Source organism: Nocardia sp. NBC_01388, from assembly GCF_045040085.1.
In the GTDB taxonomy this organism is placed as follows: Bacteria; Actinomycetota; Actinomycetes; order Mycobacteriales; family Mycobacteriaceae; genus Nocardia.
In genome coordinates this window covers 8,466,368-8,524,038 of sequence record NZ_CP109553.1, presented here as the reverse complement: position 1 = coordinate 8,524,038, position 57,671 = coordinate 8,466,368, and the positions used below count along the sequence as shown (strand labels likewise).

At 66.5% G+C, this 57,671-nt stretch carries 40 protein-coding genes, 1 tRNA gene and 3 pseudogenes (2 of these 44 running past the window's edge); 20 read left to right on the top strand and 24 right to left on the bottom strand.

The features are described from left to right. The 4 genes from OG716_RS40225 to OG716_RS40210 all read left to right on the top strand — a co-directional run. On the top strand, nt 1-333 hold the final stretch of the coding sequence (locus OG716_RS40225; protein WP_405135403.1) for a cytochrome P450. Its footprint begins 921 nt before the window's first position; the window shows 333 of its 1,254 coding nt (coding positions 922-1,254); the start codon falls outside the window, past its left edge; the stop codon is at nt 331-333. After that, a complete protein-coding gene (locus OG716_RS40220) occupies nt 330-1,553 on the top strand; it encodes a cytochrome P450 (RefSeq protein ID WP_405135402.1) in 1,224 nt (407 codons plus the stop codon). The genes OG716_RS40225 and OG716_RS40220 overlap by 4 nt, the downstream gene beginning before the upstream one ends. 96 nt (nt 1,554-1,649) lie before the next feature. Beyond that, complete coding sequence (locus tag OG716_RS40215) at nt 1,650-2,360, top strand: hypothetical protein (RefSeq protein WP_355127125.1); 711 nt, start codon at nt 1,650-1,652, stop codon at nt 2,358-2,360. Nucleotides 2,361-2,477: 117 nt separating this feature from the next. After that, entirely contained in the window at nt 2,478-2,741 is a 264-nt protein-coding gene (locus tag OG716_RS40210) for a GlsB/YeaQ/YmgE family stress response membrane protein (protein WP_297620495.1), read from the top strand. A 52-nt stretch (nt 2,742-2,793) separates the two neighbouring features. Here the strand turns inward: OG716_RS40210 and OG716_RS40205 are convergent, their stop codons facing one another. The 4 genes from OG716_RS40205 to OG716_RS40190 form a co-directional block, all read right to left on the bottom strand. Then, entirely contained in the window at nt 2,794-3,639 is an 846-nt protein-coding gene (locus OG716_RS40205; protein WP_405135401.1) for a class I SAM-dependent methyltransferase, read from the bottom strand. A 70-nt stretch (nt 3,640-3,709) separates the two neighbouring features. Next, nucleotides 3,710-7,219 carry a carboxylic acid reductase gene (car, locus tag OG716_RS40200; RefSeq protein WP_405135400.1) on the bottom strand — a complete coding sequence of 1,170 codons (3,510 nt, stop codon included), beginning with the start codon at nt 7,217-7,219 and terminating at the stop codon, nt 3,710-3,712. A gap of 219 nt (nt 7,220-7,438) precedes the next feature. Beyond that, entirely contained in the window at nt 7,439-8,002 is a 564-nt protein-coding gene (locus tag OG716_RS40195; protein ID WP_355127297.1) for a TerD family protein, read from the bottom strand. Between the two features lie 423 nt (nt 8,003-8,425). After that, nucleotides 8,426-9,295, bottom strand: coding sequence for a hypothetical protein (locus OG716_RS40190; RefSeq protein WP_405135399.1), 870 nt, complete (start codon nt 9,293-9,295; stop codon nt 8,426-8,428). Between the two features lie 254 nt (nt 9,296-9,549). On the opposite strand from OG716_RS40190, the gene OG716_RS40185 reads away from it, so the two are divergent. From OG716_RS40185 to OG716_RS40170, 4 genes are all read left to right on the top strand, one after another. Beyond that, entirely contained in the window at nt 9,550-10,044 is a 495-nt protein-coding gene (locus OG716_RS40185; RefSeq protein WP_405135398.1) for a DoxX family protein, read from the top strand. Nucleotides 10,045-10,172: 128 nt separating this feature from the next. Continuing rightward, complete coding sequence (locus tag OG716_RS40180; protein WP_405135397.1) at nt 10,173-11,090, top strand: PIG-L family deacetylase; 918 nt, start codon at nt 10,173-10,175, stop codon at nt 11,088-11,090. Then, nucleotides 11,087-12,049 carry an alpha/beta hydrolase gene (locus OG716_RS40175; RefSeq protein WP_405135396.1) on the top strand — a complete coding sequence of 321 codons (963 nt, stop codon included), beginning with the start codon at nt 11,087-11,089 and terminating at the stop codon, nt 12,047-12,049. The genes OG716_RS40180 and OG716_RS40175 overlap by 4 nt, the downstream gene beginning before the upstream one ends. A gap of 30 nt (nt 12,050-12,079) precedes the next feature. Continuing rightward, on the top strand, nt 12,080-13,168 hold the full coding sequence (locus tag OG716_RS40170; protein WP_405135395.1) for a glycosyltransferase: 1,089 nt from the start codon (nt 12,080-12,082) through the stop codon (nt 13,166-13,168). A 16-nt stretch (nt 13,169-13,184) separates the two neighbouring features. Here OG716_RS40170 and OG716_RS40165 read toward each other — a convergent pair whose 3' ends face one another. After that, nucleotides 13,185-13,976: a thioesterase family protein gene (locus OG716_RS40165; RefSeq protein WP_405135394.1), complete on the bottom strand. Its 792-nt coding sequence runs from the start codon at nt 13,974-13,976 to the stop codon at nt 13,185-13,187. Nucleotides 13,977-14,453: 477 nt separating this feature from the next. On the opposite strand from OG716_RS40165, the gene OG716_RS40160 reads away from it, so the two are divergent. Continuing rightward, on the top strand, nt 14,454-15,569 hold the full coding sequence (locus tag OG716_RS40160; RefSeq protein WP_405140259.1) for a ferredoxin reductase: 1,116 nt from the start codon (nt 14,454-14,456) through the stop codon (nt 15,567-15,569). Nucleotides 15,570-15,576: 7 nt separating this feature from the next. Continuing rightward, entirely contained in the window at nt 15,577-16,815 is a 1,239-nt protein-coding gene (locus OG716_RS40155) for a fatty acid desaturase family protein (protein WP_405135393.1), read from the top strand. A 53-nt stretch (nt 16,816-16,868) separates the two neighbouring features. Here the strand turns inward: OG716_RS40155 and OG716_RS40150 are convergent, their stop codons facing one another. Beyond that, entirely contained in the window at nt 16,869-17,144 is a 276-nt protein-coding gene (locus tag OG716_RS40150) for a hypothetical protein (RefSeq protein ID WP_405135392.1), read from the bottom strand. A gap of 213 nt (nt 17,145-17,357) precedes the next feature. On the opposite strand from OG716_RS40150, the gene OG716_RS40145 reads away from it, so the two are divergent. Together OG716_RS40145 and OG716_RS40140 are read left to right on the top strand one after the other, a co-directional pair. Then, nucleotides 17,358-18,734 carry a YncE family protein gene (locus OG716_RS40145; RefSeq protein ID WP_405135391.1) on the top strand — a complete coding sequence of 459 codons (1,377 nt, stop codon included), beginning with the start codon at nt 17,358-17,360 and terminating at the stop codon, nt 18,732-18,734. A gap of 181 nt (nt 18,735-18,915) precedes the next feature. Next, nucleotides 18,916-19,953, top strand: a complete 1,038-nt coding sequence (locus OG716_RS40140; protein WP_405135390.1) for an NAD-dependent epimerase/dehydratase family protein — start codon at nt 18,916-18,918, stop codon at nt 19,951-19,953. A gap of 680 nt (nt 19,954-20,633) precedes the next feature. Here OG716_RS40140 and OG716_RS40135 read toward each other — a convergent pair. Next, nucleotides 20,634-21,809 carry a hypothetical protein gene (locus OG716_RS40135; protein WP_405135389.1) on the bottom strand — a complete coding sequence of 392 codons (1,176 nt, stop codon included), beginning with the start codon at nt 21,807-21,809 and terminating at the stop codon, nt 20,634-20,636. Continuing rightward, the gene (locus OG716_RS40130; RefSeq protein WP_405135388.1) at nt 21,806-22,186 is read right to left on the bottom strand and encodes a hypothetical protein; all 381 of its coding nucleotides are present in this window, start codon (nt 22,184-22,186) and stop codon (nt 21,806-21,808) included. The genes OG716_RS40135 and OG716_RS40130 overlap by 4 nt, the downstream gene beginning before the upstream one ends. A 143-nt stretch (nt 22,187-22,329) precedes the next feature. Between OG716_RS40130 and OG716_RS40125 the strand changes: the two are divergent. Beyond that, nucleotides 22,330-22,668: pseudogene (locus OG716_RS40125) on the top strand (hypothetical protein); the annotation flags it as partial. A 95-nt stretch (nt 22,669-22,763) separates the two neighbouring features. Further along, on the top strand, nt 22,764-23,225 hold the full coding sequence (locus OG716_RS40120) for a DEAD/DEAH box helicase (protein ID WP_405135387.1): 462 nt from the start codon (nt 22,764-22,766) through the stop codon (nt 23,223-23,225). A 116-nt stretch (nt 23,226-23,341) separates the two neighbouring features. Here OG716_RS40120 and OG716_RS40115 read toward each other — a convergent pair whose 3' ends face one another. From OG716_RS40115 to OG716_RS40100, 4 genes and pseudogenes are all read right to left on the bottom strand, one after another. Then, on the bottom strand, nt 23,342-24,829 hold the full coding sequence (locus OG716_RS40115; RefSeq protein ID WP_405135386.1) for an ATP-binding protein: 1,488 nt from the start codon (nt 24,827-24,829) through the stop codon (nt 23,342-23,344). Between the two features lie 471 nt (nt 24,830-25,300). After that, nucleotides 25,301-25,879: pseudogene (locus OG716_RS40110) on the bottom strand (DDE-type integrase/transposase/recombinase); the annotation flags it as partial. Between the two features lie 859 nt (nt 25,880-26,738). Continuing rightward, nucleotides 26,739-27,326: a hypothetical protein gene (locus tag OG716_RS40105; protein WP_405135385.1), complete on the bottom strand. Its 588-nt coding sequence runs from the start codon at nt 27,324-27,326 to the stop codon at nt 26,739-26,741. Nucleotides 27,327-27,456: 130 nt separating this feature from the next. Next, on the bottom strand, nt 27,457-29,352 hold the full coding sequence (locus OG716_RS40100) for a hypothetical protein (RefSeq protein ID WP_405135384.1): 1,896 nt from the start codon (nt 29,350-29,352) through the stop codon (nt 27,457-27,459). A 593-nt stretch (nt 29,353-29,945) separates the two neighbouring features. On the opposite strand from OG716_RS40100, the gene OG716_RS40095 reads away from it, so the two are divergent. Beyond that, a complete protein-coding gene (locus OG716_RS40095) occupies nt 29,946-30,953 on the top strand; it encodes a tyrosine-type recombinase/integrase (RefSeq protein ID WP_405135383.1) in 1,008 nt (335 codons plus the stop codon). Nucleotides 30,954-31,032: 79 nt separating this feature from the next. On the opposite strand, the gene OG716_RS40090 is transcribed toward OG716_RS40095, so the two are convergent. Next, nucleotides 31,033-31,105, bottom strand: a tRNA-Asn gene (locus tag OG716_RS40090). A 182-nt stretch (nt 31,106-31,287) separates the two neighbouring features. Here OG716_RS40090 and OG716_RS40085 point away from each other — a divergent pair. Continuing rightward, nucleotides 31,288-31,533, top strand: a complete 246-nt coding sequence (locus tag OG716_RS40085) for a hypothetical protein (protein ID WP_297627006.1) — start codon at nt 31,288-31,290, stop codon at nt 31,531-31,533. 14 nt (nt 31,534-31,547) lie between these two features. On the opposite strand, the gene dnaG is transcribed toward OG716_RS40085, so the two are convergent. Continuing rightward, complete coding sequence (gene dnaG, locus OG716_RS40080; protein WP_405135382.1) at nt 31,548-33,479, bottom strand: DNA primase; 1,932 nt, start codon at nt 33,477-33,479, stop codon at nt 31,548-31,550. A 104-nt stretch (nt 33,480-33,583) separates the two neighbouring features. On the opposite strand from dnaG, the gene OG716_RS40075 reads away from it, so the two are divergent. The 3 genes from OG716_RS40075 to OG716_RS40065 all read left to right on the top strand — a co-directional run bounded on the left by OG716_RS40075 (nt 33,584) and on the right by OG716_RS40065 (nt 35,652). Further along, the gene (locus OG716_RS40075; protein WP_405140257.1) at nt 33,584-34,273 is read left to right on the top strand and encodes an energy-coupling factor transporter transmembrane component T family protein; all 690 of its coding nucleotides are present in this window, start codon (nt 33,584-33,586) and stop codon (nt 34,271-34,273) included. Nucleotides 34,274-34,429: 156 nt separating this feature from the next. Beyond that, a complete protein-coding gene (locus tag OG716_RS40070) occupies nt 34,430-34,978 on the top strand; it encodes a biotin transporter BioY (protein WP_405135381.1) in 549 nt (182 codons plus the stop codon). Further along, entirely contained in the window at nt 34,975-35,652 is a 678-nt protein-coding gene (locus OG716_RS40065; RefSeq protein ID WP_405135380.1) for an energy-coupling factor ABC transporter ATP-binding protein, read from the top strand. Before OG716_RS40070 ends, OG716_RS40065 begins: the two co-directional genes overlap by 4 nt. Before the next feature lie 19 nt (nt 35,653-35,671). Here the strand turns inward: OG716_RS40065 and OG716_RS40060 are convergent, their stop codons facing one another. The 4 genes from OG716_RS40060 to OG716_RS40045 form a co-directional block, all read right to left on the bottom strand. Next, nucleotides 35,672-36,436, bottom strand: a complete 765-nt coding sequence (locus tag OG716_RS40060) for a DUF4190 domain-containing protein (RefSeq protein WP_405135379.1) — start codon at nt 36,434-36,436, stop codon at nt 35,672-35,674. A gap of 242 nt (nt 36,437-36,678) precedes the next feature. After that, nucleotides 36,679-37,947 (bottom strand): deoxyguanosinetriphosphate triphosphohydrolase, encoded by a 1,269-nt coding sequence (locus OG716_RS40055; protein WP_405135378.1) that lies wholly within the window; start codon nt 37,945-37,947, stop codon nt 36,679-36,681. Between the two features lies 1 nt (nt 37,948). After that, complete coding sequence (locus OG716_RS40050) at nt 37,949-38,527, bottom strand: YdcF family protein (RefSeq protein ID WP_355127300.1); 579 nt, start codon at nt 38,525-38,527, stop codon at nt 37,949-37,951. Nucleotides 38,528-38,646: 119 nt separating this feature from the next. After that, on the bottom strand, nt 38,647-39,342 hold the full coding sequence (locus tag OG716_RS40045) for an MBL fold metallo-hydrolase (protein ID WP_405135377.1): 696 nt from the start codon (nt 39,340-39,342) through the stop codon (nt 38,647-38,649). A 62-nt stretch (nt 39,343-39,404) separates the two neighbouring features. On the opposite strand from OG716_RS40045, the gene OG716_RS40040 reads away from it, so the two are divergent. Continuing rightward, the gene (locus OG716_RS40040; protein ID WP_405135376.1) at nt 39,405-41,423 is read left to right on the top strand and encodes a TPM domain-containing protein; all 2,019 of its coding nucleotides are present in this window, start codon (nt 39,405-39,407) and stop codon (nt 41,421-41,423) included. Nucleotides 41,424-41,633: 210 nt separating this feature from the next. Here OG716_RS40040 and OG716_RS40035 read toward each other — a convergent pair whose 3' ends face one another. The 6 genes and pseudogenes from OG716_RS40035 to OG716_RS40010 form a co-directional block, all read right to left on the bottom strand. Then, nucleotides 41,634-42,239: a response regulator transcription factor gene (locus tag OG716_RS40035; RefSeq protein ID WP_355127144.1), complete on the bottom strand. Its 606-nt coding sequence runs from the start codon at nt 42,237-42,239 to the stop codon at nt 41,634-41,636. Further along, a complete protein-coding gene (locus OG716_RS40030; RefSeq protein ID WP_405135375.1) occupies nt 42,236-43,477 on the bottom strand; it encodes a sensor histidine kinase in 1,242 nt (413 codons plus the stop codon). Before OG716_RS40030 ends, OG716_RS40035 begins: the two co-directional genes overlap by 4 nt. 4 nt (nt 43,478-43,481) lie before the next feature. Then, complete coding sequence (locus OG716_RS40025; protein ID WP_405135374.1) at nt 43,482-43,778, bottom strand: hypothetical protein; 297 nt, start codon at nt 43,776-43,778, stop codon at nt 43,482-43,484. A 1-nt stretch (nt 43,779) separates the two neighbouring features. Further along, nucleotides 43,780-44,343, bottom strand: a pseudogene (locus OG716_RS40020) (ATP-binding cassette domain-containing protein); the annotation flags it as partial. After that, nucleotides 44,336-45,241 carry a molybdopterin-dependent oxidoreductase gene (locus OG716_RS40015; protein ID WP_405140255.1) on the bottom strand — a complete coding sequence of 302 codons (906 nt, stop codon included), beginning with the start codon at nt 45,239-45,241 and terminating at the stop codon, nt 44,336-44,338. The gene OG716_RS40015 and the pseudogene OG716_RS40020, both read right to left, overlap by 8 nt. Nucleotides 45,242-45,857: 616 nt before the next feature. After that, nucleotides 45,858-57,671: the 3' portion of an amino acid adenylation domain-containing protein gene (locus OG716_RS40010; protein ID WP_405135373.1), read on the bottom strand. It continues 2,805 nt past the right edge of the window; only the last 11,814 of its 14,619 coding nucleotides appear in the window; its start codon lies beyond the right edge, outside the window; its stop codon occupies nt 45,858-45,860.

The following is a 57,671-nucleotide window of genomic DNA, read 5'->3' as shown; positions in this document are numbered from 1 at the left end:
AAGGTGATTCGCGCCGGGGACCTGCTACTACTGGGCCTGGCGGCCGCCAATACCGATCCGCATGTGCGCCAGCACGTCTCGGATGCGGTGCATACCGGCAACAATGCGCACTTCGCCTTCAGCCACGGGGAATACCGCTGCCCGTTCCCGGCGCAGCATATTGCCGAGATCATCGCCCGGACCGGTATCGAGGTGCTGCTGGACCGGCTGCCCGATCTGGATCTCGCGGTGCCCGCGCAGCAGCTGACGCGCCGTCCTTCGCCGTTCATGCATGGAATGTCCGCTCTTCCAGTTGTTTTCACACCAGTTCGCGCAGTCGGAGGTTTCCAGTGAGTTCAGCATGTCCCCACGCCATGGCGATCGATCCCATGGTCGGTGATCTGGCCGGCGAGACCGCCACCCTGCGCGCCGCCGGGCCGCTCACCCGTATCGAACTGCTCGGCGCCCCCGCGTGGACCGTCACCGACCATTCGCTGGCCCGCCAGCTGCTCACCGATACCCGGCTCGTCAAGGACATCAATGCCTGGGGGCTGTGGACCTCCGGCGTGGTGACCCGGCAGTGGCCGCTGATCGGCATGATCGATGCCGGGCGCTCCATGTTCACCGTGGACGGGTCCGAGCACCGCCGCCTGCGCATCAAGACCACGCAGGCGCTGACCGCGCGCCGGCTGGAGGCGTTGCGGCCCTTCATCGAAGCGCTCACCGCCGAACTGCTCGACGATCTGGAGGCTGCGGCGCAGGAGGGCGCAGTCGTCGATCTCAAGCAGGTTTTCGCCTACCCGCTGCCCATGCGCGTGATCAGTGAGCTCATGGGGGTGCCGCCGGCCGATCAGGCCAAGCTGCTGGACTGGTACAAGAAGTTCTTCTCGATGATGACGCCGCAGGACGAGCGACTGCGCGTGATCGATGAGCTGGACGTCTATTTCACCGAGATGGTGCGCCGCAAGACCGCGGCGCCGGGCGACGATCTCACCAGTGCGCTCATCCTGGCCGACGAGGGCGGCGATCCGCTCACCGAGGAGGAGGTGGTCGGCAACCTCAAGGCGCTGGTCGCCGCCGGGCACGAGACCACCGTGAGCCTCATTGTGAATGCGGTGCGCGCCTTGCTCTCTCGCCCCGAGCAGCTGGAGACGGTGCGCAGCGGCGATGCGGAGTGGAAGCAGGCCATCGAGGAGACCCTGCGCTACGACGGTCCGGTCACCCATCTGCTCATGCGCTTCGCCACCGAGGACATCACCGTGGGCGACACCGTGATCGAGCGGGGTGAGGGTGTGGTCATGTCCTACCGTGCGATCGGCCGCGACACCGCCATTCACGGTGAGGATGCCGACGAATTCGACGTCACCCGCCCGACCGCCGGCCGCAATATCTCCTTCGGCTACGGCCCGCACATCTGCCCGGGCGCGGCGCTGGCCCGGCTGGAGGCCTCGATCGGCCTGCCCGCCCTGTTCGACCGCTTCCCCGGTCTGAAACTCGCTGTGCCGGAGCAGGAAATCGGCAATCTGCCGGTGCTCACCCAGAACGATGTGGCCGCGCTGCCCGTCCACATCTGATGCCGAGCGCCGTGGTGGCTCGAATTCTCGAGCCACCACGGCGACAGGGCCCGCATCTCCCCGAGATGACAGCGACTTGCTGGCATGCTGTGCCGCGTGATGAACAAAGGAGCATGGATCTCGACCGCCGTGTGCGCGGTACTGCTGAGCGCCGGATGCGGTGGGAGCACCAGCGATACGAAAGCTACCGCCGCCGGCCCGGCGCCGAGCACACCGCGCGATCAACTGGTGCTGGGCGCCGCGGAATTCCCCGCCGACACCACCCCGCTGACCCTGCCGCCGGACAAGCTGCGCTCCAGCGTCTCCGATCTCGGTGACGCCATGGCGAATTCGACGGTCACCCCCGCGGACTGCAAACAGCCGCAGGTGGATCTGGCCGCACTCAGCAATGATCTGATCGGCAATTCGGCCGTGGCCGCGGCCACCACCGAGGATATGACCGTCTACGTGGAATTCGTCGCGAACAAGCTGGCCGACACCGGAACCATGGCCGCCACCAATGAGAAATGCGCCGCCCTCACCTCCGCCAGCACGGTGAACGGCCAGCACATCGACACCGTCGTCAAAATGGAGCGCCTCCCCTCCCCCGACGCCCTCTCCGGCGTCCAGACCCTCGCCTACCGCGCCACCAGCACCAGCACGGTTTCGGACACCAAACCCCAAACCCGCACCTCCTACCAGGCGTGGGCCACCCTGCGCGGCATGACCGTCGGCGTCCGCGCCGCCGCCCTGGCCGGTACCCCCGACCAAGCCGCCTTCGAAAAGCTCTTCACCGACGCCGTGCAAAAGGTCCGCACCGCCCAGTAGTGAAGGGCAGGCCGGATGTTCGTCTCCCGGGCACGCTGATGTAATGCGACACGCACTGATGTCCGTCTTGTCCTGCTACCGTCGAATAAGCGACATCAGCTAGGCAAGGAGCACGACATGGGCATTATCGTCATGATCGTTATCGGTCTCATCGCCGGTGCCATCGCCCGCCTCCTCGTCCCGGGTAAGGAAAATTTCGGGTGGATCGGGACCATCCTGCTGGGCATCGTCGGTGGCTATGTGGGCGGGACCCTGGGGAGTCTGGTCTTCGCGCCGCACAAGTTCAGCGTTCACGCACCGGTGCAGCACACGTTCCTGGGTGCGATCGTCGGCGCGGTCGTTCTGCTGGTCATCTACAAGTTCGTGCGCGCCCGCGTCTGATACGCGACCTCGCAATCGCCATGCGGCAGTGGGACTGCCGCATGGCGGCGCGTTAGTTCGTCGCGCGCAGAATTCGGGGCGTGTTGCCCGCGCTCGGCTGCGGTGACGTCCCGGTATATCCGGCGATCACCTCGGTCGCGGTCCGATCTTCGACCTCGGTGAATCCGGCGTCGGCCAGTGCCGCCGCCATATCGTCCGCGGTGAAGTAGCTCAGGAACGGTTCGCCGACCGCGCCCACTCGATCGGCGCGGGCCTCGAGGTCGGCCGCTTCCTCGGAAGTTGTTGCGGGAACCAGGTAGTCGAGCACCACCTGGGTCGGCAGCGCCTGCTGCGAGATGTACTTCAGCGTGCCCGAAATGGCGTCCCGGGTCAGGTACATGACCACGCCGAGCCAGACGAAGACGGCAGGCTCGTCACGCGGGAATCCGGCCTCGGCCAAACCTTCTGCCAGCGTGCGCGTTTCGAAGTCGATGGGGACGAAGGCGAGGGAATCGGGCACATCGATACCCGATTCCGCCAGCCGATGACGCTTCCACTCCTGGGTATCGGGATGATCCACCTCGTACACCCGCAGCTCGGGGAACGGATCGCGGTAGGCGAAAGTGTCCAGGCCCGCGCCGAGGATCACAACCTGCCGCGTACCGGCCGCGGCGGCGGCGCGCACCGTGTCCTCGGCGAAGCGCGCCCGGCCCGCCAGGAACATCCGCCGCCGGCGCGGCCACCTGGGGTCACCGGATTCGAGTGTCGCGGTATTCCGCTCGATCAGCTCGGCCTCGTCCACGCCGAGAATGCGCATGGCCAGCGGATCGGTGAATATCCGTGGCTCATCGGCGATCTGATGGTAGGCACGCTGGTATGCCGTTGCCAGTGCGGTGCGGCTAGGTTGACCCAGTTCCATATACCGTTCCTCTGCCATTCCTGATTCGGTTCAGCGACTGCGTATCTCGACTCGCACCTACGTTCGCCGTCTACAGCAGCCCGCGCAATCGGAGATCCGTCACGTACTTGCGAATCAGTTCCGGTCCCAGGTGCGGGATATCGTGGTCGGCGCCGATCTCGGCCTCCTGCACGGCGGCCTGGAATCGCTTGGCGGGCAATACCGATCCCGGAATCGGAACGCCCGGATACCGGTACGCGTGCAGCAGTGGCAGCACCGAATTCTGCCGCTGCTGCTCGGGCAGCGCCCGCAGTGCCGTCTCGAAGCGCGCGAACCAGGCGTCGTAATCGTCGAACCGTTCGATGGGATGACCGTCCTCGATCAGCCAGTCCACGAATTCGTCGAGCGAAATCCCGTCATCGTGCGGATTGAAGACATCGAAGGTGCGGAACCCCTCGGTGGCCCGGGCCCCGAGCGTGGTGATCGCCTCGGCGGTGAAATCGGCGGGCAGGCCGTCGTAGTGGGCACGCCGCCGATTTCCGGCACTGTCGGTGCGATAGAACGACTTCGGGGCAATACCGGTGGCGAGCAGGCTCAGCAGCAGGCGGCTGAACATATCGGTCAGATTGAACTGGCCCGCGAAGGTGCTGTGCGCCAGGATCATATCCGAACGGAATACCGCGACCGGCAGTCCGCACAGATCGTTGGCCTCGCGCAGTAGGACCTCGCCCGCCCACTTGCTATTGCCGTAACCATTCGCGTACCCGTCGCCGACAATACGTTCCGCGCTGACCTCGCGAATATCGCCGTCCTCGTCGAAGAACTCCGGATCGACCTGATCGGCCACCCCGACGGTGGACAGGTAGGTGACCGGCTTCAGTCGAGTGGTGATCGCCAGCCGGATGACCTCGGCGGTGCCGACCACATTGGGGCCGAACAATTGGTCGTAGGGCAGCACGTGATTGACCAGCGCGGCCGGATGCACGATCAGGTCGGCCGTTTCGGCGAGATGCCGCCAATCCGCCTCGCTCAGGCCGAGATTCGCATCACCGATATCACCCGCGAGCACCTGTAGTCGCCGGTCGGCCAGGTCCCGATAGGTGCGCAGCAGTTCCGGGTCACCCGTGTCGAAGGCCGCATCCAGCCGCGCCCGCGCCGCCGCGGCGGTGCTCCCGCGGACGACGCAGATGAGGGTGCCGTCCACCTCGTCCATGCGCCGCAGCCATTCCAGGCACAGGAAGCGGCCGAGGTAACCATTGGCTCCGGTCAGCAGCACCGTGCGGGGTTGCTCGACAACACCCGGAATCTCCGTGGCAGCGGCGAGTGTCGCGGCAGCGATGAACTTGTCCAGGGTCAGATCGGCAGCCCGGATCTGCGGACCCGCACCGTGCACCGAGGCGGGCGTGGGTCGGCGGACCACCGAATTCCGCTCCTGCTCGATATATTTCGCCAATCCCGCGAGATCGTTGGCCGGGCTGACGATGACGCCCACCGGCACCTCGACCCCGAAGATCTCCCGCAGCAGCGTCGAGAACGACAGCGCCGACAGCGAATCTCCGCCCAGATCGGCGAAGTGCGCATCGGGCCGCAGATCGGTTTCGGCACAGCTGAGCAGCGCCCGTGCGGCGCGGCCGACACTCTCGAGCACCGGGCGCTGCGCGGCCTCGGACCGCAGTGCCGCCAGTTCATCGGCCTGCTGGGTGGCCAGATCGGTGTACAACTGCTCGAGTCGCTCCCCGTAGCGCTCTTTGAGCTTGGGCCGCAGGGCTTTTCCGATCCCGGACAGCATGCCGTTCTCCATGGTGAACGGCTCGGGCTCGACGAGGAAGTTACGCGGAACCTCATAGGATTCGAGTTCGGCATCCTTCGCCAGCCGCTGCAGCGATTCACTCAGCGCCGTGTGCAGCGAGTCGCCGGCCGCACCGCGCAGCGCCTCCGCGGTGGGCACGATCACCGCGAGCAAATACGCGCGTTCACTGCTGCCGTAGACGTAGATCTGCTTGATCAGCGGGCTGGTCGAGTACACCGCCTCCAGCTTGGCGACGGTCACGAACTCACCCTGTGACAGCTTCAGAACGTTATTGCGGCGGTCGACGTAGACCAGCTCGTCCGGCCCGAGTTCGGCGACGATATCGCCGGTCCGATAGAAGCCGTCCTCATCGAATATCTCGGCGGTGACCTCCGGCCGGCGGTAGTACCCGGGAATCATGACCGTGGACTTGAGCAGCAGCTCACCGCGCGGGTACGGCTTATCGGTGCGGAAGTACCCGAGGTCGGGCACATCGACCAGCTTGTAATCGATGACCGGCGGACGATTGATCCGATTGTCCATGAGAATGCCGCCACCGGCCTCGGTCGAGCCGTAACCGTCGTGCAGTTCGAACCCGAGCACGGACTCCATGAAGGTCTTCATCTCGGCGGAGATCGGCGCACTGCCGACGATCGCGCCGAACAACCGGCCGCCCAGCATCTGATCGCGCAGTTCGGATTTCACCTGCCGGACAGTCGTTTCCGGGTCCGCACCGGTGGCGAGCCGGCGGGCGACCTCACCCTGGTAGCGCTGGAAGATCATGTCGCAGACGCGGGGGACGAAGAAGAACTCCGTCGGCCGCACCAGCGCGATATCTTCGAACAGCGTCGACAGATCGCTGGCGGCCGCGAAGTGGGCGGTGCCGCCGCGGGCGATCGCCCCGATCAGCGCCATGCGACCGGCCACATGGCTCATCGGCATGTAGTTGAAATTGATTGCGGGCCAGGGCGATCGCGCCGGTCCGCCGATCCACATGGACGCCACCAGGCGCTGCGGGTACATCGCACCCTTCGGCGCACCGGTGCTACCGGAGGTGTAGATGAGCAGCGCGAGCGGATCCTCGTCCGGGCCAGGAACAAAAGGCTGTGCGGGCGGCAATGCGCGCCCGCGCTCGAGCAACTCCTCCAAGGTCTCGACAGTTACCGCACTGCCGGCCTCCGCAAGCCGTGTACGTGCGGATTCCAGTGCCGCACAGTGATAGTCGTCATCGCTGTGATGGTCGAAGACCAGCAGCTGCAGCGGCGCGGGCGCGGCCAGCGCCGCGTCGACCGCGCCCTCGAGCAGCTCCGAACTGGTGGCGAGCAGTCGCGGCCCGGTCTCGGCGATAATCGAATTCCACTGCGCCACCGAACTACTCGACTGCAGGGGCACACAGACCAGACCCGAGATCTGGCAGGCCAGATCCAGCGCGATGTAGTCGGCGCTGGTGAAGCCGAGAATGCAGACGAAATCGCCGGTGCGCAGGGGATTTCGCGAATCGTGCTGCCAGGCGGCGGCAACGGCGCCGATACGCGCCGACAGCTCCCGGTAGGTGGTCGTCGTGAATCCCGGTAGCAATTTCCGGGTCCGCCGACCCGTGTCATCGGTGACGAGTTCAAAGGCCCGCTGCCCGAGCGCGGGGCGATCGGCGTATCCGTCCAGAGCCGTCGTGATGATCTCCGCCAGGCTCTGTCCGGGCTGCTGCATGGCCGCGCTCACCTCGGGGCGCTGCACAGCGGCACTGATCTGTTGATCGGCGAGCAATTCGGCGATGCGCTGCGAGCGCACGGCCTCCGGCGTGTCATTACCCACGTTGACCCTCCTGCGTATCCCCGACCGTGATCACACCCCTGGGCGTACGGTGTCGCCCAGTACCCGAGCGCAATCCGACACATTTAGCCAAGCTAATCAATTCACGGTGCGCTCGCGCCGCCGGAATGTCAAGCACCGGCCGTCGGGTGTGATGACGATGGCGGGCAGCAGGGTGCCGTCCGCCACCACAATCATGACTCAGGAGGGATAAATCACCACTCAGACGTCGATGCCGTAGTCGCGGGCGATTCCCGCCAGTCCGGAGGCGTAGCCGCGGCCGATCGCGCGGAACTTCCATTCCGGGCCTTGACGATAGAGCTCGCCGCACACCACGGCCGTCTCCTCGGCGGCGTCCTCGGTGAGGTCGTAGCGGGCCAGTTCGGTCCGGGTGGCGCGGTCGACCACCCGGATATAGGCATTGCGGACCTGGCCGAAGGTCTGGCCGCGGACCTCGGCATCGTGAATCGATACGGAGAAAACGACATTGGTGACGGTGGGCGGCAGGTCGACCAGGTCGACGGTGATCACCTCGTCGTCACCGGCACCGGAACCGGTCAGGTGATCACCGGTGTGTTCTATGGCGCCGTCCGGTGAGCGCAGATTGTTGTAGAAGACGAAATGCCGGTCGGTCGGTACTCGTTGATCCCCGCCCACCGCCAGCGCGCTGGCGTCCAGATCGAAATCGTCACCGACAGTGGCGCGTACATCCCAGCCCAGTCCGACCGCCACCGCTGTGAGATTCGGCGCGCGGTGCGAGAGCGAGACATTGCCGCCGCGGAGCAGGCGTACGCCGGTCGCCTGCGCGGCATCCCAGGGGAAGGCGGTCCACGGCCAGTCACCGGCAGCTTCGGTTTCCGGAGCGCCGCTCTCCTCGACCCCGGCGGAGCCGTCGTCGAGCTGGTCGGCAATCCGAATGATCCGGCGCTGCAACTCGATCAGCTCGACCAGATCCCGATTCACCGCCAGCCCGGACCCCTGCGCCGCGGTCATCGCCCGCACCGCATCCTCGTGCGCCGCGGATACCGCACCCCGCAGCCGGGCCGCCACCCCCGCTCTGCGCGTGGATGCCGACCGAACCCGAGGTCCCCCCTCATCGGTAGTCACCCTCCCACCGTACCGCGCCGCCACCGCGCCGAAACGCGATGGCAAACCCGCACTGCCCGTGTTGCTTTGGCCGCACCAGCAGCAAGATCGTTCGCGCGGCGGCTACCGGGCCTGCGGCGGCAGCGTGTCGCGCAGCACCTGGACGCCGGCGGTGAGGGCGGAGCCGGCGGTCTGCAGGCTCATGGTGGGCTGTGAACTCAGGACGACCACGGCGTAGCGCAGGTCAGAACCAACCAGTCCGGTTGTGTTGAGAATCAGTGAGGAGGACATCCACATCCAGCCCTGCTTGACCGCCCACGGGGAATCGGACAGTGCGTTGGGAATGCCGAAGTACTGATCGACACCGTCAGCCGCGGTCCGGGAGGCTTGGCCCAGCGCGTCCAGCACCACATCGCGCACCGGAGCCGGGGCGCCCGAGGTGAGGTAGCGGTAAGCGGACACCACATCCCTTGCGGTGGTGAGTGTTTCGCCCCACTGACCGGAATCGGACGGGGGCGTGGTGCCGGACAGGCCGATGCGGTCGGCCATGCGCGTCACGATCGCCGCACCGCCGTGCGACTCCCACAGCTGGTCGGCGATACCGTCGTCACTGGCCGACAGCATGCGCCGCACGGCATCGGTGGTGGACGAATCCGACTGTGCCGCAGGATCATCGAGCACATCCAGGGCGATGAGCAACTTCACCACCGAGGCGGTGTAGAACTGCTGATCCTGATTGGTGGCGGCGAGCATCATCCCGTTCTGGGTGTCCATGACCTCGATACCGGCCTCGGCGCCCGGCGATACCTCCTGGATCGCGGCCAGCATGCGCTCGGCCAGCGCGACCGACGATACGGTCGCCGTGGCAGCGGGTTTCGCATGCGACGGCGGTAGTGGCACCGGAGCCGGATGCGCGAACGACACCGGCACAGCGAACAGAGTCGAAATTCCCATCGTGGCTACCGCGGCAGCGACCCGTACAACGAAAGCCATGACTCTCCCTCACAACGAACCGGCTGAGCGAGACAGAGCCCGGCAGCCCGTTGTCTCGCCGCCGCAGCGAACCATTCGGATAGTACTAATTCCGAATTAATTCGCAAATCCGTTGGGTGGAGTATTTGTTACGTTCAGAAGAAGCGACTATTTCCGTAAAATTTCGGGAGCGAACGATTTACCGCGCTACCTCGTAGTAAGAGGACGGGTGAGGCTTCCGCTCACCCGAGATCCGCAGAACTCGGAGATGTGCCATGCGCCTTCTGACCACCGAAACAAAGGCCGGACCGGCACCATCCACGCTCGGCGCCGTCGTGCTCGGCCTGTTCCGCATCCTGATCGGCGCCTCGTTCGCCCTGCACGGCTACTCCGAACTCTTCGGAAAACCCGTACACCCCTACGGTGCCCAACTCCCCGCCTTCGGCAGCTGGCCGCACTGGTGGGCAGGCATCATCGAACTGGTAGCCGGTACCGCCGTGGCCCTGGGCCTCGGCACCCGAATCGCCGCCCTGCTCTGCTCCGGCTCGATGGCCTACGCCTTCCTCACCGTCCACCTCAAACACGGCATCCTCCCCGTAGTCAACGGCGGCGAACCCGCGGCCATGTTCTGCTGGTCCTTCTTCCTGATCGCTGCGCTAGGGGCGGGCGCCTTCTCCGCCGACGCCCTGATCACACACTTCACCCGCACCCGCCGACGGCCCACCGCCGTACCGCCCCTGGGCGTCAGCCCGGAGCACCGGGTGAGCTGATCCGCTCACCTACCTTCCAACTCCTATGGCGTACCGGCATTTTCGGATGATTACGCGGTACGGTGGAACCGCTCACCGTGCGGAGGGCCGCGGATACGGCGCCTCTCCCAGCGAGAGGAGTAGTGCAGATGACAGGTACCGCAGCCGATGCTCTCGCGGTGACACGGGTACTCGATGCCGCCGATCGGATTGTGGTCGTCTCACCGCATTTCGATGATGCGGTGCTGTCAGCCGGGGGGCTGATCGCCGCACGGGTCGAAGCGCGGCAGCCGGTCGAGGTCCTGACAGTCTTCTCGAGCGCGCGCGCCATCGCGACGCGGGGCGGCCGGCATCAGGCATTCACGGACTACGCGCTGCGTGTGGCCGAGGACGATCGGGCCCTGGCCGCGCTCGGTGCGCGGGCACGACGACTCGGCCTGTACGAGCGACTGTTCCGAGATCCGCCGCCGCGTGGTCCGTTCGGACTGTTTCGCACCTCACTCGAGATCGCGCGGAGCGCCGAAACCAGTGCGGTCCAGCGGGCAATCGCCGAAGCACTGAACAATGGCAACGCAATCATATTGGCCCCGTTGGGAATCGGGAATCACGTCGATCACGTGATCGTGACCGTCGGCGCATTGCGCGCGATCCGCGATCGGGATGCGCAGGCGCGAGTACTGTTCTTCGAGGACTTCAATGCGATGTCGGAGCGAAACCGCCGGCTACATCCGGTTTCCCGGTTGCGCCCCTTCCCTTTTCGGGACGCTCCCGGATGGGCGAGCCCGCGCACGGCGGTCGAGATGACCGCGATCTCGCTGCTCACCCGAGGCCCGGACCCGACGGCACTGTGCGATCTACCGGTCCGGGCCGAAGAGTGGAGCATGTCGGCGCTGCCGCTCACCACCAGGCACGAAACCGCGAAGTTCGAGGCGCTCGCCGAATATCGCACTCAGACTTCAGCTTTGGGAGGCGAGCCGCAACTGCGAGCGCTCCTGGAACGCGCCCACGCCAGGCGCGGCGGCGAGCTCCTCTGGCGATTCCGAGCCTCCGGAGCGAGTAGCTCATGAGATGGCTCGCTCTGCTGGCACTGCTGATTTCGGGGACCGTATTCGCTCCGCACGTGGCCGCGCAGCCCACGGAGACGGCGACCATCGACCACGTCGTTGCGGTCACGAGCCGCTGGCTGCAGGTCTATGTCCGCTCGCCTGCCATGGCCGGGATCGTTCACATCGATCTGCTCCTGCCGGCCGACACCACTTCCCCGCATCCTACCGTCTATCTGCTCGAAGGCATCGATTCCGCACGCCCGGACCAGAACGACTGGACAGCGCAGGGCGGCGCGGTCGACTTCTTCGCGGACAAGGACGTCAATGTGGTGCTGCCGGTCGGCGGAGCGGGCAGCTTCTACACCGACTGGCAGCGCCCGGATCCGCTGCGCGGGCGCCAGCAGTGGGAGACCCTGCTGACCAGGGAGCTGCCGCCTCTGCTGGATACCCGTTTCCACGGCAATGGCGTCGATGCGATCGTCGGCATCTCCATGGGCGCACAGGCGGCCATGATGCTCGCCGAACGCTCCGGCGACCTCTACCGGGCCGTATCGGCACTGAGCGGATGCTTCGATTCCGGTGATACGCTCGGAAAGGCAGAACTGCGCTACATCATCGCGACAGACGGCTCCGACCCGGACAATATGTGGGGGCCGGCCACCGATCCCGACTGGCTCGCACACGATGTGCTCGCACACGCCTCACAATTGACCGGCAAATCGCTGTACATCTATGCCGCTACGGGTTTCCCGGGCGTTCACGAGAATTCCGCGACCCCGAATCTGCCGGACGCCGTCCTCGAGGGCGGCGCAATCGAATTCGGCGCTCGGCTCTGCACCGAGGCGCTACAGCGCCGGCTGGGAGAACTCGGCATCCCGGCGACCTACGACCTCGCTCCGGCGGGAACGCACAGCTGGCCGTACTGGCGGGATCAATTGAGCGCCGAGTGGCCGGTCCTGGCAGCGGCGCTGGGCCGGTGAATCGATAATGGAGAGAAGGGGATTACAGCGGTGCGAGTGCTATTCGTCGGCGGCCCGCTGATCGGCCACACCTTCCCGATGCTGCCCCTGGCACTGCATCTGCACCAGGCCGGCCACGAGGTGCTGCTCGGCTCGGGCGACGAGGTGGTGACGGCACTGCGCGACCTGCTGCCGGTGGTCACCGTGGCCGACCCCATGAGTGTGCGAGTTCCCATCCAGGCCTTGGCCTTACATCCCGTCGCCGCCAGGAACGCCCTACGCGGCTCGGCTGATCCGGAGGTGGCGGCGCGGGTATTCATCTCGGTGAACGAGCGCATGGCGGCGCAGGTCGTGACGGCGGCGCAGCGATTCGCGCCGGAGCTGATCGTGCACGAACCCTTCGCAGCGGCCGCCGCGATTGCCGCCGACCGGTTGAATGTGCCTGCGGTGCTGCACAATATCGGGCTCGACTACGGGCACGAGGTGAACGCCCGCCTACTCGGGAGACTCGGCATGCCGCATATCTCCGATACCGCCGATCTGAGCGTCGCACCGCCCAGCATCGTGCGGGTTCCCGGCTGGCCGATGCGTTATATGCCGTTCTCCACACCCGGTCCGCCGCTGCCCGAATGGCTGGCGGAACCGCCGTCCCGCCCCCGCATTCTCGTCACCCGCAGCACCATGCTCGGCGACGGCCGGCCCACCTTCCTGAAGTCGGTGCTGCGCGCCGCCCCGGATGTCGATGCCGAATTCGTCATTGTCCGCCCCGACAGCGATACCGGCCGACGCCGTGACCTGCCCGCCAATATTCGCACCGTCGGCTGGACGGATCTGAGCGATGCGCTGCGCACCTGCACCGCCATGATCAATCACGGTGGCGCGGGCTCGGTCTACGCCGCGCTGCACGCCGGCCTGCCCCAGATCCTCACCCCCGATACCGGCGACCGCGGCTGGAACGCCGCCCTCATCGACCGCCGCGGCGCGGGGATCTCGGTCCCGCCGCGCCGCATCGACGCGGACCACATCACACGCCTGATCACCGATCCCCGGTTGGCCACTGCGGCGCGGGAGGTGGCCGCCGAGATGGCCACGATGCCGAGTTTCGAAGCGATCACCGCGCGCCTGCTCACGCTGTTGTGACCAGAAGCTGGTCCCCTCAGCGGGTGCTGAGGAACAGGGTCTGGGTGCTGCGGCCGATCGGGCCCTTTTCGTCGAAGAGGCGGGATTCGGCCAGGCCTACGCCGGTGCGTTCCGGGTAGGTGGCGGCGTCGAGGCAGACCCATTCACCGACGGGCTCGCGGTGCAGGGTCACGGTGAGGTCGGTGTTGATGAAAACGTAGCGGTCCCAGTCCAGTACGGCGCTGACGCCATTGCCGGAGTCGGCGGCGGCGAGGGTGCGTTCCAGGGGGCTGGGGGTGGTGCCGGCAACGATGGGGTGGCGCAGGCGAATCCAGCAGACGGCGGGGCCGGGATCGGTGAAACTGCCTGTGATGAAACGGTATTCGATGGCGGTGTGGAAGCCGACCGGCTGGGCCGACGGGAAGCGCGCGCTGCCCGAGGCGGTGTCCGGGCCGGGGCGGGTGCCGGTGGGAAGGACTTCGGCGGGAAGGTCCAGCTCCGGATCGGCGCTGCGCAATCGCCAGGCATTGGCCTTCATGACCGGGCCCTGATCGGAGCTCAGCGTGGCCTCGATCAATTCGACACTGCGACCGGGCCGGGCCACCCGCGCCCGGGCCGTGAGCGGGGCGATCGGAATCGGACCGAGGATTTCCACGGCGACGCGGCCGATGCGGAACCCGTCCCGCGGCTCACAGCGCTCGATAACGTGTCCGAGCAGCGCCGACGGCGGTCCGGCGTGCTGTGCGTCCGGCGACCAGGGACCGCGGGTGAGGTCGGTGGAGTGGAACCGATCGGGGCTCTCGGGATCCGGTAGGTAGAAGGCATCCATAGTGGTCCCGAGCCTACGTCGGGCCTGCCGCGGCCTGCTCAGGGCAGCTGGTGGTGAGGGGCGCGCGCCGGAGCGCGGCGTCGATCAGTTCCTGCAGTGCGCCGTCGATGGGCTCTTCGCCGTGGGAGACCGTACGGCCCGGGCAGAACGACTGGATGCTGGCATTGGTCGCACCGGGCAGCGAATTCTTCTCCGCCCCCCATGAACGCCTACGACGATGGCGACACCATCGTGCTCGACGTGGTCCGATACCCGAAGATGTTCGACACCAACCGATTCGGCCCCGACGACGGCGCACCCTCCCTCGACCGCTGGGAGGCCGACCTGCTCGCGGGCAAGGTCGGCCAGGCTTCCACGGCAACTGGGTCCCGGCAACCCGACCTGACCTCCGGCGGCAATGTCTGCCGCTGGTCTTGTTCCGGTCGGGCCGGTACGGTTTCAGTGTACAGTTGTACACAGAAACCGATGGAGCTGCTTGTGGGCCTTCTGAATTGGAGTACTCGTCCGACCGCGGGCGTTGGTGCAAAGAAACCTCAGGTCAACATCCTGCGCGGTCTATTGGCCAGAGCCACGACACCGCTGCTTCCCGATGACTACCTACATCTGCTCAACCCGCTGTGGACGGCCCGTGAACACCGCGGGAGGGTTGTCGGGGTCGTCAAGGAGACCGAAGACACCGCGACGGTGACGATCCGCACCGGTTGGGGGTTCCCGGCAGCGTACAAACCCGGCCAGTATGTCGGCATCGGGGTGCAGTTGGATGGCCGCTGGCGGTGGCGCTCCTATTCGCTCACCTCGATCGTCGGGTCGGCCGCGGAGAAGACCATTGCGATCACCGTCAAGGCCAACCCCGACGGCTTCCTGTCGAGCCATCTGGTCGATGGTGTCGCGCCCTCCACGATCATCCGGCTGGCCGCGCCGCGCGGGGATTTCCAACTGCCGGAGCCTGTTCCGGGCAAGATCCTGTTCGTCACCGCGGGCAGTGGCATCACCCCGGTGATCGCCATGCTGCGGTCGCTCGAATCGCACGGGCAGCGGCCCGATATCCGCCACATCCATTCCGCGCCGACCCGCGACGAAGTCATCTTCCTCGACGAGATGGAAGCCCGCGCCGAGAAGACTCCCGGCTACGATCTGCAACTCCAGCTCACCCGGAAAATGGGCAAGTTCACCGCGTCCCGGCTCGATGAGTGGGTACCCGACTGGCGTGAGCGCGAGTGCTGGGCGTGCGGACCTCCGGCCCTGCTGGACGCGATGGAGTCGCACTACGACGGTGGTGGCCTGCGGGATCGTCTGCACGTCGAGCGGTTCGCGATCGCTCGTACCGATCACGGTGGCGAGGGCGGTACGGTGCGGTTCGCCGTCTCGGGCAGGGAAGCCGAGATCGACGGCGCGACAACACTTCTCGAAGCGGGCGAGAAGTTGGGCATCAATATGCCGTTCGGTTGCAGGATGGGCATCTGCAAAACCTGCGTCCTGCCACTGGCGGGCGGATACGTCCGCGACCTGCGCACCGGTGAGGAGCGTCGCGAAGGAGAACGAATCCAAACGTGCATCAGCAGTGTCTCTGGTGAATGCACTCTCGATATTTAGGAGCCCGATGGCCATCACAGACATCGACACCTACGCACATCTGACCGCCGACGATATCGACGCTCTCGGCGCCGAACTCGATGCCATCCGCCGCGATATAGAGGAGTCACGTGGCGACGATGACGCTCGCTACATCCGGCGTGCCATCACGCTGCACCGCGCCCTGGCGGCCGGTGGCCGCGTCGCCCTGATGTTCAGCAACCGCAAGCCCGCATGGCTCGCGGGCACGGTGATGCTCTCGCTGGCCAAGATCATCGAGAACATGGAACTCGGCCACAATGTGATGCACGGGCAATGGGACTGGATGAACGATCCGGAGATCCACTCGTCCTCATGGGAGTGGGACACCACCTGCCCCAGCGTGCAGTGGAAGCATTCGCACAACTTCGTCCATCACAAGTACACCAATATCGTCGGAATGGACGACGATGTCGGGTACGGCATTCTGCGCGTGACGCGGGACCAGCGGTGGGAGTGGTGGAACGTCGGCAATCCGGTGTACAACCTCGTTCTCGGAACGTTTTTCGAGTGGGGCGTGGCCCTGCACCACCTCGAGGTGGAGAAACTCCGCAGCGGCGAGAAGACCTGGCGGCAGGCGTTCAAAGACCTGCGCATCATCGGAACCAAGGTCGGCAAGCAGGCGGCCAAGGATTATCTGATCTTCCCGGCGCTGGCCGGCAAGAATTGGAAGACGACCCTGACCGCCGATGCCACCGCCAATTTCGTCCGCAACTATTGGACCTACATGGTGATCTTCTGCGGCCACTTCCCCGACGGCGCCGAGAAATTCACCGTGGCGGAGTTCGAGACCGAGGATCAGCCGCGCTGGTATCTGCGACAGATGCTGGGGTCGGCCAACTTCCGGGCGGGACCGCTGATGCGCTTCATGAGCGGCAATCTCAGCCACCAGATCGAACACCACCTGTACCCCGACCTGCCGAGCAATCGCTATGAGGAAATCGGCGTACGCGTGCGGGAGCTGTGCGACAAATACGACCTCCCCTATACAACCGGTTCACTCGGCGGCCAATACCTGCAATCGTTTCGGACGATCGCCAAGCTAGCCCTGCCGAACGCCCTACTCGAAGCAACCTCCGACGACGCACCGGAAACAGCTTCGGAACTGCGCTTCGCCATCCGCGACGGTCTCCAGACGCACTTCGGCGTCGATCCCGAAACCGGCAAGCGCCGCGGACTGCGCACGGCCTTAAGGGAATTGAAGCGCGCACCGGTGCGAACCGAGTGACGGCGGGCCGCCCTGCGTAGCGGTCGCGAGGCACCGCGAATTTCGCGCAAGGGCTACACCTTTTCGCCCCGCGCCCGCGCAGCCGCGGCCTGAACCCGCCACTGCCCGGCAGCGGCCACAATTGCCTTGTTCCGCTCCGCCGCCACATTCAACTGGGCGTCCCACAACGCCCCTGCCAGCAACACCCCGACCCCAATGAGACCGAGCACCACACCGAAAACCGGCTGTATCGGATCCGCCCACGCCAGAACAAGAAACTCCCGATTCTCCCGCCGCAAAAGCAACGACCCGAACCCCAGCACCATCAACCAAAAGCCCCACCGCGCCACCGCGTAACCCCCTGTAAATGAAAAGCGTGCCGCGACAGCGTAACCGCGCCTCCGCGCCTATCCCAGCCCAGTCTCTACCCGGCATTGCCCCGAGGGGTACGACTCCGACCGACGGCGGTCCCAATCCCCCACTTTGCCGACACTGTGGTTTCGGGAGCCGCGACCGCCCGGCTATGCTGGCGCCGTTTGCTGTCTTGGGGAGGGGCACCGTTGATGAATGGCCAAACTGCCTGGTTGCGTGTGGATGTCGGGGCAGCCGAATCAGCATCGATGGTCACGGCGATGATTCGCGACGCCGTCGCACGGGCGCAGGCTGAATCCGGGTGGCCCCCTTCGGGGCTGACACTGGCCCATCCGGCGTGGTGGACGGTGGCGCAGACGCAGCTGTTGGTGGCCGCGGCAGCCGAAGCCGGATGCCCGCCCGAACGACTTCAACTGCTTCCGCAGCCACACCGAATGATATCCACCGCACCACAATTCGAGCCGCCGCCGAGCGCTCCACCGATCAGCGCACCGTCATCCACGCTCTCTCCCCGGCTCGCGCTGATCATCGCCGCGCTGGTAGTGCTGCTGGGCGGAACCGCGATCGCCGGCGTTGCCGTGCTGAAGTCACAGGATTCATCGGCCCAGTCGTCGAATGCGCCGCAGTACAAGACGATTGCCGTCGGCCGCTCGCAGGGCGTCGGCATCACGATCGCCGATCCGATCAATCATCGCGTGTACACCTCGGACACTCTCGATTACACCGTGTCCGTCGTCGATACCGTCGCGGAGAAGACCGTCGCGACGATCCCTCTCGGTACCGGCAGCAGTCTCGGCGGTATGGCGGTCGATCCACAGAACCACACGCTCTGGATACTCAGTTCGAGCAGCGACAAGAGCAGTAGGAGCAGGCCGCTGCTGAAGGTCGACACGCTGACCAACAAGATCGCGGGCACTGTGACCGTGCCTGCCAATACGAGCGATATCGCCGTTCATCCTCGCACCCACGAGGTGTACATCAGTCAGGTCAACGGTGACGTCGTGGATGAGGCCAGCGGTGGCACCGTCGTGGCCACGATCGTGGACCCCACCACCCTGCAAACCAGTCGAATCGTCCTGCCGGGCCACGGCGTGAGCCTTGCCATCAACCCCGACACCGGTCTCGTCTACCTCAACGGAGGCGTCAGCGGCAGTGTGAGGGTCATCGATCCGAACACGAAATCGGTTGTGGGACAGATCGATTATCCGGCCGCCGCCATGCAGGAATTGATGGTTATGGACCCGCGGACGAACACCGCATACATCCCCTCGGGAACCGGCGTCGTGGTTCTCGATCTCGGGAAGGGAACCTACGTTCGGACCATCGACATGGGGCACAGCGTGTACTGGATGGCGATAGATCCCGAGCTCGGCAATGTCTACGCACCGGATACCCGGGGCAACCAGCTCACCGTGATCGATACTGCAACCCTCAGCATCAAGGGCACCATAGACATGGGAAGTTCGGCCGAGGGCATTGCTGCGGACTCGGTGTCGCACAAGGTTTATGTGCGCCCGTGGGACGATCTCTCGGTGATCGATCCGTGCACGACATTGCAGTGCCGCTGAATCACCAGCTCGAACCACACCGCGATGAGCGAGCCACGATGACGGCCGAGCGGCCGCGGCAGCTGCGACCGCGACACGGTGGAAGCTTCACACGATGACACTGAGCCGGGGCAGCGTGTGTTCGTGAACCGATCACAGTAGGCAAGCGGGCGGCCTTCGGATGATCGTTAGTGTGGTTGGCGTGGCTCGTGTGCTTGTGCTCGGCGGGACGGGCGTAATCGGTTCCGCGGTTGCCTGGCGGCTCCTCGCCGCCGGGTGGACGGTGGATTTGGTCGGGCAGGCTCCCGCGCGGATGCCGGCTGAACTCGCTGCCGCCGGAGCACGATTCATGGTGGCGGACCGTCATGATCGAACCCAGTTGGGCAATGTCTACGGCGACGGGGCTGATCTCCTGGTCGACTGCCTGTGCTTCACCGCCGAGCACGCCCGACAGCTGCTGCCCTTCGCACGAGACGCGGTGTCGACCGTAATGATCTCCAGTAAGGCCGTGTACGTCGACGACAGCGGGCATCACGTCAATTCCACTGCCGCACCGGACTTTTCGGTCCCGATCCGGGAAACCGGCACGACGCTGGCTCCCGGCGACGGCGACTACACCACCAGGGAAGGGTACGGCCCGAACAAGGTTGCTGCCGAACAGGTATTGCTCGACAGCGGTGCGCCGGTGACGGTGCTGCGCGCATCGAAGATACACGGGGTCGGCGCCCGACGCCCCCGCGAGTGGCACTTCGTGAAGCGGGTGCTCGACCGGCGACCGGCGGTGCTGCTGGCGGGACACGGTGCCGGGATCGACCACCCCACCGCTGCGGTCAATCTCGCCGCGCTCGTGGAAACAGTTGCGGCCCAGCCCGGTTGCCGGGTGCTCAACAGCGCGGATCCGGACGCGCCGACGGGCAGGCAGATCGCCGCGACCATCGCCGGCCAACTCGGTCACACCTGGACCGAAATTCTGCTCGACGATCAGACCGGCCCCGGGCTGGGCAGACACCCCTGGGATGCGCGACCGCCGATCGTGCTCGACACCACCGCCGCCACAGACCTCGGGTATCGCCCGGTCGGCGACTACGCCGCCACAGTCGCCCGGCAGATCGACCGGCTTGCCGCTACCGCAGTCGCGGACCAGGACGGCACTTGGCATCTTCCGGGTGTCGACCAGGCCTTCTTCACCGATTCCTTCGACTACCCCACCGAAGACCGTCACATCGCGACCAATTCCTGACTCGCATACCTGTCCCCGAATCCCGTCACCCCGCATCACGTAATCGGTGCGGGCTCAGGCGGTTCCGGATCGCTTGGAATCCGGCTTCGCCTCAGCTCTGACAAAAAGTGGACACGATCACCCTATTGGTGCCGTCGATCCGCAGGAAAGCGTCCAGTTCGGCCTCGGCGCAATGAACACCAGGCTCTCACCGCAGCGCGATCGGGTGCATTTCCGGGCGGCTGCGCTGTGAAGGTGACAGCCTGTGGCCCCGGAAACGAGTCCGGCCCCTGACCAGGTGATTTCTCACGCTGGTCAGGGGCCGTTTCGAGCTCCCCCAGATGGACTCGAACCAACAACCTGCCGGTCTATATTCAGCTGGCTTCCGGAGTTCTCGAGAGTTCCCGATGGTGCCCGTGGGCTGCATGGACGCCGAGTTCAAGGTTCCCAACGAATCTCATCGAAACCGGCTGAATCCCACTGACAGCGTGTCGTTTCCGCGTCGTTGGTCGAGAGGGTGTCGCCATCTGCTTCGGCGTGTCGCGAACAGGCAAGGCAATCAGCTGGCCCCACCCCCCGCAATGCGCCGTGTTGGTGTGGGTCAACCCGCAAAAGAAAAGCTGCGGCCGAGCGATTCTCGGCTGAGGATGGTCAACCCACCGCCACCGATCGGACAAGGTGCGCGCGACTCCGAGTCACGGTCAACGGCTGGCGATTCCAGCCGTCGTCAAGCGCCTGAGGAAGGCGGGGCGGCGGACGTGGCGGGCGCGCATGTCCGCGATGCGATCGTCGAATTCGTGGACGCAGCTGTCGTTTTCGGCAAGCGTCCGCAGGTCGGTCAGTAGTTCGGCGGCGGCGTCGTAGTCGCGAGGTTTGCCGGTCGCGATCAGCGCTTCCACGCGTTCCCATGCCTGCTCACCGTCTGCGGCAAGGTGCTTCAGCCGCCGCACACGAGCGCGCGCGAGCGCCTCATCTCGCCGGGCTCGTTCGAGTTCGCGGGTAGTGGCCGCGGCGCGTTCGCGTTCGGCCCGGTGTCGTGCTGCGCCGTCGAGCAGATCGGCGACCGTGCGTGTTCCGGCCGACGGCGGTGCGGCTGCGGCGGCGGTGCGGGTGCGGAATCGGTGCAGCAATTCCAGGTGAATGGTGGCTGTTTCGCCGCGCGCGACCCGGAGCAGCAGCTTGTTCTTCTCTGCCGTGTTCAGGCTGGAGATCCATGCGGCCAACGCCGCCGGATCATCGGATGCTCGGCACAGGTCCGGGCTGGCCGCGGCTGCGACGTGGAGCAGATCCGGGTCCAGTCGCAGAAATTCGGCCAGGGCTCGCTGCGGAGCGGTGAGTGTGCGCAGTCCCGCCGGTACCGGAGGCTCGGGTTCGTCATCGTGGTCACGGTCGAAGACGTCCTCCTCGCGCTCCCATGTTCCATATCCGGCGAGCCAGGCCAGATAGAGCGGCCGCAGGTCGCCGCCCGCCAGCTCCGCGCGGACGCCGATCAGGGCCGCCAGCGAATCCTCCGCGCCTTCCTCCCAGTCGCCGTCGTAGTGGTCGCTGGTCATATCCAGGATCAGGTGTTCGCCCGAGATCGAGGCGGTCACTTGGTCGTCGAGGCAGTACTGCTCGGCGACGTCCGGAGCGAGCATCCGGGACGGCAGCTTGATCATGAATCGATGCGTGCCCCAATTGGTCACGTACAGGTGCGCGTCGTAGTAGCGCTCGATCATGCGCGCGGGGTCCCCGCGGAAGTTTCCCCAGTGATACTCATTCACGAAGCGGGTCGCGGTGATCCGGGCGCGGGTGGACAGCTCCCGCACCTGCGCGAGTTGTCGATCGGTGAGCGGGCGGTCCACGGCGACGAACTCGTAGTACTGGTACTCGCTCACGGGCGTCCTTCCTGGGGAGCCTTGGTGAATGGTATTGCGCGAAAACCGGACTCGTCACCGTGATGGAAGTAGAGCCGCCCGTTCAATTCGTCGCCCGCAGCCGTCACCGCCCAGCCCCGACCGCTCACCGGGTGACCGTCGTCATCGCCCTCCCAGGTGAATCCCACACCGTCGGTGCCGCCGTGTTGCTCTGGGCGGCAATACATCTCGCCTTGAACCGCGATGATCGCGAATTCCCCAGTCCCATTTCGGCGGAACTCGATGTATCCGGGGCCTACGAGGTCGATGGCGTCGCGGTCCCAGCCGTCCATCGCGACAATTCGCCAGCGTCCGAGCATGCCTTTCGGCGGGCGGCGGGCGGCGCTGATCCTAGCCATCGGGCCAAGAGAATACCTGGATTCACGGTGTTCGGATACATGGATTCGCGGTCTAGGCGGATCCGAGATCAGGGCAGGCAGCCGGGCCCGCGCAAGTCCTCCTCGGGAGCTACGCGAGGTCCGGCCTTCTCTGGAGCGGCATCATGCCGCAGATGGGGGAGCTCCTGCGGATGCGAAATAGCACCTCATCACAGCCTTTCGAACCCGTCGATCAGGACGAGCCCGAGCATTGCCGTCGACTACACAGTAATTTCCAGGCACACTGGTTGGCCGTGGAAGGCTACCCCGGCGAACTGGAGACTCTGCGCGCGGACAACGCCCGGCTGCGCAGGCTCCTGGACCTCACCGAGCAGCACGCGCGCGCCGCCGATCCGGATCAGACCGCGGCGGGGACACCGGTCGACATGCGCTCCAGCCCGGAAGACAAGGTGCGGTTCTACCTCGATTTGTTCCAGTGCCGCCAGGACGTTTACGCGATCCGCTGGGAACACCGACAGGATGGCCGCTCAGGCTGGATGCCAGCAGTCCGGGGAGGGTGCGCTCCGATCCGAGGCGCCTTACCTGCCGCTGACCGACGATGTCGTCGCCGCCCATTTGCGCGGGAAACATCACATCGGGCTGTACCACCTGGGTTAAACACCTCGAAACACTCACCGACCGCCTCGCCGCCACCGGCTGCGGCGACATCACGGTGCTGCACGGTGGTATGAAAGCCCGCGACCGCCAAGCACTCGCGGAAAAGATGTCGACCCGCACCGACGACCAGCCGCCCCTCTTGCTGGTGGGCACCGGCTCGTTCATCGGCGAAGGCTTCGACTGCCCCGCCCTCGACACCCTGTTCCTCGCAGCCCCGGTGTCCTTCAAAGGCCGCCTGGTCCAATACGTCGGACGGATCACCCGACCCCACCCCGGCAAGACCACCGCCACCGTTCACGACTACCACGACATACTGACCCCGGTCATCGCATCCTCGCTACCGAAACGCGCACCCGGATACACCTCCCTCGGATTCCCCGACCCACGAAAGGTTCTGAACTGACCAGCCGCACTCGCACGGGCGGCCGATGCTGCATAAAGGCGATTCGATAACGGCGCAGCTGGTTTCGAGAACCAGCCGAACAATCGGAAGCACCCTCAGCCCACCGGATTCAGTCCTCACCACATCTCGGAGTAAAGAGCATTCAGATCGACCAACATCGGGCTGTCGGATTCCTTCGGCCTCGGTCCCGGACCAGTGCCGACAGCCCGGAGGTTCTCGTCGAACCCCGCACCGCTGTAACAGGTCAAGATCGTTTGTCTGGTGTCATACCCCTTGGCCGACAACAATTCTCGAGCACGGCGCAAACGGTCCACATGCCCGGCAGTCATGGTGCGGTCCCATTTGACCTCCCCCAAGGATAAGATTCGCCGCGGCCGCCCGGTCTCCTCCGGTGCCAGTACAGCGACATCGATCTGGATCTGCCGCTTCTCGCGCGGGTCGCTGATCGCCGCCGCCGCTACGTGCCCCGGCAGATCACCGAACACCTCCGGCCCCACCGACATCGCCCAATCCCTGCAGATTCCCTCGAAGTGCGGACCAACCACCTGCGACAGAAATGTCGCGCTCGAGTTGCGCCACGCCGCTTCGGGATTTCCCCGCTCCAAACGAGTCCACTCCCTGCGCATGATCGCCTCGTAGAACACGATCAGCGGCTCAGCCACCCGATACACCGACTTGCCTCGATTGAACGGATCCGCTTCCCTGATGATCAGTTGCGAGCCTTCGAGTACAGACAGCGGGTGCCCAAGGTCGGTGGAGCTGCGGCCGATGGTATTCGCGATACCGCCGCGCGTCGTATGCCCCCCGGAGATCGCTCCCAGCACCGCGTGATACAACGCCACATCACGGATTTCGGTCTCCTCCGCCAATAGATAACGCGCCTCCCGGAACAGCGGCACCTGCGGGTTGAGCATCGTCCGCAATACCCAGGAATCGAAGTCTTCGACCGACACGGGCGCATCACCTGCGACAAATTCCCGCCGATAAGCAGGCGTCCCACCCACGATCGCATGCGTCAGCACCGCCAACCGCGGATCCTCGATCCCCCAAAATCGGGCCGCCTCCCGATAACCGAGTGGCTTGACGACCAACTCCAAACTCGCGCGGCCACGCAAGGGCGCACTGCCGGACAGCAACCGACCCATCACCGACATCGCCGACCCACACAGCAACACTCGCGTCCCTGCCCGCCGCGCGTAACCGCGCGGATCGAGCGCACGCTGCAACACCGACGGCAAGGACGGGCTGGCCTTGGTCAGATAAGGAAACTCGTCGATGACGACCAGTCCGCCCCCGACCACCGCGAACAGTCGCTCGAGCGCCTCGTCCCAGTCCCGGAACGCATACCGTCCGCCGCCCGCATACGCCGCGACAGCGGCACCGAAACTCGCCAGCGACTCAACCTCCGTCGCATCAGTCGCGGTGAAGAAGAAACCCCCCACGACGTCAGCCAACGCGTCCAGCAAGAAGGTCTTACCCTGACGTCGCCGCCCACTGACGATCCCCAACCGCACATCCGGACTCGATGATGTCGCGAATCGCACCAACCCAGCCCATTCACGGTCACGGTCGAAGACGCGGTCCGGCTTAACTAAGGCTTCCATGGATATAACCATACTTCTAATAAGTACACTTATACAGATAATGCGGCCGGGCCGACAACCGCACACAGCACTGAGGCCACGTACCGCATCCACGCCCACGCCCACGGCAGGCCCTCACATCAACAATCGAGATGATCTTCTCGGCACACACGGGGTACAGGCAATATGGACGTAATCTACGTAGATTGAAGTCGCTCGCGGCCGACGCACTCTCCGCACGGAGTTGAGGTAGCCGGCGGCGAGCGTTGCAGCACAGCCGCGCCGGGTGTTACGCAGCCCGCATGACGAACACCGCACTGAAACCCGGAACCGCCGGGCAAACCCACATCCGGCAGCTTGCCGACGGCCGATACGAGGCCCGACTGCTGTGCCGCAACAACCTCGGCACCTACCGCAAACCCAAACGCACCGGCAACACCGAACGCGAGGCCACGCGAAAGGTGAATCCCCCCGGGTTTCGTGCGCACCCGGTTATCTGTCTCCGACCGGTTGTTCGGTCAGAGCGGCATAGTAGTCGGCTTCGTACTCGATCGGCGGTTTGCGGCCGAGCCGATGCATCAGCCGGGACTCGTTGAACCAGCTGACCCACTCATGGGTGAGTTGCTCGACATCAGCCAGGCGGTGCAGCGGACCGCGTCGGAACGGGGAATCGTCCCGGACTGCTTCGGTCTTATAGAGCCCGATCGTGGTCTCGGCGAGGGCATTGTCGAATGCGTCACCAACCGACCCGATCGACGGCCTGAGTCCCGAAAGCATCAGTGTCTCAACGAATTGCACCGACGTATACTGGCTTCCCGCATCGGAATGATGAATCGTATCGATCAGCGGATGACCTTCACGGGCCCGCAGCGCAGCCGCTTGCCGGATCGCCGATTCCACGAACGCAGTCTGTTTGCTGGTCGAGCATTCCCAGCCCAGGATCCGGCCCGCGTACGCGGTTGTGAAAGCCGTTCGGCGTGAACGACTCCCGGTGGTGACATCGACAGCCCACAGCGAGGCGGCCAGCACGGCAAGCCCGGACAGGAATGCGCCCGGACTGCGGTCGACTACGAACGCCACGGTCATACCGACCGACGCACCGATCACAGCCGAACGCCAGCAGACATCGAGGCCCTTCCACAGTCGCGCCCGGGCCGATTGCACTCGGACCAGGACAACCGCAGCCGACAGGCCCGCCACCAGAACCGCAGCGCTCAGCCCGGCCAACATCCCGGCGTACCAACCAGACTTCAGCGCATACAACCGCCAATCCCGCTCCACGACAGCAGGATCGAACACACCGCCGGCACGCAGCCCCCACAACACGGCCGCGAGCACACCCGGCGGTGCGGCCACGACCGCGCTGGCATGCAATACCTTGCGCACCGGCTCCGGCAACTCACCCACCGGCGGCCACGCGTAGCCCCGCGATGCCATCGTCTTCCCCCTCGATCCGATCCGCGGTGCAAGCTATCACGCCAACCCGACCCGAGACGGGCCAGCAAGACCACGGCATCACGGTGAGGGCTCAGCTACTTTCGCAATCCGGTTGCAGCAGTGCCTATTTGGACTAGCTTCTATCGGAACCGTAGCGTCAGAGATCGTCCCATTTCATTCTGCGGGCAGTAGTGGTGCGATCTCCTTCGTGAAGGAGATCAGTACGTCACACGGGTCCATCCCGCGGCTGGCTGCGGTGAGGCGCATCCCGCCCGCCGCAATATTGACGAGAAGCGTGCAGGTTCCTGTGGGTGCTGCCAGAATCGCAGCAGGGCTCCGGCGTCTCGTTGATCAGTGACGTGAGCTGACCTGAACGGCGCTCATGGTCCGATGCTGCAGAGCCGAACGCGGTTCGACCCACCGAAGACCGCCGATCACAGCCCTAATCCCCAACATTGCCGGATTCCTGGAAACGTGGCTGAACCGTCCGTCGTTATCCCTGCGAATGGGCATCGACGATCACGAAGCCGTCAGTGTCGAAGACTCGGCCCTCCAGGTCGTCTGCCGGGGGGTGTTCCCACACACCACCGATCTCGAGAGCGGCCTGGCACACGTCTCGAAGGAATCCATTCAACCGAGACCCGTTCAATCGAGCCAGAATCATGTTGTCCCGCAGCTCATTTCGCGGACGGTGAAACAGCGGCGGCTGGACCCACGGGAAGAAGATATCCGTAGTGACACTGAACTCAGCCCACGTCGCAGGAACTGGCGGCGCTGCTTCCGGGTCGGAGTCCGCGGCGATGCTGAACGGTTCGTTGGGGTAGGACTCGCCGAGCCCGACGCGACGCCCCAGCTCGGACATGCAGCTTATCCAGTCCTGCGCGAGCTCCCCATCGGCATCGACGAAGTCGAGCAATGTGGATGTTCGAATCCCGTTGTACACGCCATCGATCCGATTGAGCACGAAGCCGACGGGAACAACATCATTCGGGGGTTCCAGGCGTTCGGGATGGGCGTGCACGAACTCGCTGAAGGGGCCGTCGCGCAGCCGCGAATATCCGAAGCACTCCGCCTCGTCCACCCGCAGGATCTGATGCCGCTCACCTGCTGCGAGGACGAGGTCTTGCCACGCCAACAGCGAGGCGGTGGTCACCCCGAGGGGAAACCCGACCGACCAGGACCGATACTCGAGTACCTCATAACTGTTCCAGTTATTGGCAAGGCGCACCGAAACTCCCGAACTGATCTCTCGACCATTCAAATGTGCCGCGGGCGGTCACGACCCGGAGTACATCGATCATCGGTGTACCGGACGAGTCACACAACTCGATACTTCTATTGTCATTCTTGATCTTACGTTCGATTCCAGCCCTGTCGTACTGATGGAACTGGCTGGCTTCCTCGATGTAGACCAACGCGATTTTTTGGTAACCCGGCGGCGCTTGTTCAGCTCTGCCGGTATTGGGGTCGGCCCCGCCCAGCCCGTTGAGCTGCCTCACAGCGCCGCGCAGGTTCCTCGAAAGCCCTTTGCCGCTGACTGTTTTGATCTGGTACGCACGCTTGTTCGTGGTGTCGAGTATGTCGGCATGGTAGCCGTTCTCCTCCCCGTCGAGCTTGATCCGCGCGGAGGGATCATTACGCAGAATCGCCGCGGCCTGCTCGATTTCCCGCCTGAATCCGATCGTGTCCTGCGATCCGCCCTGCGGTGCGGTACCTCGAGGCTGGCCGAGCTTCTTGGCGAGATCCTCGGGGTTCAGTAACCGACCAGAGTCGACGATGGCCTTGAGCTCCGGCAAAAGTTGCTCGCTCTTCGCATTATCGACCGCTTCCAGCGCCTCGGCAGTGGCGGCGGGATCGTTAGGAGCGTGGTCGGTCATCAGCTTGGCCGCACCCAGGACGGTCGGCAACCACCCGGGATCGACCTGCAGCTGCGACGTCTGCGGGTTGATGCCGCGACCTTGCAGAACCTGGCCGAGATCGGCGACCTGGGCGGCGTATTCGCTGGTACCGGTGATCCACGCCTGATAGCTGACCGAGACTCTGGTCGTCTGCCCCGGTGAGGGTGCGGGTGCCGGGTTCGCGAAACTCATGGCAGGCGTGGTCGCGGTGCCGCCGGCGGGAATGGTTCCGAGGTCGAAGCTGGCCATGGCCATGCCCGGTGTCACGGTGGCATGGACGGTGGCTGCGCCCGCGCCACGACCGGAATTGGTGACGGTGATCGTCCAACTGCACGTCGCGCTCGCGCATTCGGAGGCATTGATCTGGCCCTGGAAGTCCGCGACCGCCACGGCATCCGAGGATTGCTCGGGCGGAAGAGCCTGTGGCGCTGCCGCTTCGGGCAGGACTTTGGCCACCGAGGTGCGCGTATCGGCCGCACCGGCGGGTGTCGGAGCAATCGAGATATAGGGCGGCGCCGCCGCGGCATCATCGGTCTGCGCCGGCAGAATACGGGTCAGGGCCGGCCGCGCGGCCGGGACCGTCGCTCGCATCGGATCGAACGAAGCGGTTTGTATCCGTGCGCTGTCCTCGCGAATGGGACCGCCCATCCACACCAGATCATGGGATCCGTCCGCACTGAACAGCGCTGTCCAACTGCCGGATTCGACGTCGATGACATTTTTGCCGTTGAGGGTCTCGACCGTTTCGCTGGTCGCGTTCCCGGAAAGCGACCGGATCAGCTCGGCCACAGCGCTCGGATTCATCGCGCTGGATACATCTATCGGGAAGGCGGAACCAGATTTCGGCTGTATCCACTGATTTGTCAGTTTGCCAATCTGCAGTGGCGCGCGCCGAGCCCAGAAGTCCGAATCCCCCCGGACCGCAGTGTGATCAGAGGTCGCGACGAGGTCGGCCTTGCCCCCGCCGGCGTCCGTCACAGTACCTGCGCCGTGGAGATCGGCCGTGACAGTGACATCGGCGCCGATCACCCGACCCTCGGTCCCGGAGAATCCAACAGCGAGATGCAATGCCGAGGCTTTTCCGAGCTGGTCTGCCGCTGAATTCAGCATCCCGGACGGTGAACTGCCGTGTGAGCGCGGCTCGTACATCACCATCCCGGTCGCGACAAGGGCGAAGATCAGGAAGACCGCCAGGAAGAACCAGCGCATGCTGATCTGGCGAGGTGGTCGCGGCGGAGGGGCCGGTGGCCAGTGCGGGCTCGGTGCGACGGCCCCGTATCCCCATTGCTGAACGTGTTGTGGCTGCGGGAAGGGCGGCGGAGCCATGTGGGGTGGGTCCGGGGAGTGGCCAGGCACAGCGGGCTGGTTCAGCCCACGAGCACCGTCGTCGGGCGAAGTCATTGGTTCCCCCTGGAGTGAGACTTCTTGATCGACAACGTAACACGGGGCAATGGGTCGCGATCCTAGGAGGAATCTCAACCCGCACAGCCGGTCTCGTCAGCCTTTCGAGGGTGCGACCCGTCGACGTAAGCCGTTGCAGCACAGCGAATTCCCTTGCATGAGTCACACTTTCGGTGACATGGCATTCGGACGAACCTGCAGCGAGGCCGCTTCCAGGGAAAGTTCCGACCTGGCTGAACAGGTTGAAATCGGCGGACGACCAGCACATTTGATGGTGACGTGATGCTGGCCACTCCGCGCATAAATTCGGTGCTACCAAAGGCGCGGCCGAAGACAACCTCCGAAAAGCTCTGACGCAGCGCACCTGTGCGCGCGGACGACTGATCAATCGGGACACCAAGTTGTCGGAGCTGGCCGACCTGTGGCTTGCCGAGAAGGCGCTGCAGGAGGGAGTCACTCAGCAGTCGCTCGACCTGTACAGGACGGAGATCGAGGTGTCCACCGACAGCCGAGCCAACAAAGACACCATCAAGATCAAATCGGCACTGGGCGGTCTGCGCGTGTGGGAGGCGACCACCTCACGCGTCGACGCCCATCTCAAGCGGATCGTGCTGAACGGCCACCGCGAAAAGGCCCGCCAACAGCGGGTGATCCTGTCCGGGATGATGGGAATGGCGGTACGCCACGACGCCATCGACCAGAACCCCGTCCGCGAGGTCGCAGACCTGCCCCGCAAACGCCAGAAGCCGCGCGCCGCGGACCTGGAGACGCTCACCGAGCTGCGAGCCCAACTGAAGGCGTGGGTGGAAGGCAAAGAGGTCGACGACGTCCGCGCCCGAACCCATGGACCGAAGCGCAACCCGCTCGTGCTCGACGTGGCCGACGTGGAACTCGGCACCGGCCCTCGGCCGGGCGAGGCCCTGGCGCTCCGCTGGTGCGATGTGGAGCTGGATTCCATACCGCCGCGACTGACGTTCTGCGGCACCATTATTCGGCTGAAGGGAAAGAAGGAGGATGGCAAGGGGTTGATACGCCAGGAGTGGACGAAGACCGACTCCGGCTATCGGACAGTCGTCATCCCCCAGTTCGCCGCCGAGACGCTGAAGCGCGTCAAGGCCGAAGCGGTCGACAACGAACTCGATCTGGTCTTCCCGAACCGCGACGGCGGCATCTGGGACCCGCACAACTTCAACAGGGCGTGGCGACAGGCCCGCGGGACCAAGTTCGCATGGGTCACGCCCAAGACTTTCCGCAAGACGGTCGCGTCGATCATCGCCGGCGAATTCGGACCGCAGGCCGCCGCACAGCAACTGGGCCATGCGAACGACTCCGTGACCAAGCGGCACTACATCGACCAGCCGACCGCGGCGCCCGATTTCACGACCACGCTGAACCGCCTCGCGGGCTGAAAGCGTGTCGTTTCCGTGTCGTTCACGGGCACAAAACAGAAAAACCAGGCGCGAACCGTGAAGTTCGCCCTGGTTACTGCTCCCCCAGATGGACTCGAACCAACAACCTGCCGATTAACAGTCGGCTGCTCTGCCAATTGAGCTATAGGGGATTGGCGGTGGTTACCCTCTCGGGCGACCGGAGAAAACTTTAGCGTATCGGTTGTTCACTTCCCAAATCGTGTCTCTACCTGGGCACATGTTGATGAGAACGTACGGAGAGGCGGATCGACAGGGGGGTGGGGTGTCGGGCAGGATAGAGGCGCGGACAGGCCTATGGGAGGAGCTTCTCGAGATGCTGCGGTTGATCATCGGTGTCGCGGCCGGGTATGTGCTCGGCGCGAAGGCCGGGCGGGTTCGGTACGAACAGATCAGCAAGACCACCCGTGCGATCGGTGAGAGCCCCGTCACTCGGAAGTTGGTACAGGTCGGACGGCAGAAGCTGTCGGACAAGCTGAGTACGGAGCCCAAGCTCGAGCCCATGGTTCCACTGGACGAGCGCACCACCATTCTGGTGCCGCACGACCAGCTGCGACGGTAGGGAGTGCGGCCGCGCTAGCGGCCGCTGTTGAAGTCGGATGAATTGCCCATGGCCTGCGTGAGCAGGCTCTTGCGGTACTGCTCCAGCGCCACCAGATCGCCGAACAGCGCGAAGTACGCCTCGGACTGTTCGGTCGAGGAGATGCGCTGCAGCTTGGACTTCAGTTCGGCGATCTGGCGGCCGACCCATGCCTCCTGCACGCGGGCCAGCACCCCGGTGATCAGACGGGGGATATCGGCCTCGGTTTTCACCGGCAGCTGCTCTGCGGCCAGTTCCGAGACCAGGGAGCGCATGGTGAGGTCGTCGGTATTGTCGGCCACCGCGGCCACCCATTCCGCGCCGCCCAGACCCTTGCCGGTACCGCCCGCCGCGGCGATGGCGGCGAGCATCGCCTTGTAGGCGGGATGCGTAAAGGCTTCGGGCTCCAGCGAATCGAAGACCGGTCCGGCGAATGCCGGGTACTGCAGTGCGGCGGTGAGCGTCTGGCGCTGCACGATGAGCGCCGGATCGCGCGGGCTGGGCAGCGCCGCCGGTGGTGCGGTAACCGGTTGTGCCGCTTCCCGTTCCGCACCGGCGCCCCGGCGCGCGGGAGTGGCGGCCGGCCCGCGGGCGTTCTTGCGCGCCTCGTCGCCGACCCGCCGGACCACCATCTGAATATCGTCCCAGCCGACCCAACCGGCGAGCTTGGTCGCGTACGCCTTGCGCAGCGCATTGTCCTTGATCTGCGCCACCACCGGCACGCCGCGCCGCAGCGCGTCCACCTGACCCTCGGGGGTGTCGAGATTGTGTTCGGCGAGCTGGCCGCGAATCACGAACTCGTACAGCGGAACCCGGCGCGCAACCAGATCGCGCACCGAGCCGTCGCCGCTGCGCTGGCGCAGTTCGCACGGGTCCAGGCCGTCGGGGGCGACGGCGATATAGGTCTGCCCGGCCAGCTTCTGGTCACCGGAGAACGCCTTCAGGGCCGCCGCCTGGCCGGCCGCATCACCGTCGAAGGTGTAGATGATCTCGCCGCGCCAGAAATTGTCGTCCATGAGCAGTCGCCGCAGCATGGCGAGGTGTTCGTCACCGAAGGCCGTACCACAGGACGCCACAGCGGTTTTCACGCCGGACAGGTGCATGGCCATCACATCGGTGTAGCCCTCGACGACCACCGCCTGATGCCCCTTGGCGATATCGCGCTTGGCCAGATCCAGGCCGAACAGCACCTGAGACTTCTTGTACAGCACCGTTTCCGGCGTATTGACGTACTTGGCGGTCATGGTGTCGTCATCGAACAACCGGCGCGCGCCGAAGCCGATCACATCACCGCCGAGATTGCGGATGGGCCACAGCAGCCGGCGGTGGAAGCGGTCCATCGGGCCGCGCTGGCCCTGTCTGGACAGGCCCGCGGCCTCCAGCTCCTTGAAGTCGAAACCCTTGCGCAGCAGGTGCTTTGTCAGCGTGTCCCACCCTGCGGGGGCGAAGCCGCAGCCGAACTGGCGGGCGGCATTGGCATCGAAATTGCGCTCGGTGAGGTAGTTGCGGGCCGCCTCGGCGTCGGGCTCGGCCAGCCGTGCCATATAGAACTCGTGCGCGGCGGCATTGGCGGCGACCAGGCGCGAGCGGGTGCCGTGATCGCGCTGCACCGAGGTGCCGCCGCCCTCGTAATTGATCTTGAAGCCGATGCGGTCGGCCACCTGCTCGACCGCTTCGACAAAGCCCACATGCTCGATCTTCTGCAGGAAGGCGAAAACATCGCCGCCCTCACCGCAGCCGAAGCAGTGGAAATGACCGTGATTCGGACGCACATGGAACGACGGAGATTTCTCGTCGTGGAAGGGACAGAGCCCCTTCATGGAGTCGGCACCGGCACGCTTCAACGTCACGTACTCGCCGACCACATCCTCGATCCGAGCACGTTCACGAATCGCCGCTATATCGCGGTCTGGAAGTCGGCCGGCCACGGACGCGAGTCTAGACCGCCTCCCCGGAACTTTGGCGCACGGCTTGGGAGCCGTGGACTGTTGGGGACGCGTGGGAGCGGTTGGGGGGCGAGACGATTTTGGGGGTGCCCGGGGAGTCACCCCGAGCTTGCGAAATCAGGCGTTGCGTTTCGAAGAACTGGAGCGCTTCGTGCTGCGGCGCTCTGGTCTGCCAGGATCTAGCGGTGCTCAGCCTGTTTCACGATGCCCGGACGCCGGTGCACGGCGCGCCTGCCGGGGTGAAGGTGCTGGTGCTGGCTGTGACGGGGACGGCGCTGTTCTTTGTGTCGTCGATGGTGTGGCTGGCTGGGGCGCTTGTGGTGGTGCTCGGGCTGTATCGGGTGGCGTGCATTCCGTGGCGGGTGACCGGGCGGGCGGTGTTCGGGATTGCGCCGTTCCTTGGGCTGATCATGCTGGCGCAAGTTCTCTTCACCGGTTGGCAGAGTGGCGTGCTGGTGGGTGAACGGGTGCTCACTCTGGTCTTGCTGGCGAATCTGGTGACCTTGACCACTCGCACCTCTGCCATGGTGGAGACCATCGAAAAAGCGCTGCGCCCTTTGCATCCGCTGGGGGTGCGGCCGGACCGGGTCGGTCTGCTGGTGGCCATGACCATCCGCTTCATTCCGGTCATTCGTGAGCAGGCCGAGATGGTGCGTGCCGCGCAGCGGGCGCGTGGGATCGAGCGCAGCACGGTGTTCCTCATCCCGCTGCTGATTCGCACGCTGCGGATGGCGGATCAAGTCGGCGAGGCGCTCGATGCTCGCGGCTTGGATTGATGCGACGGCTCATCAAGATCAACCGGCCTCAGCGGTCAAAGATCGTTGCTAAGCGGTAATTTTTGCCGCCCCGAGCCGATCTTTGACCGCTGAGGCCGATGGCCCTGCCGGATGCGCCGGATTTGCCCGAACCCCCGTCCCCCTAGAATCCCCCGAGTGCGTAGTAGGGATTTGGCGCAGATAGCGCTGTTCGCGGCAATTATGGTGGTGCTCGGGTTCTTCCCGCTCATCCAGTTGCCGGGGGCGTTCGCGCCGTTCACCTCGCAAACGCTCGGCGTGATACTCGCGGGCTCGATTCTGGGAGCTCGGCGCGGTGCGCTGGCGATGCTGCTGTTCGATGTGCTCGTGTTGGCGGGGCTGCCGGTGCTGCCGGGTGGGCGCGGCGGGTTGTCGGTGATCATGGGTCCCACAGGGGGATTCATCATTGCGTATCCGATCGGTGCGCTGGTGATCGGTTTTCTCACCGAAAGGCTGTGGAAGCACTACAACCTGCCCATTGCCGTGGTGATCAACTTTGTGGGCGGGGCACTGGTGCTCTATATGATCGGCGTGCCGTGGATGGCGGTGGCAGCGGATCTGCCGCTGCACAAGGCGATCGTCACCTCGGTGGCGTTCCTGCCGGGCGATGTGGTCAAGACTGTCATCGGATCACTGGCTGCCATTGCCGTGCGCCGGGCCTATCCGATGATTCCGGCGCGCGCGTGATCGAGCTGGAGGGCGTCTCCCATCGCTTCGGCGAGCGCGAGGTACTGCAGCGCCTCGATCTGACGCTGACCGAGCACCGCATTGCCGTCGTCGGCTCGAACGGCTCGGGCAAGTCCACGTTCGCGCGCTTGCTGAACGGTTTGCAGGTGCCGACCGAGGGCAAGGTGCGGGTCGACGGACTCGATACCCGCAAGCAGGGCAGGGCCGTTCGCCGCCAGGTGGGATTCGTCTTCCAGGACCCCGACGTCCAGATCGTCATGCCCACCGTCGCCGAGGATGTGGCTTTCGGGCTCAAACACCACGGCCTCACCAAAACCGAAATCCCCGAACGGGTTTCGGAGGTCCTCGCCGAATACGGTCTCAGCGAATTCCGCGATCACCCGGCCCATCTGCTCAGCGGCGGCCAGAAGCAGCTGCTCGCCATTGCCGCGGTGCTGTCGGTCCGGCCGCGCTACGTCATCTTCGACGAGCCCACGACCCTGCTGGATCTGCGCAATAAACGCCGCATTTCCCAACTGCTGCACGAACTTCCGCAGCAGATCGTGGTGATCTCGCACGACCTGGATCTGCTCGCCGACTTCGATCGCGTGCTCGTCTTCGACGAGGGCCGCTTGGTCGAGGACGGCCCGCCCGCCCAGACCATCCCTCGCTACGTGGACCGCTGCCGACTCTGATAGGCGGGCGGATCGCCTGTCAGCGAGGCAGTTTGGTGGTCAACTTTCCGGCATTGTCGTCGATCGCGACGCACTGCACCGACGGATTCTTGCGCCACCCCAGCTCGTCACCGGGGTGGTAGATCAGAAAAGTGAGATTCGGATTCTGAGCCTGCATCTTGTCGAATGGCTCCTCGCACTTGGTCTCCGCGTAGTCCTTGGCCTGTTGCTCGCTCCCCCAGGTGGGCAGCGGGAAGACCAGAAACACCTCGCCATCGTGCGGTGCGGTACAGGCCGTGACCACCGCGCCACCGATCGTCGCACCCTCGCGGACGCCGTTCACACAGTCGCCGTCCTTCAGATTGCGCAGCAAGGTGTACCCGCTGGCAGTGGTCGGCGCCGCAAACGACGGCGGCGGTGCCGCGTAATCGACATCAGTGGCGCCCTGAGATTGGGCGTGCTGCACCGCCACCGCGGCCACCGCCACCGCGACCAGTGCCCACACACCCGATAAGACCAGACCGGCGATCGCCAGCCCTTTCCCCTGCTGATTACGGTCTTTGACCTGAGTCAGCGAAATTACGCCGAACGGTAGTGCCAGCAGGCACATCCCGAGCAGCCCGGTAACGAAGGCCGCGATCGCCAGCCCGTTGGTGCCCTGCGGAGGTGGCGGGGGCGCAGCAGGGTACGCGTAGGGATACGGCGCGATCCCGCCCGGCGGCGCGGTCCACATCGGCTGCCCGGCCGGCGGCATACCCGAGGACTGCGTGATCGGCGGCTGCGGCACACCCCACTGCCCCGGCACGACCGGCCGCTCCGACGCGGCTGGCGGCTCTGGCAGGGCCGGCGCCTCAGACGCGACCGGCTGCTCGACCACGGCTGATTGCTCCGGCGTTATCGGTTGTCCCGGTGTCGGATTCGATTCCACAACTCCCCCTCCACGGACCGACAGCGGCCCGCCCTGCCGAATTCGCCCGCCCACCGTAGCTGTTCCCCGCTGACGGCGCGACACGGACTCGTGGCGTAGCTGAGCAGCCATGTTCTGGCTCAGGGGATGATGGCGGCGACCCGCTCGAGGCGGCTTTCGGTGTAGGAGGCGATCTGGTCGACGATGACGCGGACGCGGGCGGTGTCGTCGGCCGCTTCTTCCCACCATGGCAGCAGCAGGCGATCCAGGCCGCGGGGGGCGGTACGGAGGAGGTGGTTGGCGACCAGGTGGATGCGTTCGCGCTGGCCGGCCTGGCGGACCTGGTGAATGGGGTCGGACAGGACGTAGCGCAGGGCCATGGTCTTGAGGATGGCGACCTCGGCGGCCACTATCCGCGGAACTTCGAGATCTGCTGTGTAGCGGCGCAATTGGCGTCCGCCCCAGGCTGCGCGGGTAGCCTCCACGGCGGCGGTGGCGAAGCGGCCGACCAGGTCGCTGGTGAGACGTTTCAGGGCGACCGACGCGATCAGCGAGCCGTCGTAGGCGGCTGCCGCTTTGACCACCGGCAGTTCGGAGAGACGCCCGGCGGCGGCGATCAATTCGTCGGCCGTCGGCGACTTGTGCTGGCGGGCACCGATTTCCGCGAGGGCGGCCTGTTCGATGGGATCGGCCAGGGCGCGCAGGTCGATGCGGCCGACAATGATGCCGTCCTCGACATCGTGCACCGAATACGCGACATCGTCGGCCCAGTCCATGACCTGCGATTCCAGGCATTGGTGGCGATCGGGCGCACCCTTGCGGACCCATGCCATGCGATCCATATCGACGTCGTACGCGCCGAATTTGGTGCCGGGACCTGTTCTGCCCCAGGGGTATTTGATGACGGCATCGAGCGCGGCCCGGGTCGGATTGAGCCCGTGGCTATTGCCGTGCTCGTCGAAGACCTTCGGCTCCAGCCGGGTGAGAATGCGCAGATTCTGCGCATTGCCCTCGAAACCGCCGTGCGCATCGGCGAATTGGTCCAGCGCCGTCTCGCCATTGTGCCCGTACGGCGGATGCCCGATATCGTGCGCGAGTCCGGCCAGATCGACCAGATCCGGATCGCAGCCCAGTCCGTCGGCGATACTGCGGCCGATCTGCGCGACCTCCAGGGAATGGGTGAGCCTGGTGCGCGGCGTATCACCATCGCGCGGACCCATGACCTGGGTCTTGTCCGCCAGCCGGCGCAATGCGGCCGAATGCAGCACCCGCGCCCGGTCGCGCGCGAATTCACTGCGCCGGGCGGGGGAAGGTGACCAGCTCAGTCCGGCGGTCCGGTCGGTCTCGGGAACCAGGCGTTCCCGGTCGTGATCGCTGTAGACCTGGTCGTAATCGATGCGCGAACTCATGTCACTGCTCCGCCGTGTAGGTGAAATCGGCCGAATAGTGGGTGAGCTGGTACCACAGCAGCGCGAAGGTCTCGCGGAAAATGCCGTGCGCCTGCGATTCCCGCGTGTAGACCGCGGGCCCGGTGCGCACCGGCGCGGTCCACGCCGAGAGTCCGGCGTCGCGGGCCATGGTGCGGGTGCGCAGCGAATGCCAGGGGTCGCTCACCAGCACCACCGAGGATTTGCCCCGGGCCAGTAGCGCTTTGGAGACCGCTTCCACACTCTGCAGGGTGTCCGAGCCGGTCTCCACGGCCAGGATGTGCTCGGCCGGGACGCCCAGATCCTTCAGATAGATCTTGCCGGAGGCGGCCTCGGTGTAGTTGTCGCCCAGCTGTTTTCCGCCGACGGTGACGATCATGGGCGCGACGCCCTTCTGAAAGAGCTTGCGCGCCTGATCGAGTCGAGCCTGGAAGACCGAGGACGGGGTGCCGTCGTACTGGGCCGCGCCGAGCACCACAATGGCGTCCGCGCGCGTGTAATCGTCGATGCGGGCGACCTGCCACACCCGCACCGCCGTGCCGGCGACCACCAGCAGCGCCATGAGCAGACCGCCGATCAGCAGCCTGCGTGCCCAGCGTGCCGCGCCCGCGGCGAAGCCGCCCCGGGGCTTATCGGCCGGTGCGGGCGCCCACGCGGGCTCGGGGTCGCGGTTGCGGAGTTTTACCAACCGCGCCGCCGCCACTCGGGCACTTGCGGGCGCTCCTCGCCGAGGGTGGTATCAGCGCCATGGCCCGGGTACACGACGGTGTCGTCCGGGTAGCGTGCGAACAATTTGGTCTCGACATCGCCGAGGAGGGAGGCGAATTCCTCCGGCGTACCAGTTTTCCCGACACCACCGGGAAACAGCGAATCACCGGTGAACAGGTGGGTGCGACCGTCACCGTCGGTGAAGGCGAGGGCCACCGAACCGGGGGTATGGCCGCTCAGGTGGATGACCTCGAACTCGAGGTCGCCGATGCGCACCTTGTCACCATCGGTGAGCAGGCGGGTCGGCGGCACGGGTAGGCCCTCGGCATCGAGTTCGTGGGCGGCGCTGGGAATCCCGGTGGCGGCCAGCACATCCCGCAGAGCCCACCAGTGGTCCGGATGCCGGTGCGTGGTGACCAGCAACTCGACCCCGTCGGGGGCCTCCTGGGTGAGCAGTTCGAGAATGCGTTCCGCCTCGTTGGCGGCATCGATGAGCAGGGTCGCGCCGGTATTCGCACACTGGACCAGGTACACGTTGTTGTCCATGGCGCCGACCGACATCTTCACGATGCGCGCGCCCGCGACGGCCCGCTGCTGCGGGTTGGAACCGGGAGCGACATGACCCGTGTACGGGGAATCGATCGTGATCACGTCTTCGATCGTAGTCATCGTCGCCGACACGGGTGACCGGAAGAAAGTGTGTGCCGCATTCGGGCGGATAGATTCATGTGATGCGGCAACCGAAGCACCGCCCCGCCTCCCCGCGCTGGTCCGTGCTCGTCTCGGGCTTCGTGCTGGCCCTGGCGGTGCTCCTGGGCGGCGGGAGCGTTCCGGCGGGTGCGGAACCGCCGCAGCGACTGCCCGGCTATGTCACCGATGTGGCGGGCGCGTTGCGCGGCGGGCAGAGCGCGGAACTGCAGGCCGCCATCGATGCGCTGTATTCGAAAGACCATGAGCGGCTGTGGGTTGTGTATGTGCACAATTTCGGCGGGCTGAATTCGCAGGCCTGGGGTGAGCAGACCGCGCAGGCCTCGGGGTTCGGCGATCGGGACGTGCTGCTGTCCGTCGCGGTCGACGATCGGGCGTATGCCTTCACCGGCAGCGCGCCCAGCTCGGTGACCGATAAGCAGCTCGATGACCTGCTCATCGACCAGGTCGAGCCGAAGTTGCGCGCGGGAGACTGGGCCGGGGCCGGGGTGGCGACCGCGAACGGACTGTCGGCGGCGATGAACGGGTCCGGCGGTGGCGTGAGCCTCTGGGTGGTGCTGCTGCTCGTGCTGGTGGTGGCCCTGGCGGTGGGCGCGCTGTGGCTGTGGTCGCGTGGTCGCAAGGAGCGGCGGGCGCGGGCGGACGTGACTGCCGCCCGCAAGGTCGATCCGGCCGATACCCAGGCGCTGGCCGCGCTGCCGCTGGCGGCGCTGGACGCGCGTTCCAAGGAACTGCTCACCGATACCGATGACGCGCTGCGCACCAGCGGTGAGGAATTGCGGTTGGCCACCGATGAATTCGGGGCGACCGCCACCGCACCGTTCAGCGCGGCTCTGAACGGCGCGAAGAACGCGCTCGGCAAGGCGTTCGCCATCCGGCAGGAACTCGACGACGATATTCCGGAGACGCCTGATCAGCAGCGGACCATGCTGGTGGAGCTCATCAGCACGTGCGGGCGCGCCAATCACGAACTCGATGCCAAGGTCACCGAATTCGATGCGATGCGCAATCTGCTCATCAATGCCGGTGAGCGGCTGGATGCGCTGACCCGCGATGTGGTCGATCTGACGACTCGGGCGCCGAATTCCGAAGCCACGCTGGCCCAGTTGGTGGCCACGCAGTCCGCCTCGGTGCTCGCGCCGATTCACGAGAACGTGACCATGGCGCGGGAGCGAATCGCGTTCGCGGAGCGTGGAATCGAGGACGGGCGCACGGCGGCGGCCAAACCCGTCGGGCAGCAAGGTGCGGCGGTCGCGGCGATTCGCAGTGCGGAGTCGGCCATCAATACCGCGCGCACGCTGCTGGATGCGGTGGATACCGCCGCCACCGATATCGAGCAGGCTCGCGCCGGACTCCCCGGCATCATCGAGGAGTTGCGCCGCGATCTCGGCACGGCGGCCACCCTTACCCAGCACGGCGGGCCCGAACTCCTCACGGCAGCCACCGCCGCGCGCACCGCTCTCGACCGGGCGAGTACCGAGGGCGCGGCCGATCCGCTCGGCGCGTTCCAGCGGGCCGTAGCCGCGGATACGGTGCTGGACAAGGCGATTGCCGATGCCACCGATCACAAGGCCGCCGCTGAGGAGGTCGCCCGCCGGCTCGACCAGGCCCTGACCGCCGCACACAGCCAGATCAATGCCGCCACCGACTTCATCAGCACCCGGCGCGGTGGTGTCGACGCCGAACCGCGCACCCGCCTCGCCGAGGCCCAGCGCAGCCTGGACCAGGCGCAACAGCTCGCCGCGACCGACCCCGCCCAAGCCCTCCCGCACGCCCAGCGCGCCGTGGAACTCGGCACCCGAGCCCTGCAAACCGCCCAGGCCGCGGTCCGCGATTGGCAAGCGAGCCAGCCGCGCTCGAACTCCCAGACCGGCGCGGTCCTCAGCGGCATCCTCATCGATGGCATGCTGCGCGGCATGGGCGGCGGATACCGCAGCGGCGGAGGCGGTTTCGGCGGCTCCCGAGGCGGCGGCAGCTACGGCCCCGGCTCCTTCGGCGGCTCCGACGGCTCCCGCCGCATCAGCCGCGGCGGGCGGTTCTAGCGCCGCCGATCGGCTGCCGCGGGCTCAGCTACGGCTCCCACCCGCAGGAATCAGCTGCGGCACCACCCCGGCGGGACGGGTCCGCGGTGAGTCCCCGTCGTCCCGGCGCGTTTTCGGCCGGGATCCAGGGCGGCTCATGCAGTGCTGTGGATCCCGGCCAAAAGCATGCCGGGATGACGGGGTGAATTCATGCCTGGCCGACGGGGTGGGTCAGAGCCAGCCCAGGCGTTCTGCGGCGCGGACGGCTTCGGCGCGGGTGCGGGTGCCCGTTTTGCCGATGGCGGCGGAGAGGTGGTTGCGGACGGTGCCTTCGGAGAGGTGGAGGGATTGTGCGATGGCGCCCGCCGTGGCGCCGTCGGAGGCGGCGGCGAGGACTTCGCGTTCGCGGGTGGTGAGGGGCGAGGTTCCGGTGGTGAGGGTTTCGGTGGCCAGGGCCGGGTCCACTACGCGCAGGCCCATGTGGACGCGGCGGACCGCGTCGGCGAGTTCCCTTGCGGGAGTGTCCTTCACGACGAAGCCGCTGGCTCCGGCGTCGATGGCGCGGCGCAGGTAGCCCGGGCGGCCGAAGGTGGTGACCATGAGGATGCGCACCTGCGGATGCGCGAGATGCAGCTGCGCGGCGGCGGTGATGCCGTCCATTCCGGGCATTTCCACATCCAGCAGCGCCACATCGGGTGCGGTGCGTTCGACGGCCGCGAGCACCTCGTCACCGCGACCGACCTCGCACACCACCTCGAGGTCCGGTTCCAGGCTCAGCAGTGCGGCGAGCGCACCGCGCACCAGCGCCTGATCATCGGCGAGTAGCAGTTTGATCATGGCGACGCCCCTATCGTTCCCGCCGGAAAGCTTGCCAGCACCCGCAACCCGCCCTCCGGCCGATTCGACAGGGTGAGCGTGCCACCCGCCGCCCGCACCCGCTCCCGCAGCCCCGACAATCCGGATCCGGCGCGCGCGCCGTCACCCATACCGCCGCCGTCGTCACTGACCTCGATACTGGTCGGCGTGACCCGCACGGCGGCATGCGCGGCTCCGCTGTGCCGCACGACATTGGTGATCGCCTCGCGCAGCACCCAGCCGAAGACGATGCTGTGCCGGATCGGCAGATCGTCACCGTCGGGCAGATCGGCGTCGATTCCCGCGGCGCGCAGGGCGGTTCGCGCATTGACCAGCTCACCGGCCAGCGATACCTCGCGCAGACCGCCGACCGTGGAGCGAACACCGGCCAGCGATTCCCGCGCGAGTCGCTCGATATCGACCAGCTCGGTTCGGGTGCGCTCCGGATCGATATCGAGAAGTCGTTGCGCCAGTTCGGTTTTCACGGTGATGACGGTCAGCGAATGGCCGAGGATATCGTGCACGTCCCGCCCGACCCGCAAACGCTCCTCGGCCACCGCGAGCTCGGTCAACTGTTTTCGGGCCAGATCCAGCGCCTGATTATTGATAATGATCAGGCGCACACCACCGACCGCGATGGCGGACAGTGCCATGCCCTGCATGATCGACCAGTCCGGCGCTTCGCCGGCGATCAACTGCGGCACCACCGCGGTCGCCAGTAGCAATACGACCACCAGCGGCACCGCACGCCGTATCGGCAGCGCGAAGGCGACGAAGGTGCCGATATAGGTGGCGAGTCCGTTCGCACCGGTATGCAGGGTGACCGTCGCCGCCAGCAGCAGGGCGACGAGGACGGCCAGCAACCTGCCCACCAGCCACGGGCTCGGACTCGGCCAGGTGGGTCCGTGCATCGGCAGCCGGAACAGCACCCAGTACGAACCGAGATAGCAGATGACGAAGGCGATGAGCACCGCGATCGTGTAGATGCGCGCCACCGGCTGATCGAGCGCCCAGGCGTTTTTCAGGGGGTCGATCAGATACACCGTCCACACGACCACGAAGATCCACCCGACCCGCCGTCGCCGGCCGATCTGCTGATCTTCATAGGTCATATCGCCGGACGCTACCGCAGGTCCGGGCGCTGCGAGCCGACGCAGCGTCCGGATCGCCGCGGCGTCGTCCATACCTGAGGTATCGCCGATCGATCGCATGCGCTTCATGGACTCAGCGTGCCGTATCGCGGCGGAAGAGGAATGCCGACCCGAGGGTGAAGACTGTCGCCCAGGCGAGCACATTGACCACCGCGAGCACTATGGCGGCGTAGCCGGTGGTGTTGCCGGAGCCGATCATCTGGGTCTTGTAGCCCGATTGCAGGCCGAAGGACAGGAAGAACACCGGCGGCATGATCAGTGAGAAGATCAGCGCCCGCTTGTTGCGCAGCATGCGGCGCATCTCCAGAGCCACGAAGGCCGGGCGTATTCCGCTGCGGCGCAGCCCGGTTCGGGCCTCGAGGACAGTCATTTCAGTGGTCTCCCGTCAGAGCGAGGAAGGCATCCTCGAGGTTGTGCGCCGAAATCTCGAGATCGGTGGCCGTGGTGGCGGTGAGCAGATAGCGGGCCACCAGATCGGAATCCGTGGCGCGCACCGTGATTCGATCGCCGCGCTGTTCGACGTGCTCCACGCCGGGAATCCGCAGCAGCACCGTCGCATCGGCCGCGGGCAGGGTCGCGCTGATCGTGCGCCCCGAGGCCATGTTCTTGACCTGGGCGGCACTGCCATCGGCCACCACCCGGCCCGCACGCATCAGCACGATGCGGTCGGCGTAGGCATCCGCCTCGTCGAGGTAGTGGGTCGCGAACAGTACCGTCCGGCCGCGCTGCGAATCCTGCCGAATGGCGTTCCAGAAGTCCCGCCGGCCCTCCACATCCATGCCGGTGGTCGGCTCGTCGAGAATGATCAGGTCCGGATCCGGCAGCAGGGCCAGCGCGAATCGCAAGCGCTGCTGCTGCCCGCCCGAGCATTTGCCCACCGGGCGATCGGCGATATCGTCGATCCCCGCCGGGATGACACGGACCTCGTCAGATGGTGACGGTTACGGAGTGGAATCCTCCGGGCCCCTGTGGGAACGGGGCGCGGACGGCACCGTCCTGGACTTCGCCGGAGCGGCCGGTGACGCGGGCCTGGATGGTGTGGGTACCGGGCGGGAGATCCACGACCGTACGCCAGCGGCGCCAGGCGGCGGGGGCTGTTTCCGCGCCGAGTTCGACTGAGAGCCAGTCGGTTTCGTCGACTCTGATCTCGACACCGGCCACACCCCGGGGCGGGGCCCAGGCCACGCCTGCCACGGTGGTTTTGCCCGGTCCGTCGCTGCCGGCGGCGGCCACGTCGATGCGGGCCTGGGGGCGCACCCACAGGGCGTCCCTGGGCCAGCCGCGCTTCCACCAGTAGTCGACCTGGGTGTCATCGGAAAGTTCCAGTTCGGCAAGCCATTTCACGCCGGTGTACTGGCCGTAGAGGCCGGGGACGAAGACTCGGGCGGGGAAGCCGTGTTCGGGCGGCAGGGCTTCGCCGTTCATGCCGATGACCAGGTAGCCGGGCCATTCGCCGGTGCGCAGCGGTTCCAGCGGCAGCGAGATGGTGTAGCCGTCGACAGCGCGGGTCACCAGGCGGGTGGCGGTCGCATCGGGCATGGCGTGCTCCAGCAGGGCGGTCAGCGGGACGCCGAACCAGCGCGCATTGCCCGCGCGGCCCGCACCGGGGGTGTTGTGCACGCACACCATGACGGCATCGAATTCCACCGCCTGCTCGGCCAGATCGGCGAGCGAGAACCGCAGCGGATGCGCGACCTTGCCGGTGATGGCAACCCGCCACTGACCCGGATCGATGCGCGGCGCGCGCGAATTCACGTCTGCCACATAGAATCTGCCCGCCTTGGTGATCAAGGGCGTCAGACCCGGCTCGGTGCCGAAACCGTCCTCCGCCATGGACGGATGCGAACCCATCGGCCCGAGCTGCCGAACCCGCTCGGTATGCCGCCGATCCGCACGGCGAATGAGCGTTTCGGCAGCGGCGAGCAACCCGGCACCGGCTGTGGCCCAGAGCAATTCGCCGCCCGCCGTGGTCGGCAGCCGGCGCAGTCCGGCGCGCAGCACGCCCGCGGCCGCGAGGCCACCGAACGCCGCGGGCACCGACTGGTTCGCGCCCCGCAGCGCCAAGGCGGCGGCTCCGGCGCCGAATGCCGCTGCGGCAGGCGCCCGGAGCCGCTGCGGCAATACCGCCATACCGGCGGTAGCGGCGACGGTCCCGAGCACCACGCCCGCCCGCGTGGTCTCCTTGTCGTATCGGCCGGCCATGGCCACGGTCGTCTCGACCACCGGAATCGGCGCGGTATCGGCCAGCAACCGCCCGACCCCGTCGATGACCGAGCCGCCGCGGGTCGCGGCGATCAGCTCTCCGGCGCCGAGCGCACCGAGCCCCACCGCCGCCGCACCCAGTAGCCGTCGCTTACCGTTGACCGACACAGTACGAACCTCTCCTCGCCGAGCGGGTTGTCTGCGCCCATTCTTCCCCAGCGCACTGTGTCCCAGAAGTTTTCCCGGCTTACCGCTCCAGATAAGCGCTGATGATCGGGCCGATGAATGTCAGCGCCGCGGCGGTGACGAGTTGATTGTGACCGAAATCGATGAGGTGATCGGTGATCGGCCCGGTGATATAGGGCCGCCACGTGGCGACATTCGGCAGCGGGGCCGGATTACCCGCCGCGCTGAAGAACAGCAGATCACCGTCGAAGATGCTGGGGCGGTGGTCCGAGATCTGCCGCAGCAGGTGTTGCATATCACTATAGAAGTGCTCGATTTCGGTGGCGGTGAAGGAGATTCCGGACGCCGCCAGCAGCTCGGCGGCCTGCGCAGCGGTGATTCCCCCGGTACCGGGCGGCACCTCGATACCGCCGAATTCGGCGAGCAGCAGTGCCAGCGGCGGAATATTGCCGTCGTCGACGATCTCCACCTCGGCACGCCCGTCCATCATGATCAGCGAGGGCACCTCCGCACCGCGCCGGCGCAGCTCGACCGCCATGGCATGCGCGAGGACGCCGCCCGCCGAATAGCCGAGCAGGTGGTACGGGCCGTCCGGTTGCACACGCCGGATCTCGTCGGCATAGCGCACGGCGAGATCGTGAATGGTGCGATCGGCCGTACCGCCGTCCATCACACCCGGCGACTGGAGACCGTAGACCGGGTGCGCACGGTCGATGTACTGCACCAAACCGCCGTAGCACCAAGCCAATCCGACAGCCGGATGAACGCAGAACAGGGCGGGTCCGGTCCCGGCCGGGCGCATGGGCAGCATGACCCGCATGGACGGATCGACCTCCGGCTGTTCGGCGGCCTCGGACAGGCGCAGGGCCAATGCGGCAGGTGTGGGGTCGAGGAACATCCACTGCAGCGGTAGCGGGATGCCGGTGCGCTCGCGAATCAGGGAGACCAGGCGCACGGCGGCCATGGAATTGCCGCCTACCTCGAAGAAATTGTCGTCCACTCCGATTCGATCGGATTCCAGGACGGCTTCGAAGGCTGCGGTGAGCGCACGCTCGGCGTCGGTGCGCGGGGCCCGGTAGGCGCGGCGCTCCGGGCGAACCTGCACCGCGGGTGCAGCGTCGTCGTGAATCTCCCCAGCGAGCTCGGGCAGCCCGCCGGGCACCTCGATCACACCGATTGCGGCATCGGGAGTTTCGGTGAGCGCGGTGAGCAGTTCGAGGAAGCCGCCGGCCATGGACTGGGCGGTGGCGCGATCGAACAGATCGGTGGCGAAGGTCAGCGAGGTGGTGATGCCCGCCGGTTCGCCTGCGGGCCCGAACTGTTCGGCGACCATCCATTCCAGGTCGAACTTCGAGCCGGGAGCAGCCGCTTCGACCGGGCGAATCTCGAGACCGGGCAGCGTGGTTCGCGCGGGCTGGACATTCTGGAAGGCGAGCAGCACCTGGAAGAGCGGGTGGTGAGCGGTGGAGCGGACCGGGGCGAGCGCCTCCACCAGGCGTTCGAAGGGCAGATCCGTATTGCCGTAGACGGCCAGATCATCGCGGCGGACGGCGTCGAGGGTCGTGGCGAAATCGGCAGCCGGATCCAGATGCGAACGCAGGACGACCGTATTCACGAACATGCCTACGAGATCGTCGAATACGCCGTCTCCGCGGCCCGCGACAACCGAGCCGAGGACGATATCCGGGGTACCGGACAGCCGGGCCAGCAATACCGCCAGGGCCGCGTGCACCACCATGAACGGGGTCGCACCGTGGGCTCGTGCCAAGACCTGCATTCGGTCGTGAACCAGTGCGGGGATGGTGAATTCGATACGGTCACCGATCCCGGACGGAAGCTCGGGGCGGGGACGATCGGTGGGCAGCCGATGGACTTCGGGCAATCCGTCGAGACGGGTGCGCCAAAATTCCAGCTGGTGGTGGGCGAGGCTGCTGTGGTCGGTATCGGCGCCGAGCAGTTCCCGCTGCCAGAGTGCGTAATCGGCGTACTGCAGCGGTAGTTCGGTCCATTGCGGCCGATCTCCCCCGGCGCGAGCCACATACGCGGACAACACATCTCGCGCGAGCGGCGCCATCGACCAGCCGTCGGCGGCTATATGGTGAACTGCGAGCGCCAATACCGCATGCTGCGGGGCGGTGTGCAGTACGCAGACTCGTAGCGGTACTTCCCTGGTGATGTCGAAACCGCGAGACAGCTGGGCGATCAGCTGCTGCGCGACTTCCGCTGGAGTCGTGTCGATTTCAACGATCGGTGTGGAGCCCGCCCGGGCGGGCAGGATGTTCTGGTACGGCATCCCGTCGGGGCCGGCAGGATAGCTGGTGCGGAGCGTTTCGTGACGGTCCGCCACATCGTCGATGGCGGTGCGCAGCGCCGTAATATCCAGGCTCCCTTCGATATCGAAGGCACCGGGGATGTTGTATACCGGCGAACCGGGATCGTAGCGGTTGAGGAACCACATACGCTGCTGTGCGGCGGAGAGCGGAATGCGCTGCGGACGGGGACGAGGTCCGGGCCGGGGTCGATCGGTCAGGGATTCGGCGGCAACCAATGCCGCCAATTCGGCCACCACCGGCGCATCGAAGAGCGCCCGCACGGGGACGGTCGTCTGCAGCGCGGTACCCAGTCGGGCGGCCACTCGGGTGGCGATGAGCGAGTTTCCGCCCAGGGCGAAGAAATCGTCGTCACGCCAGATCTGTTCGATACCAAGGACTTCGGCGAAAACGGCAGCCACCGCCTCCTCCTGCGGGCCGATAGCAGGCTCCCGGGCGCCTGTGGTGAGCTGCGGCGCGGGCAGTGCGGCGCGATCCAGCTTGCCGTTGGGTGTGCGCGGCAGATCGTCCAGCGTCATGAGGGCGGCGGGGACCATATACGACGGGACTCGCTGTGCGACTGCGCTCTTCAGGCCCCGCAGCGAGATCTCCGCGCCGCGTTCCGGGACCACGTAGGCGACGAGCATTCCGCCGTGCGCGTCCTCACGCACCAGCGCGACCGCACGGGCCACCGCCGGGTCGGCGGTGAGCGCGGCCTCCACCTCTCCGAGTTCGATGCGCAGGCCGCGCAGCTTCACCTGAGTGTCGCTGCGGCCCAGGTACTCCAGATCGCCGGCACGCCTGCGCACCAGATCACCCGTGCGGTACATGCGGCGGCCCGGTGCATACGGGTGGGCGACAAAGCGGGCGGCGGTCAGGTCCACACGGCCGAAATAGCCTCGTGCCAGCGCGATGCCCGCGAGATAGAGCTCGCCCACCACACCGTCCGGCACGGGGCGCAGGCGGTTGTCCAGGACGAGTGCCTGCACTCCGGGAGCGGGTGTGCCTATGGTGATCGTCGCGCCCGGCCGCAATGGTGCGCTGCCGGTCGCCCAGACGGTCGCCTCCGTGGGGCCGTAGTCGTTGAAGTGCAGCCGGTTCGGTGCGGCCCAGACCGCCACCAGTTCGGGCGGGCAGGTTTCACCGCCGGTGACGATTGTGCGGAGGTCGTGCAGCCCGGCGGGTTCCACGGTGGCGAGCGCCGAGGGAGTGAGGGCGATGTGCGAAACATGCTCGCGTGCCAGAAGTTCGGTGAGATCGGGACCGGCGAAAACGGCAGGGGGCGCGATGACCAGGGTGGCTGCCGCGCCGACCGCCATGACGAGTTCCACTACCGAAGCATCGAAACTCGGGGAGGCGACGTGCAGTACTCGCGAATCGGAGGTGATGCGGTCGCGATCGCACTGCGCCATGGCGAGATTCGCCAGGCCCGTGTGCGTCACCACAACACCCTTGGGAGCGCCGGTGGATCCTGAGGTGAAGATGACGTACGCCGGGTTCTCGGGGCGGCACTCGCGGGATGAAGACTTCTTCGACTGTGCCGCAGAGACTTCTGATGACCACGGGGCGTCCACGCACCACCAGTCGACGGTGTCCGGTAGCCGGTCGCACTGGGCCAGAACGGTCAGGCCGATTCCCACGCCGGAGACCTCGATGATCCGCCTTATGCGGCCGAGTGGGTATGCCGGATCGATCGGGACGAATGCCGCTCCGGTGCGGGTGATCGCCCAGACGGCCAGCACCGTTTCGACGGAGCGCGGAATACCCACCGCCACCCGCGTTTCCGGTCCCGCACCGGCCTGTATCAGCCGCTCGGCGAGCAGGCTCGCACGCTCGTCGAGTTCGCGATAGGACAGCTGCTGGTCGCCGCATACCACCGCCACACCGGTCGGGTTGGCGGCGACGGCGGCGGCCATGAGTTCCGCCAGCGGGCGCGGTGCGGTGACCGGTTCGGGTTCGATACGGGTCTGTTCCCGCTCGATGTCGGTGAGAAGGTCGATATCCCCTACCGCAGGGGAACTTTCAGCGGTGACAACGGTGAGCAGTCGTACGAGACGGTCGGCGAAAGCAGCGACCGTGGCCTCGTCGAACAGGTCGGTGGCGTAGCAGCAGCGCAGTTGCAGGCCGTCCGGATCGGCGACAACGGTGAGACTCAGATCGAATCGGCTGTTCGTCTGCGGCAATTCCATGGGGATGACCGTTGTTTCGGGCAGCTCCAACTCCGGCATCGCCAGATTCTGGAAGACGAGCATGACCTGCGCCAGCGGATGGCGAGCCTCGGAGCGGGCCGGGGACAGCACCTCGACCAGTCGCTCGAAGGGGACGTCGGCATGTTCGAGAGCGGCGAGGTCGGTATCGCGGACCCGGTCCAGCAGTGCGCCGAACGTCTCGCCGGCGTGAATGCCGGTGCGCAACACCAGTGTATTCACGAACATGCCGACAAGATCGTCGAGATCACGATGGCCACGACCGGCGACCGGGGTCCCGACCACTATGTCCGCGCTGCCGCTCAACCGGGACAGCAGCACCGCCAGGGCGGCGTGCACCACCATGAACGGGGTGGCCCGGTGGGTCCGGGCGCAATGTTCGATCGCGGCGCTCACATCGCTGTCCACGCGGGCGGTGCATTCGGCGGCTCGATGCGAGGCATGCGCCGGCCGTGGGCGGTCGGTGGGCAATTCCAGATGATCCGGCAGCTCCTCCAGGGTGCGGGACCAGTAGTCGAGCTGCTGTGCCAGCAGGGATTTCGGATCGTCTTCGGCGCCGAGCCGGGCATGCTGCCACAGCGTGTAGTCGGCGTACTGCACCGCCAGCGGCTCCCATGCGGGCCGCTGACCCGCGGCACGGGTCGCATAGGCCGCTGCCACATCCCGGGTCAGCGGGGCCATCGAGAAGCCGTCGGTCGCAATGTGATGCGCCACCAGCACGATCACATGTTCGCCGGGTGCGATACGGAAGAGCTTGAAAAGCAATGGAACTGCTGCCGTGACGTCGAAACCTTCAGTAACTGTGCGCATCACGGCCGCGGGCAGCTCGTCGAGAGTCATCGGCACAGGTTCGAGATCCAGCGGCACCTCTGCCGCCGACAGGATGCGCTGCCCACCGAGACCGTCGATATCGGGGTATACGGTTCGCAGCGTCTCGTGCCGCTCGATCACGTCGTAGAGCGCCGTTCGCAGTGCGGCAAGATCCACACACCCGGAAAGTCGCAGTGCGACAGGCACGTTGTACGCCGGAGACGCCGGGTCGTAGCGATTGACGAACCACATGCGCTGCTGCGCCGGGGACAATGGCATCGGTTCCGGCCGGGGCCCTCGAACCAGCTCCGGGCCCGGCGCCTCCGATCCGTCCACAACCAATACCCGCGCCAGCTCGGCCACCACAGGCGCTTCGAACAGCAACCGCACCGGAACCGAAGTCCCGAGCGCCGCACTCAGCCGAGCCGCCACCCTGGTGGCGATGAGCGAATCCCCGCCCAGCGCAAAGAAGTCGTCCCGCGAACCAACGCGCTCATGCCCCAGCACCTCGGCATAGGTCTCGGCAACGAGCACCTCCCCACCGACCGGCGCCACATATTCAGCCTGCGCCCCCTCAGGTTCCGGCAGCGCCCGCACATCGATCTTCCCGGTCCGAGTACGCGGCAACTCCGCCAGCACCTGAATACTCGACGGCACCAGATACCGCGGCAGCCGCACCACCACCCACGCCATCAGCACTGCGGCGGTGGGCGCAACAGCACCCGATGACGGAGAATCCTCACCAGCAGCCGCACCCACAGCTCGCAACCCACCACCGGTTGCACCCGCAGTTCGCGGCGCGTCAGCAGACCCGCCGGCCGATCGCACGGCGCCGGCAGCGCGGCCGGTTGATCCAACCGGACCAGCAGCCTCGCCGGTCAATCCGAGTTGACCAGCGGCATCGGCGGGATCGAGCAGGTCGGAGTTCGCGGCGGCGTGCCAATTCAACCGTCCGGGACCTGCCGCCGGATCGGCTTGGGCCGAGGGGGCAGGGCGGCCGGACTCGATCTCCGGACCGCGGCTGGGCATTGCGCGTTCCCGGGGCGGGGCGGTCGCGGGAACGACGAGGGTGACGTAGGAGTGCAGGGCTGTGGTGGCGGTGCGGGTGCGGCGGGCGACGGTGATCGATGTTTCGACCTGGGGGTGGGTCGAGAGGACTGCGTCCACCTCGCCGGGTTCTACGCGAATGCCGCGGACCTTCACCTGGAAGTCGCTGCGGCCCGCGTATTCGAATCCGGCTGCGGTGCAGCGCATCAGGTCACCGGTGCGATACAGGCGGCCGCCCGCACTGTAGGGGTCGGCAATGAAACGGGAGGCGGAAAGCGCTGGGCGGCCGGCATATCCGCGGGCTACGCCAGGGCCGCGAATGTAGAGCTCGCCGGTGGCTCCCGGAGGTACCGGGCGCAACCAGCGGTCCAGCACCAGAAGGCTGGTGCCGGGGATAGGGGTGCCGATGACGGCGGCGGTCTGTGGTGTCGTATTCGCGTTGTAGGCGGCGGCGATGGTGGTTTCGGCGGGGCCGTAGGAGTTCACCAGGAGGCGGCCGGGGCTCATGCGGGTGATGAGGGCGGGCGGGCAGGTCTCACCGCCGGTGGCGATCACCCGGACTCCGCGCAGGTCTTCGACATTCAGAGTGGCCAGGACCGTCGGCGTGCAGAGCAGATGGGTGGCAGCGCCTTCGGTGAGTGCCGCCGCCAATTCGGCGCCGGCATTGGCGTCCGGCGGAGCGACAATCAGCGTGCCGCCTGTCGCGAAAGTGGAGAGCCACACCAGAATTGCCGCGTCGAACGCAGGATTCAGGCAGTGCAGCACACGGGATTCGCGATCGATCGAGCACTGATCCACCGCAGCCGCAGCCATCTCGGCCAGGCCGGTGTGGGTGACGACCACACCCTTCGGAGTGCCGGTGGATCCCGAGGTGAAGACCACGTACGCCGGATGTTCGGGGTGCAGGGGACGAAGCCGGTCCGTATCGGTCACCGGGTCCGGCGGCGATGCCGCGATTCGGGCAGCGGTATCCGGATCACCCAGCACCACCCAGGACACCTCGTGTGGCAGATCCTCAGCGACTGAAGCGGCTGTAACACCCAGTACTGCTGCACATTCGGCCGCGATGACGGCGGTGCGAGCAGCAGGCTGCGAGATATCGACGGGCACGAAGGCCGCACCGGTCTTGGCCACCGCCCACAACGCCACCATGGCCTGCACCGAACGCGGCAGCGCCACCAGCACCGCCCGCTCAGGCCCCGCACCCGCCCCGATCAATATGCGCGCCAACCGATTCGACATCACATTCAGCTCGCCATACGTCAGCTCGCCAGCCATGGCGAATGCGCGAGGGTACAGCGCGCCGACCTCGCTCCGGACGTCGCGAACGGCCGGCAAGTCGCCGAGATCACCACCGGAGCGCAGCAGGTCAGCGCTTGGGTGCGACGCGCTGCCGAGATCGCGATCGGCCGCCATATCGCGAACGACGCCGGAGTGGAATCCGCCGCCTGCATCCCGGCGATCGGCGGGCACGGTACGTGCCGGCGCAGGCGCGTCGACGACTGCGACGGTGCTGTGGATTCCGTTGCTTGCGAGAAGATCTGGGAGCAGTTGGGTATGGGCGGCGGGGGCGCCGTGGCGGATGGCGGGCGACTCTACGGGATCGGTGCTTCGCGCCGAGGCGGTGCGGCGGTGCGGATCCTCCGCGAGGGTTGCGAGCAGTCGCGCCAATCCCGTGGCGATCGAATTCGCCTGCTCCACATCGAAATACCGGGGTGAGCGGGTGAGTTCCAGGCGGAGGCCGTCGTTCGCGTATGCGGCCAGTGACAGGGGGTAGTGGGTGCCGTCGTGGGTGCGGATGCCGGTGACCGCTAGTTGTGCCTGGCGGGTAGCGGCGGTGAGGGCGGCCGCGTCTACGGGGTAGGACTCGAAGACGGTGGCGGTGTCGAAGAGTGGGCCGAGGCCGGTGCGCGCGTGGATTTCGTCGAGGCCGAGGAATTGGTGTTCGGAGAGGGCCGCCTGCTCGCACTGGATGCGGGACAGCAGGTCGGAGAGGTGTTCGGCCGGGTCCAGGGCGATGCGGACCGGGACGGTATTGACCAGCATGCCGACCATGCGCTCCGCGCCGGGCAGTTCCGGCGGGCGACCGGAGACGGTGGCGCCGAAGACGATATCGGCGGAACCGGTGAGCTCGGACAGCAGCAGCGCCCAGGCGACCTGCACGATGGTGTTGACGGTGACCTGGCAGTTCGCGGCGGTGGTGCGGAGCCTCTCCGGGAGGTCGCTCGGCAGCGGAATCTCTTGTGCGACAGGCGCGGTGGGAGCATCGGTGTGGGGAGCAGTCGGGGCGACCAGGGTGGGGCCGTCCAGATCTGCCAGCGATTGCGCCCAGGCCGCACGCGCACTGTCGAAATCGCGATCGGACAGCCATTCGAGGTAGCTCCGGAAGGGCACGGGTGGCGCGAATCCACTGTCGTCACCGGCAGTTTCGTACAGTCCGACGAGTTCGGCCAGGAGCAATGGCATGGACCAGCCGTCGAGAATCAGGTGATGGTTGGTGATGACTATCCGGAAATGGTGCTGCCCCAGAGCAATACACCGGAAGCGAATGAGCGGAGGCGCATCCACCGCGAAAGGTGTTCGCAGTTCCGCCGCTGCCATCTCGTCGAGTTCGGCCGCCGTCGCGCCATAAGCCTCGCGGTAGACACATGACACTGCCACCTGCGCGGCAATCACCTGCACCGCACGATCACCGGCTTGCACGAATCCGGCGCGCAGCACCTCGTGCCGCCGGACCAGCGCCTCGGCCGCGGCAGTCAGACGGCCGAGTTCGAGATCGGCCTCCACATCGATCACCGCCTGCACCGAGTAACCATCCGGTCCGCCCTCGGCCAACTGCGCTTGAAACAGCAATCCACGCTGCAGCGGAGTCAGGGGCAGCACATCATCGAGCAGCCCGTAATCCCGCTCCCACAGCTCGATTTCGCCCTGATCAGCACGCAACAGCGGCAGATCGCTCGGCGTGAATCCACCCGCCTCCGGCGCACTCACCAGCTCAGCGATCTGCACCACCGCCGAAACCCACTCCCGCGCCAGCACTTCCACCTCCGCACCGCCGAGAGCACCCGGCGCGAACTGCCACACCGCCCGAATCCGCGACCCCTTCTCCGACTCGAGCGTCACCGCATCCACCGAAAGCACCGCCGCCAGCGGCATATCCGCAGCCGCATGCCCACCCAGCCGCGCCGCCATCCCCACCGGCAGCCAATCCCCCTCCATCTCCATCTCCGGCACCTGCCCCAGATAGTTGAACCCCACCTGCGGCTCCCCCAACACCCCCAACTCCCCCGCGGTCTCCGCATCCAGATACCGCAGCACCCCGAACCCGAACCCACCCCTGGGAACCGCCCGCAACTGCTCCTTCACCACCTTCAAAGCCGCCTCCGCAGCACCGATCCGCATCGACTCGCCGCGCAGCGTGGCCTCCCGGGATTGCACCCCTGCGGAGTCCGATCCCGTACCGGCGAAGCAACCCGGGGAAACTTGCAGCGCCGTCCCGATGAGGTTCGGCTCCGTATAGCTCGTTCCAGCACAGGCAGGCGACGAAAAGCCCGCCGCCCCCACCGGCCCCAGCCGCACCGGAACCTGCGCGGTGAACCAGCCGACCGTGCGCGACAGGTCAGCTCCGGCAATCGCGGCCTCGTCACGGCCGTGCCGCTCGATACCCACCACCGTCGCCGCCGCACTCGCACCGAATTCGCCACGGGCAGAGCGCCATCGAGACAGAGCCAAAGCCAGCGCCGCCAGTAGTGCATCCTCCACACCGCAGCGATACGTCGATGCGATCCGCCCGACCAATGCCGCCGACGCAAGCTCGGGCACCTCGATCTCGACCCGCTCTGCACACCCGTAGGTATCGAGCGCCGGGTCCAGTCGCCGCGTGCCCAGCAGCGGATCAGGCGCCAATACCGCACGCCAATAGTCGAATTCGCGCGCGGGCCACCCCACCGGGGTCGGCTGCTCCGCGACCGCGTGGACTGCCGCCGCACCGGCCACGCCTTCCGCGGAGTCCGCGCCCGTCGAGTCCGGCGAATGAGGTGTCCCGAGCCGACCTGACAACACCCGCACTGCCCTGCCCGACTGGTCACCAGGCGCGTGGGCCGCGTCTTCCGGCGTAGAGGTTCCGCTGAACCCCAGTTCGTCTCCACTGCCGGCCCGGCCCACCGAGGTGGGTGTATCCGCTTGTTCGGGCAGGGCGCGGAGGGCGTGGGCCCAGGTGCGCATGGATGTGCCGGTTTCCTGAAGGGCGGGGGTGGTTCCGGCTGCGGCTTGGGCCCAGGCGGATATGAGATCGGGGAGCAGGATGCGCCAGGAGACCATGTCGCAGGCGAGGTGGTGGATCGCTATGAGGAGTAGGCCGGGGGTGGTGGGGCCGGGGTTCAGGCGGGTGAAGGCGGTCATGATGCCGGCGCGGGGGTTCAGCCGGGCTACTGCTGCTTCGAGTTCGCGGTCGAGGTCGGTGGTGGAGGTGGCGATTGTTGTCAGGAGGTCTGCGGCGTCGACGCGGTGGGGTGGGGGGACCTCGAGTTCGAGGCCGGAGGCGGTGTCAACGACGCGGGCGCGGAGCATGTCGTGGCGGTCGAGGAGGGCTTGAAGGGTGTGGGTGAGGGCTTCGGGTTCGATGCCGCTGGGGAGTCGGACCACCATGGACTGGGCGAAATGCTCCCAGCCGGGGCGGGCCAGCAGCCACGCGGCGACCGGGGTGAGCGGCAGGCGGCCGAGGCCACCGCCCGGGAGTTCCGGGAGTTGTGCGGTGCGGTCCGCGACTCGGGAGACTATGGCGGCCAGGGCGGCCGGGGTGCGGTGCTCGAAGACCTCTCGGGCCGAGAAGACAAGGCCGGCGGCGCGGGCGCGCGAGACCAGGGTGATGGCCATGATGGAATCGCCGCCGAGTGCGAAGAAGGAGGTGTGCGGGCCGATTTCGGAGGTGCCGAGGATCTCCGCGAAGAGGGTGCAGAGGATGCGCTCGGTATCGGTTGCCGGTTCGCGCAGGATCGGCTGTGCGACAACGGGTTCGGGGAGGGCTCGGCGGTCTACTTTGCCATTGGCGGTGAGTGGGAGTGCGCCCAGCACTGTGACGGTGGCCGGCACCATATACGGCGGCAGGCGACGCGAGACATGATCGAGCAGGTCGGCTTCGCTGACCGTCGCGCCGGCATGCGGTACGACATAGGCCGCCAGCATGGTGCCGCCGCTAGGTGCGGGACGCGCGACGGTGACCGCGATCTCCACTGCCGCATGTGAATCCAGCGCGGCGTCGATCTCGCCGAGCTCGATACGCATGCCGCGCAGCTTGACCTGGAAATCGGCGCGGCCGGCGTACTCCAGAATCACCTGCCCGCCGCCATTGGTGGCCATCACCTCGCCACCGATGAGGCCACCATTCAGCGGCTCGCCGTTGACGGCTGGACCGGACTCCCCACCGGCACTCACCTTCCCGTGCACCGCAGCGGTCCAGCGCACCAGATCGCCGGTGCGGTACATGCGGCTGCCGGGGACGCC

Excerpts from the sequence above, each read along its gene's own strand:
- OG716_RS40210 (WP_297620495.1), top strand. The coding sequence starts at position 2,478 with ATGGGCATTATCGTCATGATCGTTATCGGTCTCATCGCCGGTGCCATC.
- OG716_RS40205 (WP_405135401.1), bottom strand. The coding sequence starts at position 3,639 with ATGGAACTGGGTCAACCTAGCCGCACCGCACTGGCAACGGCATACCAG.
- OG716_RS40190 (WP_405135399.1), bottom strand. The coding sequence starts at position 9,295 with ATGGCTTTCGTTGTACGGGTCGCTGCCGCGGTAGCCACGATGGGAATT.
- OG716_RS40185 (WP_405135398.1), top strand. The coding sequence starts at position 9,550 with ATGCGCCTTCTGACCACCGAAACAAAGGCCGGACCGGCACCATCCACG.
- OG716_RS40180 (WP_405135397.1), top strand. The coding sequence starts at position 10,173 with ATGACAGGTACCGCAGCCGATGCTCTCGCGGTGACACGGGTACTCGAT.
- OG716_RS40175 (WP_405135396.1), top strand. The coding sequence starts at position 11,087 with ATGAGATGGCTCGCTCTGCTGGCACTGCTGATTTCGGGGACCGTATTC.
- OG716_RS40165 (WP_405135394.1), bottom strand. The coding sequence starts at position 13,976 with ATGGATGCCTTCTACCTACCGGATCCCGAGAGCCCCGATCGGTTCCAC.
- OG716_RS40155 (WP_405135393.1), top strand. The coding sequence starts at position 15,577 with ATGGCCATCACAGACATCGACACCTACGCACATCTGACCGCCGACGAT.
- OG716_RS40145 (WP_405135391.1), top strand. The coding sequence starts at position 17,358 with ATGAATGGCCAAACTGCCTGGTTGCGTGTGGATGTCGGGGCAGCCGAA.
- OG716_RS40130 (WP_405135388.1), bottom strand. The coding sequence starts at position 22,186 with ATGGCTAGGATCAGCGCCGCCCGCCGCCCGCCGAAAGGCATGCTCGGA.
- OG716_RS40120 (WP_405135387.1), top strand. The coding sequence starts at position 22,764 with ATGTCGTCGCCGCCCATTTGCGCGGGAAACATCACATCGGGCTGTACC.
- OG716_RS40115 (WP_405135386.1), bottom strand. The coding sequence starts at position 24,829 with ATGGAAGCCTTAGTTAAGCCGGACCGCGTCTTCGACCGTGACCGTGAA.
- OG716_RS40100 (WP_405135384.1), bottom strand. The coding sequence starts at position 29,352 with ATGCGCTGGTTCTTCCTGGCGGTCTTCCTGATCTTCGCCCTTGTCGCG.
- OG716_RS40085 (WP_297627006.1), top strand. The coding sequence starts at position 31,288 with ATGCTGCGGTTGATCATCGGTGTCGCGGCCGGGTATGTGCTCGGCGCG.
- OG716_RS40055 (WP_405135378.1), bottom strand. The coding sequence starts at position 37,947 with ATGAGTTCGCGCATCGATTACGACCAGGTCTACAGCGATCACGACCGG.
- OG716_RS40050 (WP_355127300.1), bottom strand. The coding sequence starts at position 38,527 with ATGGCGCTGCTGGTGGTCGCCGGCACGGCGGTGCGGGTGTGGCAGGTC.
- OG716_RS40045 (WP_405135377.1), bottom strand. The coding sequence starts at position 39,342 with ATGACTACGATCGAAGACGTGATCACGATCGATTCCCCGTACACGGGT.
- OG716_RS40040 (WP_405135376.1), top strand. The coding sequence starts at position 39,405 with ATGCGGCAACCGAAGCACCGCCCCGCCTCCCCGCGCTGGTCCGTGCTC.
- OG716_RS40035 (WP_355127144.1), bottom strand. The coding sequence starts at position 42,239 with ATGATCAAACTGCTACTCGCCGATGATCAGGCGCTGGTGCGCGGTGCG.
- OG716_RS40030 (WP_405135375.1), bottom strand. The coding sequence starts at position 43,477 with ATGAAGCGCATGCGATCGATCGGCGATACCTCAGGTATGGACGACGCC.
- OG716_RS40025 (WP_405135374.1), bottom strand. The coding sequence starts at position 43,778 with ATGACTGTCCTCGAGGCCCGAACCGGGCTGCGCCGCAGCGGAATACGC.
- OG716_RS40015 (WP_405140255.1), bottom strand. The coding sequence starts at position 45,241 with ATGGCGGAGGACGGTTTCGGCACCGAGCCGGGTCTGACGCCCTTGATC.